Below are 56713 nucleotides of genomic sequence, written 5' to 3'. Positions count from 1 at the left end.
AGGGGGACACTGCAAAGAGTACGGGCGGCGCCCCGCCGAAGTTCGCCATCTGGACGATTTCGGTCGCGGGTTATGCGTAATCGAGAGCGTCGGCCAAGGTGTCGACCACCGGCAGCCCGGTGCTCTCCAGCTCCGCCCGCGTCGTCATGCCGCCGGTGTAGAGCACGGCCTTGGCCCCCACGTGCTTGGCTGCGAGCCCGTCGTCCACGCTGTCGCCGATCACCAGGATCTCGCCCGGGTCCACGCCTATGGCACCTATGTGCAGGGTCATGTGCGCGGCCTTCTCGCCACCCGTGGTGCCGAGCAGCCCGTCGATCCTGGTGAAGTGCCTGTTGATGCCGAACGATTCGACCTTGGGCACGAGATGCGCGTGCGGCGCCATCGAGCAGAGCGACTGGGTGCCGGTCCAGCCGGTCAGCACGAGCTCGGCGTCGGCGGCCAGCCCGCAGGCGACGCTCAACCGGTAGTAATGCTCGTGGAACCCGTCGTCGAGCAGCTCCCACTCGCCCTCGGCGAGCGGGCGGCCCAGCAGGCGCTCGTAGGCGACCCAGATGGGTCGCGTGTAGACGGCTCGGAAGCCGTCGGCGGTCAGCGCGGGCAGCGCGTACGGTTTGAAGACTTCGTTGGTGGCCCCGACCACGGCGTCGATGTCGTGGAAAAGCGTGCCGTTCCAATCCCAGATAATGTGCTTCGTCATTTCGCGTCCAGCCTAGTGGGTGGCTGTGACATTCCAGTGAACGGCGAGGGGCCGCGACCGGTCGTAGAGCATGTCATGATCTCAGCAGGTCCGGGATCTCTTGCGTCGCGTACCACATGAGCTCGTGGGCCTCCGCCCCGTCCACCGTGAACCGGGCGTCGTCGTCGCCCTCGTCGGCGGCGGGCAACGCCGCGATCGCTGCCTCGATGTCGGGCGTCGCGCCGGGGTCGTCGATGTGCACCGAGGCCACCTTGGCCACCGGAACCGGCTCGGAGAGCCGCACCCGCGCGCGTTCCTCGAGATCGACGCCCGCGGAGACCGCGCGATCCGGCACCTCGGCCGCGACCACCACCCGGCGGGGCGCGGCCGCGACGCCGTCGGCGCGGTCGGCGGCCAGCATCCGCAGCGAGGCGCGGGCCGCCTCGGTCAGTGCGACGTATTCGAGCTCTTCGGTGTCACCCGAGGCGTACCACTCGGTCAGCGCGGGGGTCACCGCGTAGCCGGTCAGCGGGGCTGGGCCCAGCTCTCCGACTTTGACGGCCGTGGCCAGGGCCGGGAGGGTGCACGGCAGATAGACGCGCATCAGGAACCTTTCGTGCTTTCTGGCCGAGCTCCGCTCGGCGCGCCGAGACGGGGGTCCTCGCTTCGCCGCGGATCCGTCTCAGGCTTTGAGGTCACTATGATGCCCGCCGCAACGTGAGGCGGAGGAGAGTCTCGAGTTCCGTGATGGTCGTGTCCGTGTCGCGGTGGTGGATCCCGGTCATGCCGAGCGTGCGGGCGGCCACGATGTTGGCCTCGATGTCGTCGATGAACACGCACTCCTCGCCCGCCAGCCCGACCTGGTCGAGCGCGTAGTGGAAGATGCGCGGCTCGGGCTTGCGCATGCCGATCTCGCCGGAGATCACCACTGCGTCGAAGAGCCCGTCCCAGTCGTCGCGGGGATATTCGTTGGACCAGGAGTTGGACACCAGGCACGTCTTGACGCCGTGCTCGCGTACGTCGCGCAGCATGTCGTACATCGCCTCCACCCGCTCGAACCCCGCGAACATGCGGGCGAGCAGCCCTTCGGCCACCGGCGGCACTCCGTCCACGGTCAGCAGCCGGGCGGCGAGATCGCGCTCGAAGGAGGGCCCGTCGAGCTCGCCCCGTTCGAGCGCGTGGATGGTGCTGTGCCCGTCGCCGTTGTAGGCGTGGTCGACCATCTCGCGCATCACGTGGCGGTAGTGCTCGCCGTCGATCCGGTCCGCTTCGATCCATTTGGCGATGGCGTCGGAGAGGCTGGTCGTGAGCACCCCACCCCAGTCGATCAGCACACCCGTGACCACAGACACCTCCTGGCTCGAATCTCGTTCTAGGGTAAGACCTCCGCGGGATCGGCTGGCCCGGCGACATGCCCCTCGACGCCGATGGCGGTCGCCTGGCGGGTCGGCCCGCTCGCGACCCATTTTCCGAAATGACGCATTTAGCGGGATTCATTAGATCGACGAGCTTTTGCTTGGCAAAACCTCTATTGGAGATGGATTCTCGGCGATCCGGGTACCCGTCGATATATGAGCATAAAAGTACGGGGAATCGCCGCTCTGGTTCTCGGCTGCGGCCTGCCTTTCTTGGTGAGCACGCCCGCCGCGGCGGACACGGAGACCGGGACGGTGGTCCTGGAGCCCGGCGATCGCGGCGAGAGCGTCACGCTGCTGCAGCAGCGGTTGCACAACCGCGGCTATTACTACGGCAAGATCAACGGCGTCTACGACGAGCAGACGTTGTTCGCGGTCTGGGCCCTGCAGAAGACCGGCCGGCTGAAGCCGAACGGCGCGGTCGGCCCGGAGGTCTGGAAGGCGCTGGAGGGGCCGAGCCACAACCGCCCCATGGTGCCCAACGGGGGTGCGAACAGGGTCGAGATCGACCTGCGCGACCAGTTGCTCACCGTCTACCGCCACGACCGGCCGGTCCTGATCTCGCACATCTCCTCCGGCGCCGAGGTGCCGTACTGCCTCAACGGGCACTGCGGGAACGCGGTCACCCCGGTCGGGGACTTCCGCGTCACGCGGCGGGCGCCCGGCTGGACGACCGGGCGGCTGGGCGCGATGTTCAATTCGCTCTACTTCGTCGGCGGCGTCGCGATGCACGGCGCGACGCGGGTGCCGCTGTGGCCCGCCTCGCACGGCTGCGTACGCCTGCCGATAGCCGTCTCCCAGCGCCTGTACGAGATCGTCGGGGTCGGCGACCGCGTGTACGTGCGCGGCAAGATCTAAAAGCCTTGAGGGAGCCGGAAGAGCCTGCCGGGGTCGTAGGTGGCCTTCACCTCGGCCAGCCGCGCCGCATTCGGCCCGTAATACGCGGTACGCCAATTTTTCAGATCAGGGTCGGTGTAATTCACGTACGCATTAATCCCGAAATATTTGGACATGTCGTCGTGTAGTGTGCGCAGCCACGACCGATCCATTCCGTCCTGGTAATACTGAACGCTGAAAAGCGCTGCCCGATGCGGGAACGCCGTGGCCGTCGGATCCACCCGGCGGATCGCGCCTCCCATGGCGTCCATCAGCACCATGTGCCGCCCGCCGCGAGCCACCCCGTTCACCAGCGCCCGGATCCCGTCCTCGGGCAGACTTCGGTACGCCATGTGCGACTTGGCGGAGAACGTCGTCCGCGGGATCCTCCGGCACTCGGCCACCGACCGCGACGAGCAGCCGCCCATGATCTTCATGGCCTCCATATGGGAGACCGTCCGCGCCGAGCGCGACGAGGGCCGGCCGATCTGCCTCACGAGCTGGGCCAGCAGCCGGTCGAGCGAGGACTTGCGGCCGAGGTACGTGCCGGCGAGCTCCACGTCCAGGCCGCTCCCCGACCGCGCCAGGTGCAGCGACGACCACAGCTCGTCGGGCGCCGACGGGGCCCACGACTGCCACGCGCGCACCGCCGCCCGCGCCCTGGACCAGGGCCAGTGCAGGAAGAACACGGTCGCGTCGCCTGTCTCGAAAGTCCGGAACGTAAAGGACACGGCCACGCCGAAGTTGCCGCCGCCACCGCCCCTGCAGGCCCAGAACAGCCCGGGATTGCGGGTGGCGTCACAGTCCAGGACCCGGCCGTCCGCCGTGACGACCCGTACCGACTCCAGGACGTCGCAGGTGAGGCCGTGCTTGCGAGACACGACCCCGAGCCCGCCGCCCAGCGTGAGTCCGCTGATCCCCACCGTGGGGCAGGTGCCCGCGGGCACGCTCACGCCGTGCCGGGAGAGGCGGTCGTAGACGTCGATCAGCTTGGCGCCCGCGCCGATCGTGGCCCGGCCGTTCGCGTAGGCGACCGAGCGCATCCTGGACAGGTCGATCACCAGCCCGGTGCCGGTGGACCAGCCCGCGTACGAGTGGCCGCCGGAGCGGGCGGTGACGGGCACGCGGTTGGCCCGCGCGAACGCCAGGCACGCCGCCACGTCGGCCGCGTTCTCGGCGTACACGACCCCGCCCGGCCTGATCCGGTCGTAGGCCGGGTTGTACAGGCGGCGGGCGGCGGCGTATCCCGCATCGCCCGGCAGCACGAGCGTCCCCGCCAGCCGCCGGCGCAACCGCGCCCAGTCGGGCGGCGGCGCGGCCAGCATCACCAGCGGGGCCAGCGCGGCGGCACGCAGGAAACCACGCCGGTCCACGGGCGTCTCCCGGCATGGCACATCCCAGCGGTCCATCAGCGCCTCCCTCGTCATCGACGTCAATCGACTGGTGAGACGCCCGGATGGTCCACCGGGTTCGGCACGACCCTTGCGTTACCCAGAGTTCATCCGGCCGTCCCTCGGGCTCTCACGCTCGGAGCGGCGCCTACCCGCGTCAGCCTTGGCACACTCGAACCTGCTTTCATCATGCCGTCCTTGACCAGCCGCAACGGCGACCCGCTCGTCTTCGGTCCCGGTCCGCCGTGCCCGTCCCCGCTGCTAGAGGACAGCCGCAGGGCCAGCGCCGGGCACATCTCGACCGCCCGCCGCGCCTCCTTGGCCATCCACCCGGGGACGCCCCTGAACGACGGGAACCCGTAGTCGTCCAGGTCCACGAACTCGGGCAGCAGGTGCGCGCACAGCCCGTGTCCCTGGCAGCGGGACCAGTCCACCTCCAGGCGGTAGGAGATCTCTTCCTCGCGCTCGGGCATCGGCAGCACGCCGCGCACCGGCCGTCCGCACGAGCCGTGCTCCATGTGGATCGCGATCTCGCTCTCGAACGAGTCCAGCGCCGACAACACGAACTTCGCCGTGCCGTCCGGGTGGAAGCACGCGCCGCGCCGCTCGACCAGGCGTACGGACCGCCGGATCGCGTCCACGGACCCCTTGCCCTCGACGAGATCGCACATGAGCCTGGCCACGTCCGGCAGGCCGAGGCGGCACGGGCCGCACTGACCCGCCGACTCGGCGGCCAGGTAGGAGGCGACCCTGGCGGCCTCGCCCAGTGAGCACGTGGACTCGCCGAGCGGGACGATGATCCCGGCCCCCAGGGTGGCCCCGGCCGCCTTCATGCCCTCACGCGAGATCACGGCCGTCTGGACGGCCTCGGCCGACAACCACGCGCCGTGGTAGCCGCCTATGAGCACGCCGTCGCCGATGTCGGCCTCGCACAGGTCGAGCACGTCGGCCAGCATGGTGCCGGTCGGCGTCTCGATGACCGCCCCGTGGGCCGCGCCGCCGCTGACGGTGAGCAGGATCGTGCCGGGCTCCTTGCTGGTGCCGATCTCGGCGTACTTCTGCGGCCCGTACTCGGCGAGCAGCGCGAGCTGCGCGTACGTCTCCGTGTTGGACAGCAGCGTCGGCAGCCCGTCCACGCCGCTCTGCGCGGCCCGCCGCTTGCGGCCGGGCGGGATGCCGTTCTCGCCGTTCACGGCATTGACGAGCGCGCCGCCCTCCCCGGAGATGAACCGTTCCTTGATGCCCACCACGCGGATCGGCACCCGGCTCTCGGCGCCCCCGGACACGTTCGCGGCCCGGCGCTCGGCCACGGCGGCGGCGACGGACGCCTCGGCGACCTCGCCCCCGGCCGTGGCGAGCACCACCTCGCGGGCGCCCAGCGCCTCGGCGGCCAGCACCGCGCCGTCGAGGACCAGGTGGGGGTTGCGGGTGAGCAGCATGGCGTCCTTGGAGCTGGCCGGCTCACCCTCGGCTCCGTTGATGAGGACGACGCACTCACCGCCCGAGCCCACCGCGTCGGCGACGGCCCGCAGCTTGCGCGCGAACGGGAAGGCGGCGCCGCCTCGCCCGCGCATGTCCACATCGTTGGCGTACGACATGAGCTCGTCCAGCGTGCGTGGCTCCACGACGCCGTGGAGCGTGCGGTGGGCGGGCAGGTCGAGGCGGCGACAGTGGTCGAGCCCGGCGGTCAGCCGGGCCGGACCCATGCGTAACACCCGTGGCACTCGAGCCGGAATCACGGTCGCTCCTTCGCGATGACGTCGGGGTTCATCCGGCCTCCCGGTATCTGCGTCGAGCCTCGGCGAGGCTCACCGGTGCGTTCGTTCTGGCGGCCCCAGCGGCGGACTCGGCGGCCGCCCTGGCGGCCTCAGCGGCGGCCGCGTTCCGCGTCGCGACCTTCTCAATCCGCTCGGCGGGCACGCCCACGGCGGCGGGTGAGGACACCGCAGGCCCTTCGACCATCTCGGGTGCGACCGGTGGCCGGCGCAGCGAGGCCAGCACGCGCACGATCAGCGCCCCGCCGACCGCCGCCAGGCTGGCCACGTAGGACCAGGCCACCCATCCGGCCGGCGGCCGGCCGGCCGTCAGCCCGTGCATGATGCCGACGGGCCAAGCCACGTAGGCGGACGAGTGCAGCACCCGCCACATCCACGGCTTGGCCCGTACGGCGAAGTGCCCCCTGAGCATTCCCGTGACCACGGCCACGATCATCAGATCGAAGGCCAGCGTCCCCAGTGCCACGTAGATCCCGGCCAACGGCACGACCGCGGCCCCCAGCGGCACGTGCCCCAGACTGATCATGAGTGAGATGTGCGTGACCAGATAGGCCAGCCCGATGAGGGCGGTGGCCCGGTGCGCGAGCTGTGCCCTGACCCGGTTGGCCGGCGACAGGAAGACGCGTTCCGTGGTGATGATGCCGAGCGCGACCGTCGCGGTCAGCAGCACCAGGGCGAACACGCCCGCGTAGTACTCGAGGAAGCTCACCCCACGGCCGAGCAGCGCGATGCCGCGTTCCGTCCTGGTCAGCGCGAAGGCCGACAGCAGGAGGGCCATGATGGACGCACTGGCTCCCAGCCGGACGCTTCGGGTGTCCAGCTTCGTCGGCGCGTGCCGGGGGTGTCGTCTGTGGAGCATCTATTTCCCTCCAAGGTCGAGTGAGGGTGCGACTCGGAAGGCGGAATTGCCCTTCAGGGCGCGTTTCAGGTCAGCAACGGCGGCCCCGGTTGATGCAATCGACGACGAAGCGCATCAGCCGATCGGGCATGACGTTGGCGAAGTCGGCGTGGTCGGTGACCGGGTTGTGCTGCTGCTCAGGGAAGGCGTCCAGCGCGAACGACTGGCCCTGCGGCACGGAGTACACGAGGGTCATGCGGAGCTGCGGAACCGCCCGGGTGCCCTGAGGACAGGCACCACTCTGGTCGGGGAAGACCACGTGAGTGCGGTGGTTGGCGCTGTCGGTGTTCTGCCCGTCCCAGCAACTGGGGAAGTCCAGAATACGAACGACCTGGCTGCCGCGCGGGCAAAGCGGATATTTGTCGGGAGTTATGCGGTTTTGGAATCCCGTGCAGGTCCACGCGGCTCGCGCGTTGGCCCCGCCGTTGGTCGCGGCCTTGGCGTCTCCGGTGATCAGCCTGAGGAACCTCGGCATGGCGACGACCCTGGAGGTCGCGTTGCCGCGGAACTGCAGCTGCACCGCGCGCGCCGTCAGCACCTGGCCGACGTTGCCGTCGGGGTCGTTGGCGTTCTGGTCCGAGTTGCGGTCTCTGAGCACGGGCCAGAAGTAGGTGGACTTGTCACCCAGCCGGCAGGTGGTGCCCGCCGCCGCCAGGCTCTCGTCGGTGGAGAATCCGTCCGTCGACAGGTTGCCCACGTAGTCGTGCAGGTGGTGCGCCCCGTTGCTCACGCCGGGGGCGACGATGAAGTTGTCGGGGTTGTTGTGGCGGTTCTCGTTGCGCCCGCACTGGGAGACGAACGTGCCGCGTGAGCCGCCCCTGCCGATCCGCGCGCCGAGCTGGCGCGGCTGGACCTGGCGGATGTCGACGAAGTCCTCGGGGAACGGGCCGAGGTTGGCGCAGGCCTCCTCCTCGCCGTTGCCGGTCCCGGTGGGCGAGGGCGACGCGGTTCCGCTCGGCTGCTCGTCGGGGTTCTCGGACTGGGTCGGGGTCGGCGTGGCGGTCCTGGTGGGCCGGCCGCGGCGGGAGAACGTCGAGGCGGACTGCTCCTCCTCGGGGGCCTGGGCCTGGTCGTCACCCTCGGGGGCCTGCGTCTGGCCGTCGCCCTCGGGAGCCTGCGTCTGACCGTCGCCCTCGGGGGTGGGAGACGCGGCCGGGTCCAGGATCGCGCGCCCGCCGCCCTGGGGGGCCTGCTGATCGGCGTCCTGCTGCTGCTGGTCGGTGCCTTGCTGGTCCTGGTCCGGCTGCTGGTTCTGGTCCTGTTGCTGGTTCTGGTCCGGCTGCTGGTTCTGGTCCTGTTGCTGGTTCTGGTCCGGCTGCTGGTTCTGGTTCCCGTTCCGCTGCGGTGCCGAGGGGCTCGGGCTCGGGGTGGACTCTCCGGGGAGGCAGTGGTCGGCGATGGCCGGGCCGACGCCGATCACGGCCGCGGACACCAGCCCGGTGGCCGCCATGGCCAGGACCGACACGGCCGCGGCCATGCGTCTGGATCTACTCATGTGTGTCTCCTTGTTTCGACCGCCAGAGCGACGGGTGGTGCAGGTGGGGGCGTCGGGGCCTCCGGCAGCTGGGTGTGGTCGACCAGGCCGGTGGACTCCAGGTACGCCATGTGGCGCATGACGAAGTTGATGCCTTCTTGGGCCAACTTCCTCACCTCGGAGTTACGGGTCCCGGACCGTACGCCCGCCACGACGGTGAAGACCTTGCCGTGCGCGGCACGCAACAGGTTCACGTAGTCCTTGTCGAATGCAGGGCCGCTCTCCGCGGCCAGCTGCGCAAGCCACCGCTGCTGGTCGGCGTTGGGCTCGTCGGGCAGGGCCACCCCGAGCTTCTTCGCCGCCTGGCGGGTCATCTGGTCCAGCCGAGCGTGTTCCTCCATGATCAGCCTGCCGACTTCCTTCACACGCGGGGACTCGGCGCGAGTCCTGGCGTAGTCGCCGGCCGGCATCTCCCAGAGGCCTGCCTGCCGCACCTTGACCAGCAGGTCGCGGTCGGCTGCCGTGAGCGGTCCCGAGGGCGTCTCAGTGAACTGAGCCGCCGCAGGGTCGATCGACGGCGGCATGACCAGCACGATCGTCACCGCAGCGGCTAGAACGAAGCCGCCGAGCATGAAGAGCTCGCCACGCAAAAGCCTGTGCATGGTCGGAGGTACGCGGGCTTCCCGGGTCAGGTTCACCTATGGCCGGAGATAGTTAGAAATGACTGGAGTTATCGGAGTGGCTACCGAACCAATAACAAAGGTGTAAAGATGTGCCCCGTGCTAGGTCACCTCGACGGCAGGTTCGAGAGTGCGGATGCCGAGGCGGAGCATCGCATTGCGGTGCTTTACCAGGAGTTCGGCGGCCCTCTGCTGCGCCACGTACGCAAATCTACAGGTAACGACCTTCAATGGGCTGAAGACGTCGTGCAGGAGACGCTCGTCCGAGCCTGGCGTAACTCGGCAAGACTGCAATGGGAACCAAGCCTTATATGGGCATGGCTACTGACAGTAGCCCGCCGCATCGTTATCGATGGGCGTCGGCGGAAGAGCGTGCGACCTCACGAGGTCGAACCGCCTGAAGTCGACATGATGGCGGTGCCCGACGGCTCGGAGCGAGCCCTTTCGGCGATCGTTGTCGCCGACGCGCTCCGCAGTCTGTCCGAAGAACACCGAGAAGTCATTGAGCAGACCTACCTTCGAGACCGTACGATAAGTGAAGCGGCGGAGATCCTGGGGATTCCGCCGGGCACGGTGAAGTCCCGGCTCTACTACGGCATCCGGGCTCTCCGCGAGCTGCTGCGGGACAAGGGGGTAGCCGGCTGATGCACGACGAGGTGGCCGCCTACGTCCTTGGTGTCCTCGATGAAGAGGAGTACGAGGCGTTCGAACGCCACCTCGACACGTGCGAGCAGTGCCAGGCGGAGCTCATCCAGCTCGCCGAGCTGCCCGATCAGCTCGACGCGCTCAAGAACACCCCGTCGGCCTCCGACGACGATCCCCCGATGTCCATGTCACGTTGACGTCTATCCCCTTTTCGGGTGGTATCGGTAAGGCGAGGCTTTTACGCCCGGCAACCGGAAACGCCGGGTGGTTCAGGGGGAGGTGTTCGGTGGGCATCCACGGTGATGCGCCCGGTCCCCCGGATCGGCAGTTCGGAGAGGAAGGCGGCCGGCTGTCGTACGGCGGCTACCTTTGCCTGCCCGCGTTGCTCGCCCAGCAGCAGCCGCAGTCGCAGGCGCCGGACGAGCTGCTCTTCATCACCATTCACCAGGTCTACGAGCTGTGGTTCAAGCTGCTGCTCCACGAGTTGGAGGCCACTCGCGCCGCCATGTTCGGCAGCGAGTTGTGGCAGGCCAGGCACCTGTTCCAGCGGGTGCACGCGGTCGAGCGGGTGCTGGTCGAGCAGGTCGAGGTCCTGGAGACGATGACGCCTCAGGACTTCCTGGAGTTCCGCGCGAAGCTGGCGCCGGCCAGCGGCTTCCAGTCGGTGCAGTTCCGCGAGCTGGAGTTCCTCTCGGGATTGAAGGACGAGCGGTACCTCAGCAGCTTCCGGCATGCCTCCGACGCCGAGCTCACCAGGCTGCGCCGCAGGCTGGACGAGCCCACGCTGTGGGATGCTTACCTGGCCGCCCTCGCCCAGCGGGGCCTGCCGGTCTCGGACGACGAGATCATGGCCTCGCTGCTGACCGTGGCCAGAGACCGCCGGTCCCACGACGACCTGTGGCAGCTGGCCGAGGACCTCCTGACCCACGACGAGACCACCGCGCTGTGGCGGATGCGTCACGTCCAGATGGTCGAGCGCCAGATCGGCGACAAGTCCGGCACTGGCGGCTCCACCGGCGCCCCCTATCTGCGCAGTAGGGCGCGCTTGCACTACTTCCCGCTGCTGTGGGAACTAAGGGCCTGGCTATGAACGCCACGGCGAACCCTCACAAAGGAGTGAGACCTACGATGCCCCTCGACGAGGCCAAGGACGAGCTGCTCCAGCGAGCCGCCGAGAGCTGTGCGGCGAGCAGCGAACACGTGACCACCGAGGAGGCGCTGTCCTTCCTCCGGTTCTACTACCGCTACGTGGCGCCCGAGGACCTGCTCGACCGTAACCCGGTCGACGTGTACGGCCCCGCGATGTCGCAACGCCAGCTGGCCGAGGTCCGCCCGCAGGGCCGGGCGGTGGTCCGCGCCTATGCGCCCACCTTGGAGGAGCATGGCTGGGACCCCGGGCACTCGGTGGTCGAAGTGGTCACCGACGACATGCCGTTCCTCGTCGATTCGGTGACGATGGAGCTCGACCGGCACGGCCTGGGCACCCACCTGGTGGTCCACCCGCAGATGCGGGTGCGCCGCGACATGACGGGCCGGATGCTCGGCCGCGGCCAGGAGGACGTCACCGGCCAGATGCTGGTGGAGTCGTGGATGCACATCGAGATCGACCGGCAGTCCGATCCCGACGTGCTCAAGGGGCTCGAGGCCGACCTCCAGCGGGTGCTCGAAGATGTGCGCCACGCGGTCGAGGACTTCAGGAAGATGCGGGCGCTGGCCGTGCAGACCGCGGAAGACCTGAGCATGAACCCGCCGCCGCTGGAGCCCGCGGAGGTCGAGGACAGCATCGACCTGCTGCGCTGGCTCGCCGACGGGCACTTCACCTTCCTCGGCTACCGGGAGTATCGGCTCGAGGACACCGACGAGGGGGAGGCGCTGCGCTCCCTGCCCGGGGCGGCGCTGGGCATCCTGCGTGACGACAGGCCCGGCTCGGCCAGCTTCTCCGTGTTGCCGCCCGAGGTGCGGGCCAAGGCACGCGAGAAGCACCTGATGATCATCACCAAGGCCAACTCGCGTGCCACCGTGCACCGGGCGACCTACCTCGACTACATCGGGGTCAAGACGTTCTCGCCCGAGGGCGAGGTGAACGGGGAGCGGCGCTTCCTCGGCCTGTTCACGCATGTCGCCTACAACGAGTCGATCTCCAGGATCCCGGTGCTCCGGCGCAAGCTGGCCGACGTGCTCGACGCGGCCGGGCTGCAGCCCGACAGCCACGACGGCAAGGACCTGATCGAGACCCTCGAGACGTTCCCGCGCGACGAGCTGTTCCAGACCTCCGTCGAGCAGCTGCTGCCCATCGCCATGGGCGTGTTGCGGCTGCGTGAGCGCAAGCAGGTCAAGCTGTTCCTGCGGCGCGACGACTACGGACGCTACATCTCCTGCCTGATCTACCTGCCGCGCGACCGCTACACCACCAAGGTGCGGATGAAGATGCAGGAGGTACTGCTCAAGGCCCTGGGCGGCAAGTCGCTGGATTACAGCGCGATGATCGGCGAGTCGGTGCTGGCCCGGCTGCACGTAGTGGTGCGGGGCGAACGGGGCAGGCAACTGCCGCCGCCGAGCGGGGACGTGGAGGAGCTGGAGGCCAGGCTGGCCGCGCTCACCCGTTCCTGGGAGGACGACCTGGCCGCCGCGCTGGGGGAGATGACCGCCGAGGAGGAGTCGCCCGCGCTCATGAGGCGGTACGCGTCTGCGTTCCCCGAAGGGTATAAGGCGGACTTCCCGCCCAAGGTGGCCGTCGTGGACCTGCGCCGCCTGGAGGAGCTCGTCGCCGCCGGCGACGACGAGGAGGTCGGGATCAACCTCTACGAGCCGTACGACGCGACCGAGGGGGAGCGGCGGCTCAAGATCTACAAGGTCGGCTCGCCCATCTCGCTGTCCCAGGCGCTGCCCCTGATCCAGAGGCTCGGCGTCGAGGTCGTCGACGAGCGGCCCTACGAGATCGACCGGGACAACGACCCCAACACCAAGAACGCCTGGATCTACGACTTCGGGCTGCGTTACACGCCCTCCGACGAGGTGGACAGGAGCGACTTCAAGCGGTTCTTCCAGGACGGGCTCACCGCGCTGTGGAAGGGGCGGGTGCAGGCCGACGACTTCAACGCGCTCATCCTGCGGGCCGGGCTGACCTGGGAGCAGGTGCAGATCCTGCGGGTCTACGCCAAATACCTGCGCCAGGCCGGGAGCACGTTCTCGCAGTCCTACATCGAGCGGGTGCTCAACGGCAACGTGCGGCTGGCGCGGCTGCTGGTGAGCCTGTTCGAGGCCAAGCTGGATCCGCGGCGGGGCGACGACGTGCGCGGCGAGCTTCTGGACGCGCTGCACGAGGAGGTCCTGGGGGCGCTGGACGAGGTGGCCTCGCTGGACGAGGACCGCATCCTGCGGGCGTACCTGGAGATGATTCAGGCGACACTGAGGACGAACTACTTCCAAACGGTTAATGGGCGGCGCAAACCGTACATTTCACTTAAGTTCGATCCGCAGGCCATCAGTGTGCTTCCGCTGCCGCGGCCGAAGTTCGAGATATTCGTTTACTCGCCGCGGGTCGAGGGCGTGCATCTGCGATTCGGGAAGGTGGCGCGCGGCGGGCTCCGGTGGTCCGATCGGATGGAGGACTTCCGGACGGAGATATTGGGCCTAGTTAAGGCGCAGATGGTGAAAAACACCGTCATTGTCCCGACTGGGTCCAAAGGTGGATTTGTCGTGAAGCGTCCCCCGGTGGGGGGAACCCGCGAGGACCTGCTCGCCGAGGGAGTGGCCTGCTACCGGGCCTTCATCTCTGGCCTGCTGGACGTCACCGACAACCTCGTGGACGGCAAGGTCGTGCCGCCGCCGGACGTGGTCAGGCACGACGGCGACGACCCCTACCTGGTCGTCGCGGCCGACAAGGGCACCGCCACCTTCTCCGACATCGCCAACGGCGTGGCCAAGGAGTACGGGTTCTGGCTGGGCGACGCGTTCGCCTCCGGCGGGTCCATCGGCTACGACCACAAGGCCATGGGCATCACCGCCCGCGGCGCGTGGGAGTCGGTCAAGTACCACTTCCGCACCATGGGCGTGAACACGCAGACCACCGACTTCACCGTGGCCGGCATCGGCGACATGTCGGGCGACGTGTTCGGCAACGGCATGCTGCTGTCCCAGCACATCCGGTTGGTGGCCGCGTTCGACCACCGGCACATCTTCGTGGACCCCTCGCCAGACGCCGCCCGCTCGTACGCCGAACGGCAGCGCCTGTTCAACCTGCCGCGCAGCTCGTGGGAGGACTACGACACCAAGATGATCTCGGCGGGCGGCGGCGTCTTCCCGCGTACCGCCAAGTCCATCCAGATCACACCGCAGATGCACGAGGCGCTCGGCATCCCCGCCAGGGTGAGCTCGCTGGCGCCGAACGACCTGATCAGCGCCATCCTGCGGGCCCCAGTGGACCTGCTGTGGAACGGCGGCATCGGCACGTACGTGAAGGCCACCTCCGAGTCCCACACCGACGTCGGCGACAAGGCCAACGACGGGCTCCGGGTCAACGCCGCCGACCTGCGCTGCAAGGTGGTCGGCGAGGGCGGCAACCTGGGCTTCACCCAGCTGGCCAGGATCGAGTTCGCGCTGAACGGCGGGCTGGCCAACACCGACTTCATCGACAACTCGGCCGGGGTGGACACCTCCGACCACGAGGTGAACATCAAGATCCTGCTCGACCAGGTCGTCCGTGACGGCGAGCTGACCGACAAGCAACGCAACCAGGTCTTCACCTCGATGACCGACGAGGTCGCGGCCCTGGTGCTGCGGGACAACTACGCGCAGAACGTGGTCCTGGCCGCGGCCCGTGCCCAGGCCGTCGAGATGCTCCACATCCACGCCCGCTACCTGCGGCGGCTGGAGCGTGAAGGGCTGGTCAACCGGGAGCTGGAGTTCCTGCCGTCGGACAAGACGCTGGCCGAGCGCCGCCAGGCCAGGCTCGGGCTGACCGCGCCGGAGTTCTCCGTCCTGCTGGCCTACACCAAGCTGGTGGCCGACGCCGAGCTGCTCGGCTCCGACCTGCCCGACGAGCAGTACCTGGAGTCGTGGCTGGTGTCGTACTTCCCGTCGGATCTGCGGGAGCGCTTCCGCACGTACATGGACGCGCACCCGCTGCGGCGGGAGATCATCACCACCTGCGTGGTCAACGACCTGGTCAACAGCATGGGCACCACGTTCATGCACCGCTTCGGCGAGGAGACCGGCGCCTCGACGCCCGACATCGCGCGGGCCTGGCTGGTGGCGCGGGAGGTCTTCGACCTGCCGTCGTTCTACCGGGCCGTGGAGTCGCTGGACAACAAGGTCAGCACCGATGTCCAGATCGCCATGTTGCTGGAGGCCCGCAAGCTCGTCGAGCGCGGTGCCCGCTGGCTGCTGATCAACCGGCGCCCGCCGCTGGACCTGTCCGCGTCCGTCAGCTTCTTCATGAAGGGCGTCAACGGGCTCGTCGCCCACATCCCGAAGATGCTCACCGGGCCCGACCTGGCCGCGTACGAGGATCGCCGGGACTCGTTCGTGGCCCGGGGCGTGCCGCTGGAGCTGGCCGAGCGGGTGGCCGGCATGGTGCCCGCGTACTCCACGCTGGACCTGGTGGAGGTCGCGTCGCTGACGGGACGGCCGGTCAACGAGGTGGGCGAGGTCTACTTCGACCTGGCCGACCGCCTCCAGCTGGCCCGCCTCAGGGAGCGGATCATCGCCCTCCCCAGGGACAACCGGTGGAACTCCATGGCCCGCTCGGCACTGCGCGACGACCTTTACGCCGCGCATGCCTCGCTGACCAGGGACGTGCTGGCCCACAGCAAGCCGGGGCTGCCGCCGGAGGAGCGGCTGGCGCGGTGGTCCGAGGGCAACTCGGCGGCCGTCTCCCGTGCCAGGCAGACGCTGTCGGAGATCTGGGAGAGCGACAACTTCGACCTGGCCACGCTCTCGGTCGCGCTGCGTGCCATCCGCACGCTGGTGGCCGCCAGCAACCTCCCGCACACGGAGGCGTAGTCGCCATCGGCGCTGCGGCGGCTCGCCTGCCGCCGCAGCGCCGTGAGCGGTCGCGGCGCTCGGCCGACGCCGCCGCAGGGCGTGTTCGCGGTGCTCAGCCGACTCGGCGCAGGGCGCGCTCGCGGCGGGCGGCCACGCTCGACCCCGACTCCCGGCGTGCCATCCTGCGCAACACCACCGGCGCCACGAGCAGCCCGAGCACCGCCCAGGCGCCCAGCACCCCGGCGGTCTCCAGGTGCCGCCAGGACTCGCCGATCTCGATGGCCGCCGCCGAGTCGGGCAGCAGGGCGGAGCGCATGCCGAGTCCCATCCAGTAGACCGGGAAGATCTGGGCGATCCACTGGAGCCACTCGGGCAGTGCGGTGATCGGGTAGAAGATGCCGGAGATCCCGATCACGCCGAGGAACGGCAGTTGGAGCAGCCCCTGGGCGCGGGCGCTGGCGAACGCCGAGCCGAGCACCGCGCCGATGGGCAGGGTCGCGACCAGGCCCAGCACCAGCACCCAGGCCAGAGTGGGCCAGGAGCCGGGGCCGATCGCCAGGCCCTTGACGATGAGCACGCCGGGCACGAGGAAGATCACTAGATCGGCGAGCAGGCCGCCGGAGACCGAGATGACCTTGCCGATGAGGTAGGCGGGCATGCCGTGCGGAGTCGCCTTGGCCCGCAGCAGCGTGCCGTCCTCGCGGTCGGCGGTCAGCTGCTGGCTCATGCTGATCATGCCGACCGCGGCGTTCATCCCGAGGATGCTCGGCAGGGCCAGGGTGCTGAGCAGGAGCCCGCTGGAGCCGAACGACAGATCCCTGATGAAGAACATTGTGGCCACCATCAGGCCGGGCCAGAGGAAATGCGAGAAAAGCTCAGGGCCGTTGCTGAACGACTGGCGCAGCTCGATCAGGCCGCGGGACCAGCCCGCGCGCAGTGCCGTCGTGGTGGGGTTCATCGGGTCGCCTCCGGGGTCGATTCGGCCTGGCGGACCAGGGTGAGGTACGTCTGCTCCAGCGAGGCCCGGTGGATCTCGAGCTCCTGGACGTCATCGCCGTACCGGGCGAACAGGTCCTGGGCGAACCGGGTCGAGTCCGCTGTCTTCTGGACGAACCGCTGCCCGTCGAGGAGCCAGCGCACCTCGTCTTCGCCGGCGATCCGCCGCGCCAGTTCGCCGGCCGTGCCGTCGGCGATGATCCGGCCGCCGTTCAGCACGACGATGCGGTCGGCCAGCTTCTCGGCCTCGTCCAGGTCGTGGGTGGTGAGCAGCACGGTGGTCTCGTGGGCGTCGACCAGGTCCCGTACGAGGTCGTGGAACTCGCTCCTGGCCTGCGGGTCGAACGACGCGGTCGGCTCGTCGAGGAACAGCAGCTCGGGCCGCCCCACGATGCCGATCGCCACGTCCAGCCTGCGCCGCTGGCCGCCCGACAAGGTTTTGATCTTCTTGCCCGCCTGCCCGGCCAGGCCGACCGCCTCGATCAGCTCGGCGCCGTCCCACGGCCGCCGGATCTCGGGGGTGGCATAGCCGGTGTAGTAGCCGCCGAGGTGGTCCAGGAGCTCGCGGACCCGCCAGTTGCCGTGGTCGCGCCAGGACTGCAGCACGACCCCGAGCCGGGCCCGCCACCGCTCGTCGCCGTGCGCGGGATCGGCGCCGAGCACCTCGACCCGGCCCGCCGAGCGGTTGCGAAAGCCCTCCAGGATCTCGATCGTGGTGGTCTTGCCCGCCCCGTTCGGCCCTAACAGGGCCAGCACCTCGCCGTGGCGGACCTGGAACGTGACATCGTGCAGGACATCGACCGAGCCGTAGCGCATACGCAGCCCGTCGACGTCGAGCACGACTGTGTCGCTCATTGTCATGAAATGGCCTCTCTCTGTGATCGAACGCCTCCGCGACGGGACGCATGCCGGCGGCACCCGTCGCGGGGCATGACGCATCACGACCCGAACCGGCCGTCCCGCATCGCTACGCGCGGGAGGTCGTGGCAAGGGCCGGGGACAACAGATGGGGATGGGGGTGAAGGCGGGCGCTCCGGCCCGGTGGATTTACCAGCTCTCGTGGGGGAGTGTCTCCCGGGCGCGTGCCATCAGGCCCGCCCGGTCGGCGCCGGCCAGAGCGAGCGCGCGGGGCACGGTGCCGATCTCGGTGTCCAGGATGCCGAGCAGCAGATGCGCGGGTCGCAGGTCCTTCTTGCCGGTGGCGGCGGCGAAGCCGCGTTCCAGTGCGAGCCTGGTCGAGGCGCCCATCTTCGGCAGCTTGGGGTCGCGGCTCGGCTTCGGAAGGTCATAGGAGGCGAGGGACACCCCCACCGTGCCGAGGCTGTGCTCGAACTCCCGGTCCAGCGCCTCTCTGATCGCCTGCCGCCCCAAGCCGGCCGCGAGCAGCACACGCTGCGCGGCGGTGCCCTCGTGGGCGGCGATCGCCAGCAGGAGATGGTGCGGTTCGATCGCCGCGGAGCCGTCCTCCAGCGCCTCCGCCCCGCCTCCCACGAGGATCGCTTGGATGTAGTGGTCGATCGCGCTCATTGTCGTCTCCTCAACGTGACGCCGGCCGCGATGAGCCGCTTGGAGTGCTTCTTGTGAACCGCCTGACGGGTGACGCCGAGCGCCTCGGCGACGTCGGGCCAGCTCCAGCCCGCCCGCATGGCCTGCTCGACGGCGGCGTCCTCCAACTGGTCGGCCAGGCGCCGCAACGCCACCACGGCCGCGAGCGCGTCCGCGGGTTCCTTGGGTACGGAAGTATCATCAGCCGGCATACAAGCAACCATAGTTGACTAATCGACGGCTAGTCAACTCAAGTTGCTTAACGAGCCTGGGTGTCAGCGAAGAAGCAGGTAAAGATGACGCTCGTCACGGCGAGCAACCCGTGAGCCTTCACGACCGGCCATGACAGACCGCAAGGGTTTACGGCGCGTGCGGGCAACGTGGCTTGCCGTAAAATATGGGGCTCTTATTGGGTTTTATTGACCCGAAGCCTTAGTAAGAGCGCCGTCATGGGCGATCACCGCCGCCGCGGATGGGCGGGACAGCGGCGGGACCGCAGTGGCATATTGATGGGTTTCGATCAGACGCAGCGTGCGGCGCAGCACCGGCGCGCTGATCGCCCATCGGGCCGACTCCGGCACCGGGATGTAGTCGTCCTCGGCCGTCTTGGTCGTCGTGGTCGTCGTGCGCGACAGCGAGTATTGGATCAGCGCCCCGCCGTCTTTGGTGCGCAGCGCGTACACAGGGAAGTTGTCGGCGCTGAAGATCGAGTCGTAGCTGTAGCCGTTGCCCTTCGCCTTGTCCCTGAGCGAGGCGATCTGCTCGGCCACCTCGGTCGTGTACGGCCCCGCCGCCAGCAGCCCCGCCGTGACCCCGGCCGTCCCGGTCTCGGCCACGCTGGCGTGCACGGGCTGCATGAACTGCGGGCTGATCGTGACGGTCTTGTCGTCGGGAGCCAGCGCCGTCGCAAAGCTCTCGGCGTCCAGCTCGATCTCCGGGAGCTGCTGTCCCGGCAGGAGCTGCGCCACGGAGCTGAGCCGCCAGCGGTCCGCCGCCTTGGCGAACGTCAGCAGCGTCGGCCGCCCGTTCCGTGTCGCCAGCGCGCTGAACCACGGCGCCTTCTCGTCCACGGCGAACCTGGGCACGTAGAGCGTGGGCGAGCCCCACTTGTAGCGGGGCGGCGCGTAGTCGGTCGACAGGAATGCCGCCACGGTCAGCAACGTCTGCCCGCCGGTCGTGAGGTCCTTGGCCTCCAGATCCAGGAGGCCCTCCAGGTGGACCTCCTGGTCGCCCGCCACCCGCAGCCTGTCGTCGGTGACGATGAAGTCGTTGAACTCCTTGGCCGCCTCGGCCCGGGTGAGCCCGACCGCGCTCGGGGAGGGCGTGGGCGTCGCGGAGGCGGCCGCGGCCTGCTTAGTGGAGGTCGGCGGGGCACTGCTCGTGCAGGCGGTCGCCGCGGCCAGCACGCCGGCGGCGAGCGCCAGCACCTTCCGCCGCCTGTATGCACGCACGTCGCCATCGTATTGCGGTTTGGGTGGGCGACGGGTCGAAGCCTTGGGCGGGTCTCGGGTTGGAGGACGGAGTTCTCCCGCGAGGCGCGTACCCTAGGGAGACGTGGCAGGCATCGATCCGGCAGAAGAGATCAACGAGCTCGCGGGCACGGTCCGCAGCATCCAGGACGTGCTCGACCTCGACGCGATGCGCAAGCAGATCGCTGAGCTGGAGCAGCAGGTTGCCGCGCCCGACCTCTGGGACGACCCTGAACAAGCCCAGAAGGTCACGAGCAAGCTCTCCCACCTCCAGGGCGAGCTCAACCGCGTCGATGGCGTCGCGCGCCGCCTCGACGACCTGGCCGTCCTCTACGAGCTGGCGGCCGAGGAGGGTGACGACGACACGCGTGTCGAGGCCGACAAGGAGCTCGAGTCGCTCAAGTCCGATATCGGCGCGCTCGAGGTGCGCACCCTGCTCTCGGGTGAATACGACGCCCGAGAGGCGCTGGTCACCATCAACTCGCAGGCCGGCGGCGTGGACGCCGCCGACTGGGCCGAGATGTTGTTGCGAATGTATCTGCGGTGGGCCGAGCGCAAGGGCTACTCCACGGAGGTCTACGACACCTCCTACGCGGAGGAGGCCGGCATCAAGTCGGCCACGTTCACCATCAAGGCGCCCTACGCGTACGGCACGCTGCGCGGCGAGCACGGCACCCACCGTCTGGTCCGCATCAGCCCGTTCGACAACCAGGGGCGCAGGCAGACGTCGTTCGCCGGGGTGGACATCGTGCCGGTCGTCGAGCAGACCGACCATATCGACATCAACGAGGACGAGCTCCGCATCGACGTCTACCGTTCTAGCGGCCCCGGCGGCCAGGGCGTCAACACGACCGACTCGGCCGTGCGGATCACGCACCTGCCGACCAACATCGTGGTCTCCTGCCAGAACGAGCGTTCGCAGCTGCAAAACCGGGCTAGCGCCATGGCCGTGCTCCAGGCCAAGCTGCTCGAGCGCAAGCGGCAGGAGGAGGCGGAGAAGATGTCGGAGCTGCGTGGCGCGACGACCACGTCGTGGGGCACGCAGATCCGCAACTACGTGCTGCACCCCTACCAGATCGTGAAGGATCTGCGCACGGGCACCGAGGCCGGCAACCCGTCGGCCGTGCTCGACGGCGACATCGACGGGTTCATCGAATCAGAGATCCGCTGGATGCGGCGGCAGGAGTCGGGGGCGGAGGCCTAGGACGGGCCCTAGAGCCCGCTGAGGTGCTTGAGCGCCAGGCTCGCGAAGAGCAGGACGACGAGCAGCAGGACGATGAGGGCGGGTGACAGCCCGGCGAAGCCGTGGTGGTGCATCCGCTCTCTGTTGGCGCGGCAGAGAGCGCAGCGGCCCTCGATCACGGGGTGGGCGCACTGCGCGCATACGAGGTGTTCACAACTCATGACAGCCCCAAGTCTAGCCGCACAATCGTTTTGTTTCCGTTATGGACGTTCCATGCCAGTCTTCCCCCTAGACTGTGCTCTGGCCAATCGGAACGTCGATCATCAGTAAAGACGAGGTCCCCGATCGGCCAGCGGCGGGAAGTGGGCATGTGCCACCCTCGCTTCCGTCCTGACCCCTAGACTGGCATGCCGTGATGCTCTCGTGATCCATTTCGATAATGTCACCAAGGTCTACGCGAACCAGAACCGGCCCGCTCTCGACCACGTATCCGTTGACGTGGACAAGGGCGAGTTCGTGTTCCTCGTCGGCCCTTCGGGGTCAGGCAAGTCCACGTTCCTGCGTCTGATTCTGAAGGAGGAGCGGCCCAATTCCGGTGCGATCCATGTCGCGGGGAAAGACCTGGCCCGCCTCTCCAACTTCAAGGTGCCGCACCTGCGCCGCCGCATCGGCTGCGTGTTCCAGGACTTCAGGCTGCTCCCGAACAAGAACGTCTACGAGAATGTGGCGTTCGCCCTCGAGGTCATCGGCAAGCCCCGGCGGTTCATCCGCAAGGTGGTGCCCGAGGTCATCGAGCTGGTCGGCCTGGAAGGCAAGGCCCACCGCATGCCCGACGAGCTGTCCGGCGGCGAGCAGCAACGCGTCGCCATGGCCCGCGCGTTCGTCAACCGGCCGATGATCCTGCTGGCCGACGAGCCCACGGGCAACATCGACCCCGCGACGAGCATCGGCATCATGAAGGTGCTCGACCGCATCAACAGGACTGGCACCACGGTCGTCATGGCCACGCACGACGCGGCCATCGTCGACTCCATGCGCAAGCGTGTCGTGGAGCTGGAGGACGGCAAGATCGTCCGTGACCAGTCGCGTGGCGTTTACGGCCAGGCGTACTGACAGGGAGCTGCAGACAGAACATGCGGGCGAATTTCATCTTCTCCGAGGTCTGGATCGGCCTCCGTCGCAACCTGACCATGACGATCGCGGTCATCATCACCGTGGCGGTCGGAATGGCGATGCTGGGCGTCGGCTTGATGATCAACGCCCAAGTCGGCTTGATGAAGGGCTATTGGGGCGACAAGGTCGAGATCTCGGTCTTCCTGTGCAACAAGGGGACCGCCATGCCGGCGTGTAACGGCAAGGCGATCACACAGACGCAGATCAAGGCGCTCGACGCGCACATCCGGGGCACCCAAGGGGTCAAGGACGTCTTCTTCGAGAACCAGGCGACGGCGTACCAGAACTTCCAAGATGCGTACGCGTCCAACCCGGCTCTGGTGAAGGCCACGCAGGTCGAGGACATGCCGCAGTCGTTCCGCATCAAGGTCGCCAACCCGGACAACTACCAGCCCATCATCCAGGCCGTCCAGGGCCAGCCGGGCGTCTCGCAGGTGACCGACCACAAGCAGCTGATCGGGCCCTTCTTCGAGATGCTCGACACGCTCGCGATTTACGCGCTGGGTGTCGCGATCATCCTGGTGCTGGCCGCGGCGCTGCTGATCGGCAACACGGTCCGGCTCTCGGCGTTCAACCGGCGCAGGGAGACGGGCATCATGCGACTGGTCGGCGCGTCCAACCTCTACATCCAGTTGCCGTTCGTCATGGAAGGCGTGATCGCGGGCCTGATCGGCGGCGTGTTCGCGGCGGTCATCCTGATCGTGACCAAGGTCATGCTGTTCGAGGAGCTCGGTAAGTTCTTCGGCGGTGCGACCGCTCAGCTGGGCTGGGACGCCGTGGCGCAGACGATCACGTACACCATGATCATCGGCGTGTTCATCTGTATTCTGGCCTCGTTCGTCACGCTCCGCCGCTACCTCCGGGTGTAGCGGTCGCGACGTACCCGAGGTGCGGAGGATCGCCGGTAAAGTCGAAGCATGCCACGTGAGACCGGGCGGAAGGTCATCGCCCAGAACAAACGTGCTCGGCACGATTACCACGTCGAAGACACCTTCGAGGCGGGTCTCGTGCTGCAGGGCACCGAGGTGAAGTCGCTCCGCGAGGGCCGCGCCTCGCTCGTCGACGGCTACGCCAGCATCGACGGCAACGAAGCGTGGCTGCTCAACGTGCACATTCCCGAATACTCACAGGGCACGTGGACCAACCACGCCGCCCGCCGCAAGCGCAAGCTGCTGCTGCACCGCAAGGAGATCGAAAAGCTCGCCGCCAAGACCAAGGAGGGCGGGCTCACGATCGTGCCTCTGTCGCTCTACTTCAAGGACGGGCGTGCCAAGGTCGAGATCGGCCTCGCCCGCGGCAAGAAGGACTGGGACAAGCGGCAGTCGCTGGCGGAGCAACAGGCCAAACGGGAGATGGCCCGGGCACTGCGCAACCGCAACCGATGAGATCGGCATGAGACGCCTGCGCCGCACGCTCTCCGCGACCGCCACTCTGGCGGTCGCGTGTACCATGCTGACCGGCTGCTTCGAGGAGCCGTCACCGCACGACGCGGTGCGCGACTTCCTCGTGGGCTGGCAGACGGAGGACTACGACCTGGCGGCGGGACGCACCGACGGCGACCAGGCGACCGTACGCAAGGCCCTGTCCGACGCCAAGCTGGAGCTGGACGCGGCCTCGTTCCGCTTCAAGATCAAGAGCTTGAGCATGAACGGCGACGAGTCCAGCGCCGCTTTCCACGCCGAGGTCGACCTGGGCGAGAACAACCCGCTCTGGCAGTACGACGGGGTGTTGCCGCTCCACTTGGTCGACGGCACGTGGAAGGTGCGCTGGTCGCCCTCGGTGCTGCATCCGGAGCTGAAGGAGGGGCAGCGGTTCGCGGTCGACATCGATCCCAAGCCGCGCCAGCCGGTGGTCGACCGGACCGGCGACGCGCTGCAGACCGACACCGTGGTCTACAGCGCCGGCGTCTACCCGGCCAAGCTGGGCGACCAGGCCGAAGACGTCGTCGCGAGGTTGTCCGAGATCACCGGATACGCCCAGGACCGGCTGCTGAGTCGCATCCGCTCCTCGCCGCCGGACAAGTTCGTGCCGCTGGTCACGTTCGGCGGCTCCCTCTACCAGAAGATGAAACCCAAGCTCGACGCCATCTCGGGGATCGAGACCCAGCCGCAGGACCAGCCCGTCAACCCCGACGCGCCCCGGCAGATCGTCGGCACCGTCAGCGCGCTCACCCCGGAGTATGAGCAGAAGCTCGGCGGCCCGCAGCGGGCCGGTGATTCGGTGGGCAAGAGCGGGCTGCAGCAGGCCTACCAGAGCTACCTGACCGGCTCCACGCAGACCAGGGTGATCACACTCGACCTCAAGACCGGCAAGGAGGTCACCCAACTGCAGGAGTGGCCGGGCCGGCAGAACGTGTCGGTGAAGACCACCATCGACCGCGGCATCCAGGCGGCGGCCGAGCAGGCGGTGGCCGACACCGACACGAGCGCGCTGGTGGCCGTGGACCGCAACACCGGCGAGATCCGGGCGGTCGCCACCAAGGGCGGCATGCACCAGGAGAAGGACGCGCTGGCCGGCAAATACCCGGCGGGCACGGCGTTCTCCATCGTGGCCGCGGACGCGTTGGTCAAGGCCAGGGTGAGCCCCAAGCAGCGGCTGGACTGCCCGCAGGAACGCACGGTCGGCGGCGCTAAGTTCGTGGCCGCCGGCCAGTCCACGGCCGGCACGTCGTCGGCCACGTTCCAGGAAAACTTCGCCAAGGGCTGCGTCACCGCCCTGGCCTCGCTCGCCCGCCGCGTCACGGCCGACGAACTGGGCAAGAGCGCCACCGCCTTCGGCGTGGGGCAGCCGTGGCGGCTGCCGCTGAAGTCGTTCAGCGGCTCGTTCCCCAAGTTGTCCAGCGACGCCGACAAGGCCAAGGCCATCGCGGGCCAGAACGTCGAGGTGAGCCCGCTGGGCATGGCGCTGGTGGCCGCCGCGGTGTCGTCGGGCACCTGGCGCCCGCCCGTGCTCGTCACCGACCCGAAGTCGCCCGACCCTGGGGTCGAGACCGTGCCGATCGTCCAGCCCCCTCCCGTGCCGGTCGATCCGCGGGTGCTCGCGGCGCTCAGGCCGATGATGCGGGCCGGCGCCTTTGGCACGCCCGCCCAGGCAGGCAAAGGCAGGGTGCACGGGGTGACGGCGACGGCCGGGGACCAGATGACCTGGTTCGTCGGCTGGCAGGGGGACGTGGCCATTGCGGTGTTGTCGAAGAACTACAACGCGTCGGCGGTCGCGGGCGGCTTTTTCGCGGCCCTGGCGAACCCGTCGTGAGCTGTTGTGAGCTCGTCGTGAAATTGTTGCGACGCTGAGCAACCATCCGGGGCCGCGACGGCGTCTTACTGAATGACTGGGCCCGCTCGGGGGGTTGCGGATCCAGTCGCCGTGATGAGATCAGGACTTCATCTCGGGGGAAGTCCTGCCGTCCGGACCGGCTCGACCCTGCCGGTCGGCCCCCGGGAGCGCGAGCTGCTGTGCCACTCTCCCGGGGGTTTCGCCATGGGGAATTAAGTTGGCGTTGAGGGCGTTGTCCCCTGTAGATTCATGTTGCTCGCCTTCCTCGGAGGGCGTGTTGACAACTGCACAGGGGGTGACTGGCTTCGACTTCGATCTTGCAAGGCAGGTGAAGCGGGCCGAGGACTGCGGACATAACCTCGTTAATCCTGTGACCGCAAACAACAAGTGCCAATTCCAAGCGCACTGTGGTAGCCCAGGGTTCCCTGGGTCTCGCTGCCTAAGTAGCGAAACCACTGTCAGCCCGGGAGTGCCTTCGGCCCGGTGTCTGGCATCGCTAGAAGGCTCAACCGATCGACCCGGCCACGGGGGAGATCGGGAAATCAAACAGTGGCTGAGCCCGTCGGCGACTCGCCTGCGTGATCGCCGGGGCTGAGAAAAGCACAGCAGGCTGCGCCCGGAGAAGCCCTGACTTGGGGTTGAAGGACGCGGGTTCGATTCCCGCCACCTCCACCAGATTAAACCGCCTCTGACCTGTCGAAACATCGACAGGCAGGGGCGGTTTTTTGTTCGTGGATCGCACTATGGACGCACGGACCATCGGACGGGGACGTAAGCCCTGGTCGTTGCCTACGTTCGCGGAACCGCCCCAGACGAAGGGACAGATGGTTCCGTGGCAAAGCGAGCCGAAGGCATCGACTACCGGAAGAAGAAAGACGGCACCCTCTCCTACCGAGTCCGCTGGCGCGAAGGTGCGCCGGTACTACCGGGTGCCTGCCTACCGGGGCGACCAGGTGATCGTTTACGGTAGGCAAGCCCCCCGTCACTTGTTCCAGGCCACCAAGAACTCCGCGAACGAGATGTGCCCGTCCACGTCCCCATCGTGCTCGTCCGAGGCCTTGAAGATTGAGTCGAGCTCGGCGGCGGTGACCTCCTCGCCGCGCGTGTTCATGGCGAGCGCGAATTCCTCGCGCGTGATGTATCCGTCCCCGTCGCGGTCGAACTCCTGGAACGTGGCGGTCGGGTCGTCAAGATTCGGCATGGGTGACCTCTCATCGTGCGATTCATGCGATCTGCGGACAAGGCAACATCGAAGCACGAGCTTGTACCCCAGGCGAGGGATAACGGGCAGAAAGACGCCGGTCGCGGCGCCCATCCCGGATCCGCATCGGCAGGAAGTCAATCGAGCCAACCGCCACCGCCTGTTCGCACAAACTTGCGCAGACCGGCTGTGCCGGGGCATCCGGGTGATCGTGTACGGGCGGCCGGGCAGGATCACGGGGTTCCGGGACGCTGGGCTGCGGGTGCGGTTCGACGACGGCCCCAGGTGGAGTCTGCCGCGCCGCAGGAGCCTGACGTGTCGGAGGAATATGACGACACGGTGGACGGCGAGAAGCCGGCCCTGAGCAAGTGGCACGCGGCCAGAGCCTGTTACGTCTGCGACTGGCACCTCTGACCCGCACGGCCGGGGAGTCCCGCATGCCAATCCGAGCAACTGTCCCGCTTCTGGACGGGGCTCAACGGCGCAGCCGCAGGGTCAGCACCTGGAACGGCCGCAAGGAGATCGGGATGCCGCCGTCGGCCTCCACGGTGACGGGGTTTCCTGGCAGGGGACGTTCCAGCAGGTCGGTGACCGTCACATCGGTGACCGGGAAGGAGGCGTGCAGCCGGGTGATGGCCCGGCCGCCGAGGGCCTCGTAGATCCGGACGATGACATCGCCGGACTGGTCGTCGGCGAGCTTGACCGCTTCGACGCAGGCGGCGGTGCCGTCGAGTGTGACCAGCGGCGGGGGCGGCGGGGCCGCACGGCCGCTCGTCACGCGGAGCGGGAGGTTCAGCGCGTAGCCTGCCGCCACGGCGTCGCTGATGGCGGCGCCGGGGACGAGCGCGTAGGTCATCCGATGGCGCCCCTGGTCGGCTTCCGGGTCGGGGCAGCGTGGCGCGCGGACCAGGCTCAGCCGCACCGTGGTCGTGGTGCCGCCGTCGGCACGCGTGGTACGGGTCACGTCGTGGCCGTAGGTGGCGTCGTTCGCCAGCCCGATGCCGTACCCCGGCTCACCGAGATGGACCCACCGGTGGCAAGAGATCTCGAACCTGGCCGAGTCCCAGCTGGTGTTGGTGTGCGTGGGCCGGAACACGTGACCGAACTGGATCTCGGCGGCCGAGCGGTCGGCATGGACGTCGAGCGGGAACGCCACCTTGAGAATCTTCTCCCGCTCGTGCCAGTCGATCTCGGTCTCGATCTCCACCCGGGGACTGCCCGCCGTGAGGCGAACCGTCTGCACGATCCTGGACGCCCCGAAGCGACGCTCGACGCGTACTGCGCCGATGAGCGGGCCCGCGTCGACGATGGTGATCGCCTCTGCCTCGTCGAGGTCGGTGCGCCGGCGGCGATAGTGCGCGTCGATGTCCCAGGCGTCCCACTGGTTGGGCAGGTCGGTGTGCAGTTGCAGCAGATTGCCGCGGGAGCCGGGGGCCAGCAGCTCTCGGTGGGCCACCACGTCGAGGACCGACGAGAGCAGGCCGGCCGCGTCCAACTCGACGCGGATCAGGCCGTTGTAGAGCACCGTCCCGGTCTTATTGGTGGTCGTGGTGACGGGGGAAGGGGAGGACGAGGCGCCGAGGCGTACCATGCCGGAGGCCGGGACCTCGACGAAGACGTCCGAGCCGTCGGGTGCGGTCACCACTTCGGCGCGCGGCCGCGGCCCCGCGTTGCAGACCCAGGTCGCCTCACCGGCGCCGGTCAGGGCGGAGACGGCCGCGGTGATGATCTCCTCCAGCTCCGCGCGCACGCGGGCGTAGGTCATCTCGGCCTCGCGATGGACCCAGGCGATCGAGCTGCCAGGCAGGATGTCGTGGAACTGGTGCAGTAGCACCGTCTTCCACAGCCGGTCCAGATCCGCGTACGGGTACGGGAAGTTCTTGTGCACCGCGGCGGTCGCCGCCCACAGCTCCGCCTCGCGCAGCAGGTGCTCGCTGCGCCGGTTGCCGGCCTTGGTCCTGGCCTGGCTGGTGTAGGTGGCGCGGTGCAGCTCCAGGTAGAGCTCGCCGGACCAGACGGCCGCGTCCGGCAGCTCCGCGTGGGCGGCGGCGAAGAACTCGTCCGGGCTTTCGACCACGACGCGGGGGGAGCCCTCCAGGTCACGCAGCCGCCGCGCCTTCTCCAGCATCTCCCGGGTGGGGCCGCCGCCCCCGTCGCCGTGCCCGAAGGGCAGCAGCGAACGGGTGCCCGCGCCCTTCTCCGCATAGTTGCGTACGGCGTGCGCCAGCTCAGCACCCTCGAACGTGCCGTTGTAGGTGTCGGCCGGCGGGAAATGGGTGAAGACGCGGGTGCCGTCGATGCCCTCCCACCAGAAGGTGTGGTGCGGGAACTTGTTGGTCTGGTTCCAAGAGATCTTCTGTGTGAGGAACCACTCCATCCCGGCAAGCCTGGCGATCTGCGGGTAGGCCGCGGTGTAGCCGAAGGAGTCGGGCAGCCACACGCCGCGGCATTCCACCCCGAACTCCTCCATGAAGAAGCGTTTGCCGTGCACGAGCTGGCGGGCCAGGGCCTCCCCGCCCGGCAGGTTGCCGTCGGCCTCCACCCACATGCCGCCGATCGGCACCCACTGACCGGCCTCGATCGCCTTGCGCATGCGCTCGAAGATCTCCGGGTGGCGCTCCTTGACCCACGCGTACTGCTGCGCCTGCGGCCCGGCGAAGACGAACTCCGGGTAGTCGTTGGCCAGGGCCGTGACGTTGGCGAAGGTGCGGGCGGTCTTGCGCTTGGTCTCGCGGATCGGCCAGAGCCAGGCGCTGTCGATGTGCGCATGGCCGGCCGCGGAGATGGTGTGGGCGCCGGCGTGGGCGGGCGAGGACAGCACGCCGGTCAGGTGGGCGCGGGCGGCCCCGGCCGTACCGGCGACGTCGTGGATGTCGAGGGCGTCCATACTGCGTTCCAGGGCGCGGAGGATCTCGTGCCGCCGGGGGTCGCCGATCGCCAGCTCGGCCATCAGCTCGCGCAGCACCTCGACGTCCAGCCGCAGGTGCCAGACCTCCTCGTCGAGTACGGCCAGATCGGCGCGGGCGAGGCGGTAGAGCGGCTCGTCGCCGGCCGTGGCCTTGTCGCCCAGAGGGGTCGGGAGGAAGCCGTTCGCGAGGATGTCGGGGTTGGCGGCCATCTCCAGCAGCAGGCCTACCCGGTCCCCGGTGATCGGGACGTACTGGTTGCGTGGTTCGATGCCCTTGATCGGTCGGCCGTTCAGGTCGTACACCAGGGCCTCGGCCTGGTTGCCCGGCCAGTCGCCGACGAAACCCAGGTCGAAGACGGCCTCCACGCGCCGTCCCGCCCACCGTTCTGGAACGGATCCGGTGGCTCGCAGCCAGGTCGTCGACCAAGGGCGCCCCCAGCGCGTGCCCACCTCGAACGGCTCGTAGCCGGCGGCCAGCGCCTCCGCGACGGGCACCGGCTCGTCGGGGACGTGCCAGGCGGCCAGCTTGAGCGGCACGGTTTCCGCGTACACGGCGGGAGCGATGCGTTCCCGGAGCACGCGGTCGATCCGCTCCTCGACGAGCCTCCTGTCGTCGTGCATCAGAGTGTCAGTTCCTTCCGCGGAGGTAGCCGAGCTGGGGGAGCTCGCGCTGATATCGGTCGAGGAGCCGGTCGGCAACCGTGACGGAGTCGACCAGCGGGTGGATGGCGAAGGCACGCAGCGCCGCCGTGCGGCAGCCCGTGGCGGCCGCCTCGATGACCGCCTGCTCCACCTCTTTGACGGCGGTCACCAGGCCGAGCGCATGACCGGGGAGCGGATCGACCGAGATGGGGCGCGCACCGTTGGCGTCCACGAAGCAGGGCACCTCCACCACGGCGTCGGGATCGAGGCCGCCGATCGCGCCCCGCCCGCGGACGTTGAGGATGAGCGTGGTCCGCTCGTCGAGCGCGATCGCGCGCATGAGGGCCAGGGCGACCTGCTCGTAGCCGCCGGACTCGAGGTCGCCGGGCGCACGCTCGCCGACGCCCGACGCTTCCCGGTTCTCCGCCATGTAGGTGGTCTCCCGCTCCAGCCGGACGCTCTCCCACGCGGCCAGCGCCGAGCCGCCGGTGTGCGTGTAGAACCGCCGTTGCTGTTCGATGAGCACGGAGCCGCGCGTCTGCCGGGCGGCGCGGGCGGCGGCCACCGCCTCTCGGGTGAAGTAGTAGTAATGCAGGTATTCGTTGGGGATGCAGCCGAGGGCGCGCAGCCACTCGACGCCGAAGAGTTTGCCCTCTTCGAAGGAGCCCAGCCCGTCGGCGTCCCGCAGAAGATCGGGGAGCAGGTCGCGGCCCTTGACGCGGAGACCGCGCAGCCAGCCGAGATGGTTGAGCCCGGCGTAATCCAGCCACACGGTCGCGGGGTCCACGCCGAGCGCTCCGGCCACCCGCCGGCCCAGCGCTATCGGCGAGTCGCAGATGCCGATGACGCGATCGCCGAGGTAGTGGGACATCGCCTCGGTGACCATGCCCGCCGGGTTGGTGAAGTTGATGACCCACGCCTCGGGCGCCGCCTCGGCGATGCGCTGTGCGAGCTCGCGGGCGACGGGGACCGTGCGGAGGCCGTACGCGATGCCGCCGGCGCCGACGGTCTCCTGTCCTGGCACGCCCTCGTCGAGGGCCACCCGCTCGTCGATGGCGCGCCCTTCGAGACCGCCGATGCGGACGGCGGAGAAGATGAAGTCGGCTCCTGAGACGGCCTCGGTGAGGTCGGTGGTGGCGTGCACCTCGGGCGCGTCGGGTACGCCGTCCGCCAGTTCGCACAGCACTCGCTGGATCGCCGAGATCCGCGAGGCGTCGAGGTCGTGGAGCGTGACGTGGGTGACTCGGCCCTTGCCGCGATCGGCGAGCAGGGCACGGTAGACGAGCGGTACGCGGAACCCGCCGCCGCCGAGAACGGTCAGCCTCATACCGTGATCACCTCGACGCCCGCCTCCCGCATGGCGGTGAGCGTTGCCTGGTCGCCCGGGGCGTTGGTGACGATGACGTCGAGATCTTCCGGACCGCACACCCGGGCCATCCCGGTGCCGGGGAACTTTCCGACGTCCGCGACCAGGACCACCTGATCGCTCGCCGCGATCATGGCACGCTTGACCGGCACCTCCACCACGGTGGTGTCCATGACGTGTCCGCCGGGGCGCACTCCGCTGGTGCCGAGGAAGAGCCGGTCGGCCTTGATCTGGCGCAGGTTGTCCTCGGTGAGGAAGCCCACCAGCGACCGGTAGTCGCGACGCACCATGCCGCCCAGCATGATGAGCTGGATGTCCTCCTCGTCCTGAAGCTCCTCGAGGACGGCGAGGCTGCTGGTGACGACGGTGAGTGGCCGGCCGCGCAGGTAGCTGGCGATGCGGTGCGCGGTCGTGCCGATGTCGAGCAGGACCGTCTCCTCATCCTTGACGATCTCTGCGCATCTTTGCGCGATCCTGTCCTTCTCGGCTCCGCGTACCGCCGCCACATCCACGAACGGATCGTCCCGCTCGTCGATCGGCATGGCGCCGCCGTACACCCGCCGGAGCAGCCCTTCATCGTGCAGCTGGACGAGATCGCGGCGGATCGTCGCAGGACTGGCGTTGAGTCGCTCGGCCAGCGCCTCGACAGTGGCGGGGCCTTCTGAGCGCAGGATGCGCACGATAACTTCGTGCCGTCGGTCCCGGAGCATGATTGGGACAGTAGCGCTCAAACACGATCATTGCCAGCGGATTTTTTGGAAATTTTCGAGCGAACTATTGCATGGTCGCTCACAAGGGTGCACGATCCTGCCTAAATTCGGTGAGGTGCCAGTGCGCCAGAAGTGGCGGAGCGATGCCAGACAACGCAGTCCAGCCGCAGCTCGATGTCTTCGTGTCCGGCCTGCTCTTCTTCGACGTGGTCTTCGCCGGCCTGGAACAGGGACCCAAGCCGGGAATGGAGATCTGGACCACCGAGATGGCCTCGGGGCCCGGCGGGATCGCCAACTTCGCGTTCACGCTGTCCCGGCTCGGCCTGCGGACCGGTCTGGCGGCGGCCTTCGGCGACGATTCCTTCGGCCGGTACTGCTGGACGGCGCTCAGCGAGGAAGAAGGCGTGGACCTCAGCCGGTCTCGTCTATTCTCCGGATGGTCCACCCCGACCACCGCCTCCCTGGCGTACGACGGTGATCGCGCCCTGGTGACCCACGGCTCCCCACCACCCCTGGGGGCGGACCAGATAATCGGCGATCCTCCGGCGGCTCGGGCGGCGATCGTCCACCTGGGGCCCCAGCCGGTGGAGTGGCCGGCGAAGACCGGCGGCCTGGTCTTCGCCGACGTGGGCTGGGATCCCACTGAAGAGTGGTCGTCGGTGATGCTCGATCAGCTCGCCGGGTGCCACGCCTTCATGCCCAACGCTCATGAGGCCATGAGCTACACCAGAACGGACACACCCGCGGCGGCGCTTTCCAGATTGGGGGATCTGGTGCCGCTCGCGGTCGTCACCTGCGGAGGTGATGGCGTCCTCGCCGTGGATGCGAGCACCGGCGAGGACGCGAACGTCGCCGGACTGCCGGTGGACGTCCACGACCCCACCGGCGCCGGAGACGTGTTCGGCGCCGGTCTCGTTGTGGGAACCCTGGCCGGCTGGCCGCTCGCCGAGCGGATCCGGTTCGCCAACCTCGTCGCGGCCCTGTCGGTGCGGCGGGTGGGCGGCGCGCCCTCGGCGCCCCACTGGGCCGATGTGGCCGGCTGGTGGCGGGGTCTCGCCGACCAGCGGCTGCGCCGCGAGTACGGCTTCATCCCCGATGTCATCCCCCATAACCCGGAGGGTTAGAAATGGAATTTTCCCGCAGAAGGCTTATCCAGTCCGGACTTCTCTCCATAGCGGCGGCAGGCATCGGGGGCACGGCTGCCTGCGGTGGCTCAGGGGGCACCGCCGCGAGCAGTGGCGGCGGCGCCCGCGGAGCTGACCCTTTGGTACTGGGGCGGCGGGCTGAGCGACAAGGTCGTGGCCGACGCCGTCAAACAGTTCTCCCAGACCACGCTCAAGCCGTCGGTGATCGGCGGCGACTTCAAGCAGAAGCTGATCGCCACGATGAACGGCCGCAAGTTCGTGCCCGACATCACGGGGATCAAGGGCGAGAACATCGCCTCCATGCTCGCGGAGCCCGATCGGTTCATCGACCTCAACACCCTCGGCGCGGACAAGCTGGCCTCGCAGTTCGTCGAGTGGAAGTGGAAGCAGGGCTCCACCACCGACGGCAAGCTCATCGGATTCCCGATCGACATCGGGCCCACCGCGCTGTTCTACCGTAACGACATCTTCGAGAAGGCAGGCCTGCCCAGCGACCCCGCCGAGGTCGGCACGTCCATGTCCACGTGGGACACCTTCTTCGAGGCCGGGGTGAAGCTGAAGAAGGCCAACCCGGACGCGTTCATCATCGACTCGGCCGAAGGACTGTTCGACAAGATGGTCGGCCAGGGCCCCAAGCGCTTCATCGACGAGAGCAACAAGTTCATCGGCGACCAGCCTCACATCCGCAGCGCCTGGGACCAGGTGATCAAGGCCAATGGGCTGGGCATCATCGCGCCCAAGTACGACGGCCCGGACTGGAACGCCGCCGCCGCCCAGGGCAAGATCGCCGGGACCGTCGGCGCAGCCTGGTTCGCGCTGGACCTCAAGAGCGGTGTGGAGGCCACCTCGGGCAAATGGCGGGTGGCGTCCATGCCGGGAGGGCCGGCGAACATCGGCGGGTCGTTCCTGGCGCTGCCCAGGGAGTGCCGGGATCCCAAACTGGCGTTCCAGATCGTCACCTGGCTGCTGAGCGCGGACAACCAGGCGCGAGGCTTCACCGACGCGGCGCTGTTCCCCTCCACGCCCGCCTCCTATGACCTGCCCGCGCTGACCGGAGGGGATCCGTTCTTCGGGGACCAGAAGACGATCGAGGTGTTCGGGCCGGCCGCGAAGAGCATCCCTGTCCAGTACGAGGCGCCCGCGGACGCGGCCGTGGCCCAGCCCTTCAAGGACGAGATCATCAATGTCTGGACCAAGGGCAAAAACGCCGACACCGCGTGGACCGACGCGGTGAGCACGGCCAAACAGATCGCCGGGCGCCAGGGTGTGAGCTGAGAGGATGTCCGCTCGCACCTCCGCGCGAGAGCCCAGGCCGGCCGCCGCCGGCCTGGGGAAGCCCGCCGCGGCCACGCAGGGCCGCGGCGGGCCCGCCCACGCCCGGCAGTCCCGGTTGAAGCGCGCGTTGCGCAGCTATTGGCCGCAGTATCTGTCCATCTCGCCCTTCTTTCTGCTCTTCGCCGTCTTCATGCTGGTGCCGGTGCTGTTCTCGCTCTATCTGGCGTTCCACAAGTGGAACGGCCTGGGCGAGATGGAGTTCGTCGGCCCGCGGAACTTCGCGTTGCTGATGCAGGACAACATGTTCTGGCTCGCGCTGAAGAACACCTTCCTGATCTGGTTCATGTCCACGATCCCGATGTTGTTCCTGGCTCTCGTCGTGGCGAACATGCTCAACTCCGCCGTCCGGTTCACGGGTTTTTACCGGATCGCATATTTCGTCCCGAACGTCACGTCAGTCGTCGCGGTCACGATCTTCTTCGGCTCTGTGTTCGGCACCAACTTCGGGCTGATCAACGCGATCCTGCAGTGGTTGTCGGCCTCGCCGGTCCCGTGGCTGGTCAACGAGTGGACGATCAAAATCGTCATCGCCGCGATCATGTGCTGGCAGTGGACCGGCTACAACGCGATCATCTACCTCGCCGGCCTGCAGGCCATCCCGAGCGAGCTGTACGAGGCCGCGCGCATCGACGGCGCGGGCCCCGTACAACTCTTCTTTCGCATCACGATCCCCATGCTGCGCCCGATCATCCTGTTCACGGTGGTCGTCTCGACCATCAACGGCATGCAGACCTTCACCGAGCCGCAGGTGCTGTTCGGCATCAACTCGGCCAACAACGCCAGCTCGGGCGGCCCCGGCGGGGCCGGGCTGACCGCGATCCTGTACTTCTACCGCGAGGCGTTCAACAACAACGACTACGGGTACGGCGCCGCCATCGCGTGGGCGGTGTTCGTGGTCATCCTGCTGTTCACCGCGATCAACTGGCGCATCGTGCAGCGCCGGGAACGGGGCTTGTGATGACCGCCACGCGGCTGAGGGCCGCCGCCCTGCACCTCGTCCTGGTCGTGGGCGCGCTCGTCTCGCTGTTCCCGTTCTATTGGACCGCCGTCATGGCGACCAACACCACCAAGGACATGTACCAGGTGCCGCCGAAGGTGACCTTCGGGCCCGCGCTGTTCGATAACCTCGGGCGACTGATCAGCTCCATCGACCTCTTCGGCTCGATGCTGAACACGCTGATCGTCGCGTGTTGCACCACCGCGCTCGTCCTGTTCTTCGACTCGATCGCGGCGTTCGCCTTCGCCAAGTACGAGTTTCCCGGGCGGCGACTGCTGTTCGGCCTGCTGCTGCTCACGTACATGTTGCCGATGCAACTCGCCCTCATCCCGCAATTCGTGATCATGGTGGAATTGGGCTGGGTGGGCACGCTGAACGCGTTGATCGTCCCGGCCGCCGCGAACGCCTTCGGTATCTTCTGGATGCGCCAGTACATCAAGGGGGCGGTGCCCGACGAGGTGCTCGCCGCGGCGCGCATCGACGGCTGCGGGTTCTTCCGGCAGTACTGGCACGTGGGGCTGCCCGCCATCCGGCCCGGCCTGGCCTTCCTCGGCATCACTACGTTCATCGCCGCCTGGAACGACTACACCTGGCCGCTGATCGTCATGGTCGACCCCTCGAACCTCACCCTGCAGGTCGCGCTCTCCCAGCTGCACACCGTGCACAACCTGGATTACAGCCTGGTCCTCACAGGGGCGCTGGTCGCCGTCGTCCCCCTGGCGGTGATGTTCGTGCTGTTCGCCCGCGGCTTCATCCGCGACGCCATGAAGGGCGCGCTGCGTGGGTGACCTGTACCGTTCGTGAGGGCGGCCGTGATCGTGAAAGGAGCGCCATGACCGTTCCGGCCTGGTTCACCGACGCCAAGTTCGGCGTGTTCATCCATTGGGGCGCGTACTCGGTGCCGGCGTGGGCCGAGCCCACCGGTGAGCTGGGGGCGGTCGACCCGGAGGTGTGGTTCGCCCACAATCCGTACGCCGAGTGGTACTGGAACACCAGCCAGATCGAGGGCAGTCCCGCCCATGAGCACCACCGCACCGTGCACGGCGGCCTTCCCTATGACGACTTCCTCGACGCGTGGACGGCCGAGCTCTTCGACCCCGCAGACTGGATGGAGTTGTTCGCCCGCGCCGGAGCCCGCTACGTCGTCCCGACCACCAAGCATCACGACGGCATCGCCCTGTGGGACGCGCCCGGCACCGGCACCCGCAACACGGTCCGCCGCGGCCCGCATCGCGACCTGGTCGCCGATCTTGCCGCCGCGGCGCGGGCTCGCGACCTTCGTTTCGGCGTGTACTACTCCGGCGGGCTCGACTGGCACGCCGGCCGCCGGGCCGTTATCCGCCACGAGGATCTGATCGATGAGTGCCGCCCTCACGAGGCCGCCTACGCCGCCTACGCGCTGCGCCAAGTGCGCGATCTGATCGACCGTTACCGGCCGGACGTGCTGTGGAACGACATCGGCTGGCCCGACGCGGGCATGGCCAACCTGCAGGACCTGTTCGATCACTATTACGCCACCGTCCCGGACGGCGTGGTCAACGATCGCTGGGACGGCGCTCACGCCGACTACCTGACCAGCGAATACCAGGCGAACCGCCAGAACGAGACGGCCGCGCACTGGGAGCAATGCCGCGGCATCGGCCTGTCCTTCGGCTACAACAGGAACGAGGGCCCTGAGCACCTGCTGGAGCCGGCAGGCGCCGTCCGCCTGCTGGTGGACGTCGCCTCACGCGGCGGCAACCTGCTGCTCAACGTCGGCCCGCAGGCCGATGGCGCGCTGCCTGGCGAGCAGCGCGCCGTCCTGGAGGGCATCGCGTCGTGGATGTCCGGTCACGGCCGCGCCGTGCACGCGACCAGGCCACTGGAACCGGGTTCCACCACGCCACGCGACGGTGCCCCATGGATCCGCTGGACCCACGACGACCGGCACGCTTTCGCGTTCCTCGCCGACGTCCCGGACTCGGCCCGCGGTCAGGTCCTGCTGAAGACTCGCCCGGGACTGCTGGATCCCGCTACGGCGGTCCGCCTGGACGACCTCCCGGTACGGGCCGACGCCGTGCCGGACGGCCTCCTGGTCACGTCCGTCGAACTCGGCGCACCGATGCCCATAGTGATCCGATTCGCCCTCCTGTGAGGCCCGGCTACCAGCGCAGCGGAAGGGTGCGATGACGTCGTCGGCCGGACATTCGATGAGAACCCCCAATATGGCATCACACTGTCACCCAAAGATTGCTTTCCGTGTGCTTAGGTAGTCCTTTGACAATTGGCGTGTTGGATGGGGTTCAAGGGTGTCAAGGTACGGCTGGCGCCACTCGGCGTTCGCGCCCGTAGTGGGGCTGATGGTCTCCGCGCTGCTCATGGTGGCCGGGTTTGTGGAAATGTTGCTGGTGTCCGTGGGCGCGACCACGGCACCGGCGGCCGCCGAGCTCGTGGTCACGCTCATCATCGCGGTGTTCCTGACCACTGTGCTCAGGATCGCCAGGGCCGTGCCGGACATCCGGCGGGAGAGCGCCGCGACGGCGCGGGCCGTGGCGAGCGTTCAGGCGATCAAAGCGACCGATGACACGCTGGTGGCGCGGCGGCTCAAGCTGTTCAAGGAGGCCGCCGAGGCCGGGAACGACTGCGAGGCGGTGCTGAGTGCCCGCTCCGCGCTGGACGACACCGAGATGGCCAACAAGCACCACCTCGACCACGCCCTGATCTGGGCGCTGCCGGTCTTCGGGTTCATCGGCACCGCGCTGACGATGGGCGCGATGGTCAACTCGTTCTCGAACGCCCTGGACAACCAGGCGGACCCGGGCGTGCTGATTGCCGCGCTCAAGCAGCACGTGCTGCCCGAGCTGGCGTCCGCGTTCGGCGTCACCCTGATCGCGTTGTTCCTGAGCGTGCTGGCGTTCGGTGCGATGGCCCTGGTGGAGCGGGCGGAACGCGCCAGTGTGGCGGCGGCCGACGAGGTGTTCCTCATCTATATCGCGCGCCTGCCCGCCAAGCAGGCGGCTCCCGCCATGCACGGGCTCACCCAGGAGCTCGCCCTGTCCAGGGGCAGGACCGAGGAGCTCGTCAAGGGGCTGGACGCGCTGCGTACCGCGGTGGAGCGGCTGAGCGCCGTGGAGAGCCGGCCGCAGAAGTACACGCTGGTGAGGGAGCCGTGAGGAAGCGGCCTGCCAGGTCGTTCGCGCCGCCGCTCGACCTGCGCTTCATCGACCTGTTCATGGCCATCGTCCTGGCGTTGTCGTTCGTGGCGATCATGCTGACCGTTGTGGCGCGGATGTTGCCGACCGAGGTGTCCTCGCCGCCGACGCGGCAGGAGAAGAGCGTTGCCCAGTTGAAGAAGCAGCTCGACGCCGCTGAGCAAGCCAAGCAGAAGGCCGAGGCGGAGCTGCGTACGATGCGGGCGGAGATCGCGCAGCAGACCGCCTTCACCCTGCCCTGGTGGTTGATCGGGTTCTGTGCGCTGCTTGGTGTGCTCGCCGTGTTCATGAGCTGGCGGATTCGGCTGTGGAACAAGGGGAATCTGCCGCGGTTGCGTAGCTGGCTGCTGGTCACCGTTCTGGTGGCCGTGGTCACGGTGGTGATCAGGTCGCTGAGCGACAGCGACGGTGATCTGCTGCTCGCTGAGATCCCCTGGTGGGCGGCCGACGCCCTGTGCTTGGGGCTGCTGCTGGTCGCGTACGTGTTGATCTCTGACATCCGGGCCAGCCGCACCACACTCGGCGAGATCAGGGCGCGATCGGTACGCGGGCCTGGTGCGCCATGAATTCCGCTCAACTTCACTTCTGTCACATCTGACGCCAATAGCCTGACACGCATCCCTGACCTCGTAAGGAGATGCGATGTTGCGCCGAGTCCTGGGTGCGCTGACCGCCGCCGGAGCCGTCCTGCTGACGGCACTTCCCGCCGCGGCGGCCAGCGGTGCCGAGCCCCTTCCCCGGGCGCACGCCCACAACGACTACGAGCACGAACGGCCGCTCCTGGACGCCCTCGACCACGGGTTCACCAGCGTCGAGGCGGACATCTACCTGGTGGAAGGCGAGCTGCGCGTCGGTCACGACCCCGAGGACCTGCGGCCGGGGCGCACACTCCAGTCGCTCTACCTGGATCCGCTGGCCCAGCGCGTACGCCAGGGCCACGGGCACGTCTTCCCGGGCAGCCGCCAGCAGCTCCAGCTCCTGGTGGACATCAAGAACAACGGCGCGGCCACGTACACCGAGCTCGACAAGGTGCTGGAGTCGTACCGGAAGATGCTCACCACCTACCACAAGGGCAAGGTGAAGCCGGGCGCGATCACCGTGGTCATCAGCGGGGACCGGCCGCGCGAGCTCATGGCCGCCCAGGAGCGGCGCTACGCCTTCTACGACGGGCGCATGTCCGACCTCGGGCAGGGCAACCCGGCCCTCATCCCGCTGATCAGCGACAACTGGACGAACCACTTCACCTGGCGCGGCGAGGGCGAGATGCCGGCCGCCGAGCGGGACAAGCTGCGGCAGATCGTGTCCACCGCGCACCGCGACGGGCAGCGGGTGCGGTTCTGGGCCACCCCGGACGCGGCCGGTCCGGCACGGGAGGCCATCTGGCGTGAGCTGGTCGCGGCGGACGTGGACCACATCAACACCGACGATCTGGCGGGGCTCCAGCGGTTCCTGCGCGAGCACGACAGAGAGCGTGCTGCCGCGTAAACCCGTCGCGTTGTCCAAAAGGGCCCGGTAAGGTCCGGAACCAGACTGGCCGCGGGACTTCGGTGCGACTTCCGGAACCCGCCTTTACCGCGATGCTTCGCAGCTCGTGCCTCCATTCCCCGGCCAGTCCGCGACCTCGGGGGAGCCCATGGACACCTACGCCGACCTGATCGAGTGCGAGGACGTGCTGCTCTTCGCGAACGCGGCGATCACTTCGACCGGCCAGCGCGAGTTCCACAGCGCGGCCGGCGAGCAGCGGCTCTCCCTCGGCTTCCTGCACCGCTACATCCACGGCAACTACCCGGACCTGTACGCGGCGACGCTGGCGCTCGACATCAACGACCACAACGCGGCGCTCATCATCGCCACCCTGCTGGCCCACCCCGGTCAAGGCGACGGGCGGCTGATCGCGCGGCGGCTGGCCAGGATGAGCCCGCCCCGCGTCTACCGGCTCTTCCAGCGGCTGCGCCACGACGGCGTCAACAACCGGCGCACCCGCGCCCTCGTCCGCGACTGGCTCGCCGGCCGCCCCGACCTGGCCTTCGACGCCGTCAAGTACCGCGCGGCGGTGAAGTCGGCGGTGCGGCACGCGCACCTGCGGTTGCCGGGCGAGCTGGGCGACTTCTTGTTCGCGCCGTTCAGCCGGGCCCGCTACGAGACGCCGGTGCTGGAGGCGTGGCGGCGGGCGCACTACGACAAGGCGGCTCTGTACGAGCTGCCGTACACGGTCGCCGAGGGCTTCGCCGCCCGTCACGGCATCAAGAGGACGTTGTTCCTCGAACGCATCGCCCCCAAGCTGACCAGGCTCGAACGGCTGCGCCTTGCCGAGTCGGCGAGCAAGGACGGCCTGGACACCCAGGCAGACCTGGCCGCGATGCCGCTGGTCCGGCTGGCCTCGTACGTGATGGCGCTGCCCGCGGACACGCGCACGCGGCGCCGTGCCGAGCTGGTGGGCGCGCTGCGGGCCGCGGCCGCCCGGGTGGCCGGGGCGCGGGCAGGCACGTGGGGCAGCGTAGCGGCCGTGCTCGACGACAGCTTCTCGTCGTTCGGCTCGCCGGTGAAGAAGCGCCGTCCGCTGGCGGTGGCGCTGGCCTGTCACTACCTGCTGGAGGCGCTGGCCGGCTCCTACCGCGGTCTGTGGTTGTCGCTGCGGACCGATCCGCTCCAGACCCGGCCGTCCGGGCCGACGCCGCTGGGACAGCGGGTGCTCGACGCGCTCGAAGCACGGCCCGGCATGCTCGTCATCGTCTCCGACGGCTGGGACAACGCGCCGCCCGGGCTGGCGGGCGAGGTCCTGCGGGTCTGGCGGCGCAAGCTCGACCCCGGCGGCGACGTGGGCATTGTGCACGTGAACCCGGTTTACGATGCCGACCAGTTCGACGTGCGGCGGTTGTCGCCGATGGTGCCGACCGCCGGCATCAGGGACGCCGAGGACCTGCCGGCGCTGGTGGAGCTGGCCAGGTTCGCGGAGGGCAGGACGGGGCTGGGCGAGCTGCGGGCGTACCTGGCGGACCGGGCGGCGCAGCTGGAGGCACGATGATCGACCTCACCGGTCTCGACACGCGGCCCGCGCAGACCTGGGGCTCGATGCGGCTGGTGCCGCTCGTGCGCCGCGAGCCCATCGAGGACCTGCGGCTGCACGCCAAGGTGTACGGCGACGAACCGTCCGTGGTGTTCCTGCCCGACAAGACCGTCTACACGTCGTACGTCCCCCACGCCTTCGTCGCGTCGTGGACCGGCGACGGCACCCCGGCGGCGGCCTACGGCACCCAGCTCGGGCAGCCGCTGCACGAGCTCCAGCACATGGGCATCAGGACCCGGCGGAGGATGGCCCGCCGGGTGGACAAGAACCGGCTCAGGTTCCTGCCGCTGCACCTGGCCGTGGAGGGTTTCCTCGCGCTGCACTTCGGCGGGCCCGTGATCGCCTGGGAGGAGTGGTCGCGTCAGGCCATCGCGCACGGGCTGTCCGCGCGGGCCGAGGACGCCTACACCGGCGCCGAGGTACGCGGGCTCGACGACGCGCTCAAGGTGTTCGAGATCTACCCGGGGCAGTGCGGGCTGCTGCTGTACGCGGGCGACACGCTGGCCAGCGCCTTCGTCGTGCCGCACCCGGAGGACTACCGGGCGCTGCACCCCACGCTCATCAGGGACCTGTACGGCGAACTGGTCTACGAGTACGCGCTCTTCTACCCGGCCAGGGACTTCCCCGCCGTCATCGACGAGACGACGGTAACCACCCTGGCCGACCTGCGGGCCCAAGCCCTGCTGCGGGAGCACGAGTGGGCCGACTTCCACGACTCGGTCATGGCCGAAGGCCTCCTCCAGGCCCCCGCGCACGTGGAGGAGGTCTACCGGCTCGGCCGGTTCACGCTGAGCCGCTTCCTGCCGGCGTTCGAGCGGAAGCGCGAGAACCACATCGGGGAGACGATCACTGATGGAGACGGGCGGCTGGCGTACCTGAAGACGTTCCGGTTGTCGGAAGCGCAGACCCGGCGCGGCCACCTCGTGAGCAAGCTGGCCGAGCACGGCTGGAGCCTGCCCGCGACCGCCGCCGCGCTCGGCACCGACGCGGCGGCACTAGGGATGCGGCTGAAGCGGGCGGGGTTCGGGCATCTGCTGCGGCAGGACGTCCTCGACGGCTACCGCAAGGCGGTCAATGGGCGCAACCCGCGTACTCGTCGAGGCGGCGGAACATCGCCGCCAGCATGAGCGGGAACATCGCCACATGGGCGACCGTCATCAGCGTGCCGCCATCGATCACGCCGAGCCACAACAGGGGGAAGAGCGGCACGACCGGGACGAACATGGCCGCGCACATCTCCAGGGTCGAAGCCCAGCCGTGCCCGCGGATCCGCATCCACACGGCCATGCCCACGGACATGTTGACCGCCATCACCAGGTAGCCCAGCTCGGGGTGCTCGTGGTGGGAGACGCCGAGACCCACGAGGTCGAGGAGCGCGCCGAGCGCGAACATCCCGGCGAACATCGCGATGATCATCTCGAGGTAGTGGAGCGCGAACCTGCCCCAGCGGCGGCGGGGCTTCGTACCTGCTGTCGTCGTCATGTGTCCGACTGTCCTGGACGCCATGGTCACCCGCCAAGGCAGGCCGGCGGACATGTCCGGAAACTTGGGTTCTTGGTCCTTCGGACCTACAGTCGGGGCCATGGAGGTACGACGGGTCGCTGTGGTGGCGTACGACGCGGCCGCGCTGCTCGACCTCGCCTGCGTCATCTCGACGCTGGAGGAGGCCAACTGGCGCGGCGCGGCGCCGTGCTACCAGGTGCGCCTGGTCACCCCGGGCGGCCACGCCGTCACCACCGGCACCGCCCAGGTCATCCAGGCCCAGGACACCCTGGAACAGGTCCATGGGCCGCTCGACACGCTCATCGTCTCCGGTGGCATCGGCTACGCGAGCGCCGCCGCCAACCCGCTGGTCGTCGCCCACGTCCGCCGGCTGGCCCGGGAGAGCCGGCGCGTCGCGTCCGTCTGCACCGGGGCGTACATCCTCGCCGCCGCCGGTCTGCTCGACGGGCGGCGCGCCACGACGCACTGGGAACAGGCGCAGGAGATGGCCGTCCGGTTTCCCGACGTCGTCGTCGATCCGGATCCGATCTTCATTCGCGACGGCGACGTCGCCACCTCCGCCGGCGTCACCGCCGCCCTCGATCTCACCCTTGCCTTCATCGAGGAGGACAACGGGAGCGAGCTAGCCAGGACGGTGGCCCGCCATCTCGTCACCTACCTGCAGCGGCCCGGCAACCAGGCGCAGATGAGCATGTTCGTCAGCGCGCCGTCGCCCGCGGACGGCCTGGTCAAGCGGACCGTCGACTACATCAACGGACATCTCGCCGAGGACCTCACCACGGCCACACTGGCGGAGGCGGCCGGTGTCAGCGAGCGGCACCTGACGCGGCTGTTCCTCAAGCACGTCAGGCTGACGCCTGGCCGGTACGTCCGGCAGGCCCGCGCCGAGGCCGCCGCCCACCTGCTGGTCTCGACGTCGTTGCCGATGACCTCGATCGCCGCGCGGTGCGGGTTCGGGACGGCGGAGACGTTGCGGCAGGCATTCATAGACCGGTACGGCATCCCGCCCTCGCGTTACCGCCTGACGCAGTCGTCCGCCGCCACGTGACACCTGGCTAATGTGTCTGCGATGGATGGTGACCGGGTCATAGGCGGGTACGCGCTGCGGCGCCTGCTCGGCCGGGGCGGCATGGGCGAGGTGCATCTCGCGGCCACGCCCACCGGTGGCCTGGCCGCGGTCAAGGTCATCAATCCCGCGCTGGCCCGTGATCCGGCGTTCCGGCGGCGATTCGAGCGCGAGGTGGCGGCGGCCCGGCGGGTTGCCAGGTTCTGCACCGCGCCCGTGCTCGATGCGGGGATCGACGGGGACGTCGCCTACCTCGTCACGGAATACGTGAAAGGGCCGGACCTGGCGGAGGTCGTACGGGACCAGGGGCCTTTGTCGGGCGGGAACCTGGAGGCGCTGGCGGTCGGGATCGCCACCGCGTTGAGCGCCATCCACGGGGCCGGAGTGATCCACCGCGACCTCAAGCCCTCCAACGTGCTGCTCTCGCCGCTCGGGCCGCGTGTGATCGACTTCGGCATCGCCCAGCTGGTGGACAACGACAGCCTGGCCAGCCAGGCGATTCTCGGGACGCCGGCGTTCATGGCGCCCGAGCAGGTACGCGGCGAGGTGCTGACGCCTGCTGCCGACGTCTTCGCGTGGGGCGGGGTGATCGCGTTCGCGGGGACGGGGCGGCTGCCGTTCGGGGGCGGGGCGCCTGGCGAGGTGCTGTACCGGATCACGCAGGAGGGGCCGCGGCTGGACGGGCTGGACGAGGGGGTCAGGGGGGTGGTGTCGCGGGCGCTCGCCAAGGACCCCCGCCTCCGGCCCACGGCCCAGGGGCTGCTGTCCGAGCTGGTGGGCGGCACTCGCCTGGCCACGGCCACCGAAGTGGTGGAACGCACGTGGACGGGCACCCCCTCGGCCACACCTCCCTCCGGAGCTCCCGCCCTCGGCGCCAGGCCTTCCGACCCGCCCGCCGCCGCAGGCGTGTGGCCCTCCGTGGGCGCAGAGCCGGGCCTCGTGCAATCGGGTGGCGCGGCCGCCGCTGTGGGCCGGTTGGGCGGCGTCCAGTCTCCGGACGTGCGTCTCTCCACGGCGCGGCCCGCGGGTGACCGTGGGCGGGACTCGGCGTTGGGGACGGACGGGACCGGGCCGGGATCGGCGGCGGATGGGGCGCCGAAGGGCAGGCAGAGGAGGCGGCGGTGGCCGTGGGTGGCCGGCGTCGCCACCACGGCCCTCCTGGCCGGTGCGGCACTGGCCGTGCCCGGGCTCTGGCAGGAGACATGGCCGTACGAGGCGGACTTCGGCGACGCCTGGGCGGTCGGCACGTCCGAGGGCGGGAACGCGCGCCAGGCGGGCGTCGGCTACGAGCTGACCGTCAACCCCGGCTGGCGCCTATGGAAGTCGGCGCCCCGCCGAGAGCCCGTCGGCGGCGTGATCGTCAGCACGAAGGCCACCCTGACCCAGGGAACCGGGGAGTACGGTGTGTGGTGCCACGGCTCGGCCGGCTCTGGAGACCGCTACGAGTTCGCGGTGACCGGCTCGGGAAAGGTCACGATCGTCAAGCGCCGCACGGGCACGCGCGGCACGACCCTGTACGGCCCGGCGAACACGCCCGTCACCGCCGTCAACCGCATCGTGGCGGAGTGCGCCAGAAGCGGGGACGCCAGAAGCGGGGACAAGGTGACGTTGCGTATGTGGCTGAACGAGCGCCTGGTCGCCGAGGCGTCCGACGCCGACGCCCCATACGCCCCGGACGAGGCAGGCGTGCACGCCGCCTCCGGTGCCACCGCCTCCGCACGCGTCCGCTTCGACTCGTTCGCCCTCAGGCCGGCGGATCAGTGATGTGCCGGTTGAGAGGTGGGTGAGGTGCGGTTCGGCGTGTTGGGGCCGCTGCGGGTCGACGGAGGCCAGGCGCCGGGACCGGCCAAGCACCGCACGTTGCTGGCCGCGCTCCTGCTGTCCGCCCCCGAGCGGGTGCCCGTCGAGCGGCTCATGTCCATGGTCTGGGACGACCGGCCGCCGGCGTCGGCGGAGTCGGTGCTCAGGGTGTACGTCAGCGCGCTGCGCAAGCTCGTCGACGGCATCCGTACGGTGCCCGGCGGCTACCTGATCGAGGTCGCGCCGGACGACGTCGACTGCCACCGGTTCGAGCAGCTGGTCGCCGCGGCGCGCCAGGCCAGGGCGGCGGGCCAGATCGCGGAGGCGGCCGACGGCTTCCGGGCGGCTCTGGGGTTGTGGCGAGGGCAGGCACTCGCCGACGTCGAGTCGTCGGTGCTGCGCCGGGCGAGCGCCGTACCGCTGGAGGAGTCACGCCTGACCGCGCTGGAGGAGCGCGTCGAGCTGGACCTGCGGCTGGGCAGGGGCGCGGAGGTGGTCGGCGAGTTGCGGGCGCTGGTGGGCGCGCACCCGCTGCGGGAACGGGCCTGGGTACGCCTCATCGAGGCCCTTCACCAGGCGGGGCGGCGGTCGGAAGCGCTCGGCGCCTACCAGGACGCGCGCCGGACGCTGGTCGAGGAGCTGGGCCTGGAACCGGGCGCCGAACTGACCGCCGCCCAGCAGCGAGTGCTGTCCGAGAACGGCTCGCAGCCGCCGCACGGTGAGCACGCGTGGTCGGCTCACGATGGCCGTCAGCCGGGGAGCGGTGATGGCCGGCCGGCCGGGGCGGTGGGTGACGAGCTGCCGCCGGATATTTCAGACTTCGCCGGGCGGAGGCAGGCACTCGACTGGATTCACCGGACCGTGGGCGAGCAGGCGCCGGCGGCCCCCGTACACCTGGTCCTGCACGGCCCGCCCGGCTGCGGGAAGTCGGCGCTGGCCGTACACGCCGCCACCGGGATCGACCTCCCGGACGGCCGGCTCCATGCCGCACTCGGCGCCCGGCCGCCCAGCGCCGTGCTGGAGGACCTGCTGCGCTCACTCGGCTGCCCGGACGGCGCGGTGCCCCCGGCGCTGGACGACCGCGTACGGCTCTACCGCACCATGACGGCCCGCAGGCGGCTGCTGCTGGTGCTGGACGACGCCGCCGACGAGGCCCAGGTACGCCCCTTGCTGCCGACCGGGCCGGGCAGCCTGACCCTGGTGACCAGCCGGTCGTCGTTGCCGGGGCTGGAGGCGGCGCGGGCGTACGAGCTGGGTGTGCTCGACGAGGAAGAGGCCGTGGCCATGCTCGGCGGTGTGGCCGGGCACGAGCGGGTACGCGCCGAGCCCGAGGCCGCCCGGCGCATCGTCCGCCTCTGCGGCCACCTGCCGCTCGCCCTGCGCATCGCCGGGTCCCGGCTGGCCAGGAAACCGGGCTGGACGCTCGAGCACCTGGCCGGCCGCCTCGGGGACGAGCGGCGCAGGCTCGACGAACTGAGTGCGGGCGACCTGGCCGTACGCGGCAGCCTGGCACTCGGCTACCGCGGCCTGCCCGACCCGGAACGCCGCCTGCTGCGTGAACTCAGCGCGTGGTCCGCTCCCGACTTCGCCTCCTGGGTGCTCGGCGCGGAGCTGGAGCCGCTGGCGGAGGCCGGGTTGCTGCAGTCGCGCGGGCTCGACGAGGCCGGTCAGGAACGGTACGGCTGGCACGACCTGACCAGGCTCTACGCCGCCGAGCGGCTGGCCGAGGAGGACGGCGGCCCGGGCGGCGTGCTGGCGGTCAGGGCGGAGGTGATCCTGGAGCGTACCCGGCAGGCCAGAGCGGCTCTGCTGCCCGCCGAGCCCGGCACCGGCCGTACCGAGGTCCACCTGCCCGAGCACGACACGTCGGAGGAAGGGCTCCCTGGGGACCCGGCCCTCGAAACCGGGTGGTTGCGGCAGGAAGCGCGGTGGCTGAGCGCCGAACGCCGTTTCCTGGTCGCGAGCGTTGACGACTTCTACCGTGCCCGGCTGTACGAGGCGGCCTGGCGGTTGGCGTTCTATCTGACGCCGCTGTTCGAGCTGGGCGCGCACCACGACGACTGGCACGCGACTACGGCGATCGGCCTGGACGCGGCCAGGGCGGCCGGCCACCGGCGCGGCGAGGCGCTTCTGCTGCGCGGTCTGGCCGACCTGCACCGGGCCGAGGGCCGCACGGACGCGGCCGCGGCGGCCCTGCGCGCGGCTCAGCCGCTGGCGGAAGGGGTCGAACTGGCCAGGATCACGCTGAGGCTCGGCCTCGTCCAAGCCCAGACCCGCCCCGGCCCCACGCACCCGTCGCCGCAGGCGGTGCAGGCCGAGCAGGCCTTCGTGCGAGCGCTGAGAGCGTTCGAGGAAGCCGGTGATCGACGCGGCCGGGCCGATGCGCTGCGGGCGCTCGGGGCCCTGCGTCAGGACGAAGCGCTGCTGCGGGAGAGCCTGGCCGCGTACCGAGATCTGGGAGATCCCCGTGGTGCGGCGGAGGCGCTGCTGGACCTGGCGAGGCTGCATCTCGCCGCCGGCCGCCACCCCCAGGCCCGCGACTGTGTGGAACGGCGGCTCGGCCTCAACCGCCGCCTCGGCGACCGCCTGCCCGAGGCCGTGGCGCTGCTCGTCCTGGCCGAGGTGGCGAGAGCGGAGGGAGCACTCGAGGACGCCGCGCGCGCCGCACGGGAGGCGCTGGAGACCTTCACCCGGTACGGCGACCGCAGGAACGCCGCCCAGGCACTGCTGGTGCTGGCCAGGACCGCCCTAGAGGGTGATGAGACTGATGGTGCTGTTGATGCGCTAATGCGTGCTATGGGAGAGTTTGACGGTCTCGGCGACGAGGAAGGCAAGGCCGAGGCCGTACGGCTCGCACAGGAGGCTCGCAGGCGACGTGGTCAGCGCATATAGCGGACTATGCGAATCCTGAAGGTCGCCTCCCTAGGGTGAGGGCCACATCCCCGAACGACGAAGGTGATCACATCATGCGAAGGACGATCGCGCTGGCTGTCGCGGCCGTCGCGCTGGCGGGCTGCGGAATGCTTCCGGGCCAACAGGGCGGCGGTGGCGAGGAGAGGCAGTCGCAGGCCGCCTCGGACGACCAGGCCACGCCCGCCCCCAAGGAGGCCCAGGAACAGCAGACGGCCCCCGCGCAGCAAGGCCAGGTGATCGCCAGTCGCGAGGCCAAGGTCGGCGCCGGGGACATGTTCGGCAAGGCCCGCGTCGAGATCACCGCGCTCAAGCGTCAGGGCAGGACCGTCAGCCTCAACTGGACGGTCACCGCGACCGACGGCAAGGTCAACGTGCACAACGGCCTGGGCACCGCCCCGCTGGACTTCACGGTCTCGGGCGTCTCCCTGATCGACCCCGTCAACGCCAAGCGCTACCGGGTCGCGCGCAACGGCACCGGCGAGGACGCGGAGTGCGTCTGCTCCGGCACCCAGGGCCAGTTCCTGGAGTCGGGGGAGGCTTCGACGCTGTACGCGGTCTTCGCCGCGCCACCCGCGGACGTCACCAAGGTCAACGTTGAGATGCCCACGATCGGCGTGTTCACCGATGTTCCGATCTCTTAGCGCGGCCGTCCTCCTCGTCCTGTCCCCGACCCCGGCGCCGAGCGTGCCGGAGCTCGCGGCCGACGCCACCGGTGCCGTCGAGAACCTGGTCCTGCCCGTCGAGGACATCATCGGCGAGATCGAGTCGATGGACGGCACCGAGAGCGAGACCAAGCAAGGCCGCCAGGTGACGGTCGCGTTGACCAGCGACGTGCTGTTCCCGCTGAACAAGTGGCAGCTGACCGCCAAGGCCCGGCAACGGCTGCGGCAGGTGGCGGAGAAGGTCAACGCCGAAGGCGCGGGTGGCGTGGTCAAGATCGAAGGGCACACCGATGACCAGGGGAGCGACGCCTACAACGTCGCGTTGTCGCGGCGGCGGGCGCTGGCCGTGCAGCAGGCCATGCGCGGGCTGCTGACCGGCCCGGGCGTGACACTCCAGGCCGGCGGGTACGGCGAGAGCCGGCCCAAGCTGCCCAACATCGTGCAAGGCAAGCCGGTGGAGAAGAACCGGGCCAAGAACCGCCGCGTGGAGATCGTCTTCACCGCCAAGCAGTGACCGCGCCCGCGTGGCGGAGCTCCGGTGAACAGTAAGCCGGGGCCGGTCAATCGGCCGGGAGTTGCCCCAGTGTCACGTTGACCGTCTTCTCGGCTCCGGCGCTCATCACCGCCACCCGGGCCTGGTCGCCTGGTTTGAGGGTGGTGAGGGTCTCGGACAATTCGGCCATGGTGGGCGTCTTCTTGTCGTTGATCGACATGATCACGTCACCTGCCCGGATGCCTGCCTTCTCCGCACCCCCGCCCGGCTCCACTTCGACCACCCCCACCCCGGCGGGCTCGCCGTCGGAGCCGACGATGGTGCGGCCCCTGATGCCGAGCGCGGCCCGGTGGGTGTCGGTGACCTTGCCGTTCTTGACGATCTGGCCGGCGATGTCGGTGGCGGTGTTGCTCGGGATCGCGAAACCGATGCCGGGCGCGGCGCCGCCGCCCAGCTCCGGGTCCCTCGCGGCGAGTGTCGGGATGCCGATCACCTGGCCGGACAGGTCCACGAGCGCGCCGCCGCTGTTGCCGGGGTTGATCGCGGCCGAGGTCTGGATCGCGCCCGCGATCGTGGCGCCGGGGGAGCCCGGGTTCTCCGGCTCGGTGACGGTTCGTCCGACTGCCGAGACGATCCCGTTCGTCACGCTGCCGGACAGGCCGAGCGGGTTGCCCATGGCGAGCACGATCTGCCCGACCCGCAGCTTGGAGGAGTCCCCGAATTTGGCCGGCCGCAGCCCCTCGGGCCGCTCCACCTTGATCACCGCCAGGTCCCCGGCGGCGAAGGAGCTCACCAGACGGGCGGGGCGTGGCGCGCCGCCGGTGGCGACCGTGACGTTCATCTCCTTGGCCTGCCCGACCACGTGGGCGTTGGTGACGATGTGCCCCTGAGAGTCGAAGACGATGCCGGAGCCGAGCCCGACCTTGGTGTTGATCTGCACGATGGAGGGCAGGACGTTCGTGATCACCTGCTCGTACGCCGCCTCGAGCGACTGCGCCGGGGCGGCGGCGGTCGCCGTTGGCGACGGTGACGGTGACGGCGACGTGGCCGTGGCCGTGGGCGAGGCGGTGCCCGTCGTGGTGATCGTGCCGCAGCCGGTGAGCAGCACGGCGACGGCCAGTCCCGCGATGATCTGCTTGATGGGCTCCCTCATGGGAGGTCCCTGCCCGCCTCAACTGGAAAGATACGCTTCGCGCACGTTTCGTCTGCTCAGCTTCCCGGTGGGCGTGCGAGGCAGCGCCTCCCGGTACTCGATCGCCCGCGGATGCTTCAGCTTGGCCAGCCGAGGCGCGCAGTGCCGCAGCAACTCCGCGGTCAGCTCCGCCCCGACCGTCACCTCGGCCGCCGGCTGGACGAGGGCCACGACCTTGTGCCCCCACTCGGGGTCCGGCACGCCGATGACCGCCACGTCCGCGACCGACGGGTGTTCGAGCAGCGCCGCCTCCACCTCGGCTGGATAGATGTTCACCCCGCCCGAGATGATCAGATCGGTCCGGCGGTCAAGCAAGAACAGGTAGCCGTCACCGTCGACGTACCCGATGTCGCCCGGCGTGTAGTCACGCCCGCGCATGGTCGCCGCCGTCTTGTCCGGGTCCCGGTGGTACTCGAACCGGTTGATCCCGCCGATGTAGACCAGCCCGGGCTCCCCAGGGGGCACTTCCCTGCCGTCCTCCCCGACGATGGTGAACGCCATCCCGTCCAGCGCCCTGCCGACCGTCCCCGGTCTGGCCAGCCATTCCTGCGACGACACCATGGTCGCCACGGCCGCCTCCGTGGAGCCGTAGTACTCCCACAACACAGGGCCCAGCCAGTCGATCATCGCCTGCTTGGTGGCCGGCGGGCACGGGGCGGCGCCGTGGTAGAGGTGGGTGAGGGACGACAAGTCGTACGACCCCCGCTCCGGCACCGCCAGCAGCCGGTGGAACATCGTGGGCACCATGAACGCGTTCGTCACCCGATACCGCTCGATGAGCCGCAGCGTCCCGGCCGCGTCGAACCGCTCGGGCGCCACGATCGAGTGCCCGAACTGCAGCGCCATCATGGCCTGCCCGTACGGCGCCGAGTGGTAGAGCTGCGAGCACACCAGGTGCACCCCGTCGTGCGGCAGGCCGAAGGGCCGCCAGCCCTTCCGCATCATGATCGGGTACATCTCCTCGGGCGTCAGGTCGAGCAGCCGCCGCCGCACGCCCTTGGGCCGCCCGGTGGTCCCAGACGTGTAGAGCATCATCGATCCGGCCCGCCGATGCGCGGGTGCATCGGCCGGCTGCCCCGCCACGAGCTCGGCGACCGTGAGGGCCTCGGGCGAGACCACGACGGAGGCCCCGCAGTCGGCCACGATGTAGTCGATCTCTTCGGGCGTGAAGTGCCAGTTGACCGGGACCACGTACGTGCCGGTCTGGTAGGTCGCGAGCATCATGGTGAGCGCGTCGAGCCCGTTCTTCAGCACGGTCACCACGCAGTCGCCCGGACGTACTCCGCGTGAGGTCAGGCCATGGGAGGCCTGGTTGACGCGGGCCAGCAGCTCTCCGTAGGAAGCGCCCTCCTCGCCGAGGAGGGCTGGGCGTTCAGGGTCTTCGGCGGCGATCTCGTAGAAACCCCTCATGTCCGCTGACCTTACAGAATTAGATTCTGCAAGGGGAGTAGGGGAATTATCCCTCTCTGTAGTGACGTAACCTCAAGGCCATGGCGGACGTCGGCGACCAGAAACCTTCCTTCGATTCACCCACCACCCCGTTCCGCAAGGTCGTCCTGCCTGCGGAGGAGACGGTCAAGATCCCTCGCCCTCCGGCGCCGGGACCTTCCGTGCCGATCAAGCCCTCGACTCCGCCCCCGACCCGGCCTCCCATCCAGCCGCCGGTGCAGCAGCCGCCCCTGCCGCCCCTGCCGCCGCCGCTGCCGCCCAGCCCCCCGGCCCGCCGTCTCGGGGACATGCCGATCAAGGTCGTCTACCTGTTCGGCGCCATCCTCGCCACCGTCCTGGCGGTCGTGCTGATCTTCGTGGTCTTCTCCGGCGACGTGCCGACCAACAACCAGCCGGGCGAGCAGGTCGTCCGCGTCGCCCCCATACCGACCTCGGCCACGCCCACGGCGGCCTCGCCCAGCCCGACCGTCACCGAGAGCCCGATCGTGTTGCCGCCGGTGCCGGAGAGCAAGGCGTACAAGACCCTGTCGGGCACGGCGTCCGCGGTCACGGGAACCATCACGGACACCAAGTCCGGGATCAGCTATCCGCGGCTGGCCTCGCCGTGGAAGGCCAGGTCCTACCCGCCGTACTCAATCGCGCAGCGGATCGGCAAGGTCGAGATGCCGTTCACGTTGATCGCCTCGGCGATGTACCCCGGCGATTCGCCCGCGAAGAAGCCCAGCTCGAACGCCGACTATCGGGAGATCGCCACCCAGGCCGTCCGCTGGACCATCCGCACGCAATACCCCAAGGGCGCCACGGTCGAGTGGACCGCATCCAAGAAGATCACGCTCGGCAAGGGCTGGACGCTCGGCTACGAGGTGACCTACACCGACGACGGCGAGCAGGAGGTCGCGCAGGCCATGGTGACGGTGGTCGAGGTGGGCAAGACCAAGCCGGCGATGCTCATGGCCTCGATCCCGGCGTCGAACAAAGCACGCTGGCCCGACCTGAACACCCTCGCCCTGCAGGTTCGCCCGCTCTAGCCAGGAAGCCAGAAGCATCCTCTAGAATATGGTTCTGGGCATGAGTCGGACCTGGCTGGAGGATGAGCAATGGCGATCGGGTTGAGCGAGGAGCATGAGGCGCTCCGTGAGTCGGTGAGCGGCTGGGCCGAGCGGAACATCTCCTCGGAGCTGGCGCGCGCCGGTTCTGACGGGCGCCCGCCGTTCTGGGCCGGTCTCGCCGAGCAGGGGCTGCTCGGCCTGCACGTGCCCGAGGAGTACGGCGGCTCCGGCTACGGGCTGCTGGAGACGGCGGTGGCCGTCGAAGCCCTGGCCGAGCGCGTGGCCCCCGGCCCCTACGTGCCGACCGTGCTGGCCAGCGCCGTGATCAACGCATCGAAGCGCCCTGAGCACCTCGAATCGTTCGCCGACGGCACCCGCACCGGCGCGGTCGCGCTGACCGGCGACTTGCGCGGCACCCTTGCCGAGGACGGCTCCCTCGTCGTCTCCGGCACGGCCGAGCCCGTGCTCGGCGGCTCGCTGGCCGACGCGCTGGTGTTGCCGGTCGCCACGGCCGAGGGCGAAGAGTGGATTCTCATCGACGCCTCCTCCGCCACCGTCACCGAGATCAAGTCCCTCGATCTGACCAGGCCGGTGGCCAAGGTCGAGCTGTCAGAGCTGGCCGTGCCCGCCGAGGGCATCCTGGGCGGCGTCCAGGGCTCCGACGTACGAAACCTCGCCGCGATCCTGCTCGGCGCCGAGGCCACGGGCCTGGCCTCCTGGTGCGTGACGGCCGCGGCCGACTACGCGAAGGTCCGCGTCCAGTTCGGCCGCCCGATCGGCCAGTTCCAGGGCATCAAGCACAAGCTCTCCCGCATGCTGGTCGCGCTGGAGCAGGCCCGGGCCACCGTGTGGGACGCCACGCGCGCGCAGGGAAAGGAACTCGACTACGCTGCCGCCATCGCCGGCGTGATGGCCCCCGACGCCGCGGTCCAGTGCGCCAAGGACGCCATTCAGACGTTCGGCGGCATCGGCTACACCTTCGAGCACGACGTGCACCTCTACTACCGCCGCGCGCTCACCCTGCGCGCCCTGCTCGGCTCGTCGGCCGAGTGGGCCGCCACCGTGGCCGCGCTGGCGCTCCAAGGCGTCTCCCGCGAGATGGAGATCGACCTGCCGGAGGACGCCGAAGAGCTGCGCGAAGGCATCCGCGCCGAGATCGCGGAGATCGCCCGGCTCGAGGGCAAGGAGCAGAAGCGGGCGCTGGCCGCACGCGGCTTCGTCATGCCCCACCTGCCCAAGCCATGGGGCCGCGCCGCCAATCCGCTGGAGCAGGTGCTGATCGCCCAGGAGCTCAAGGCCGCCAAGGTACGCACGCCCGCGCTGATCATCGGCGCGTGGGTGGTGCCGTCCATCGCCGTGTACGGCACCCCCGAGCAGCAGGAGCGTTTCCTGCCCAAGACGCTCAGCGGCGAGATGATCTGGTGTCAGCTGTTCTCCGAGCCCGGCGCGGGATCCGACCTGGCCTCGCTGCAGATGAAGGCCGAGAAGGTCGAGGGCGGCTGGAAGCTCACCGGGCAGAAGATCTGGACCTCGGTCGCCCATGTGGCCGAGTGGGGCATCTGCATCGCCCGCAACTCCAGCGAGGGCACCAAGCACGAGGGCATCACGTACTTCCTGGTCGACATGAAGGCCCCGGGCGTCACGGTCAGGCCGCTGACCGAGATGACCGGTGAGAACCTGTTCAACGAGGTCTTCCTCGACGACGTCTTCGTCCCCGACGACCTGGTCGTCGGCGAGGTGGGCGAGGGCTGGAAGGTCGCTCGCAACACGCTGTCCAACGAGCGCGTCTCGCTGTCGTCCGGCTCGGGCGGCACCGGCGCGTCCGTGCCCGACCTGCTCGGCCTCATCGGGCGGCTCGGCCGCGAGCTGACGCCGGCCGAGGCGCAGACGGTGGCAGCGGTCGTCTGCGAGGGCCACTCGATCAACGCACTTTCGCTGCGGGTCACGCTCAAGCAGCTCGCGGGGAACGAGCCGGGGGCGGACGCCTCCGTACGCAAGCTGCTGTCCACGTCCCACGCCCAGCACGTCTCCGAGACGTCAGTGGAGTTGCTGGGCGCCGCCGCCACGACGGCGGCCGACGCCAAGCTCGGCGACGCCGGCTACTGGAACCGGGCGGTGCTCGCCACCAGAGCCATGACGATCTACGGCGGCACCACGGAGGTGCAGCTCAACATCATCGGCGAGCGCATGCTCGGCCTGCCCAGGGACCCCGAGCCCGGCAAGTAACGCATGTGACGCTGCGGCGGCTACGCTCCCCTGTGCCTGGAATGTCCGGGAGCAGGGGAGGCGGTGCTTCGGTGGAGGTCGAGCGCCCCCCACGTATGTGGCTGATGCCCGCGCTCCTGGGCATGGTGCTGGCGGCGCTGGCGCTGGGGCCTGGGCTCGGCTGGGGGCTGGTGCTCCGCTATGACCTGCTGTTCGTGCCCGACCCACCGCTGTTGCCGGACAGCGGCGGCTTCCCGCGCGCCGTGCCCAGCGATCTGGTGGTGGCGCTGCTGTCCCGGGTGCTGCCCGTGGAGATCGTGCAGAAGGGCATGCTGGTCGCGATCTTCGTGCTGGCCGCGACCGGC

General features: G+C 69.3%; 49 protein-coding genes and 1 other RNA gene (1 of these 50 only partly in view). 29 read left to right on the top strand and 21 right to left on the bottom strand.

The features are described from left to right. Window positions 1-70: 70 nt before the first annotated feature. From ACTWPT_RS05285 to ACTWPT_RS05275, 3 genes are all read right to left on the bottom strand, one after another. Window positions 71-697: an HAD family hydrolase gene (locus ACTWPT_RS05285; protein ID WP_443176095.1), complete on the bottom strand. Its 627-nt coding sequence runs from the start codon at window positions 695-697 to the stop codon at window positions 71-73. 73 nt (window positions 698-770) lie between these two features. Continuing rightward, window positions 771-1280 (bottom strand): DUF6912 family protein, encoded by a 510-nt coding sequence (locus ACTWPT_RS05280; protein ID WP_443176094.1) that lies wholly within the window; start codon window positions 1278-1280, stop codon window positions 771-773. A gap of 94 nt (window positions 1281-1374) precedes the next feature. After that, complete coding sequence (locus ACTWPT_RS05275; protein ID WP_443176093.1) at window positions 1375-2022, bottom strand: HAD family hydrolase; 648 nt, start codon at window positions 2020-2022, stop codon at window positions 1375-1377. A 225-nt stretch (window positions 2023-2247) separates the two neighbouring features. Between ACTWPT_RS05275 and ACTWPT_RS05270 the strand changes: the two genes are divergently transcribed. Beyond that, window positions 2248-2949: a L,D-transpeptidase family protein gene (locus tag ACTWPT_RS05270; protein ID WP_443176092.1), complete on the top strand. Its 702-nt coding sequence runs from the start codon at window positions 2248-2250 to the stop codon at window positions 2947-2949. Here the strand turns inward: ACTWPT_RS05270 and ACTWPT_RS05265 are convergent. The 5 genes from ACTWPT_RS05265 to ACTWPT_RS05245 form a co-directional block, all read right to left on the bottom strand. Further along, on the bottom strand, window positions 2946-4376 hold the full coding sequence (locus tag ACTWPT_RS05265; RefSeq protein ID WP_443176091.1) for an FAD-binding oxidoreductase: 1431 nt from the start codon (window positions 4374-4376) through the stop codon (window positions 2946-2948). The genes ACTWPT_RS05270 and ACTWPT_RS05265 overlap by 4 nt on opposite strands. 89 nt (window positions 4377-4465) lie before the next feature. Further along, window positions 4466-6097: an NADH-ubiquinone oxidoreductase-F iron-sulfur binding region domain-containing protein gene (locus ACTWPT_RS05260; RefSeq protein ID WP_443176090.1), complete on the bottom strand. Its 1632-nt coding sequence runs from the start codon at window positions 6095-6097 to the stop codon at window positions 4466-4468. A gap of 28 nt (window positions 6098-6125) precedes the next feature. Further along, a complete protein-coding gene (locus ACTWPT_RS05255; protein WP_443176089.1) occupies window positions 6126-6992 on the bottom strand; it encodes a ferric reductase-like transmembrane domain-containing protein in 867 nt (288 codons plus the stop codon). Window positions 6993-7062: 70 nt separating this feature from the next. Continuing rightward, on the bottom strand, window positions 7063-8526 hold the full coding sequence (locus tag ACTWPT_RS05250; protein WP_443176088.1) for a DUF1996 domain-containing protein: 1464 nt from the start codon (window positions 8524-8526) through the stop codon (window positions 7063-7065). Next, window positions 8523-9167: a DUF4142 domain-containing protein gene (locus tag ACTWPT_RS05245; protein WP_443176087.1), complete on the bottom strand. Its 645-nt coding sequence runs from the start codon at window positions 9165-9167 to the stop codon at window positions 8523-8525. Before ACTWPT_RS05245 ends, ACTWPT_RS05250 begins: the two co-directional genes overlap by 4 nt. 117 nt (window positions 9168-9284) lie before the next feature. On the opposite strand from ACTWPT_RS05245, the gene ACTWPT_RS05240 reads away from it, so the two are divergent. The 4 genes from ACTWPT_RS05240 (at window position 9285) to ACTWPT_RS05225 (ending at window position 15833) form a co-directional block, all read left to right on the top strand. Further along, window positions 9285-9830: a sigma-70 family RNA polymerase sigma factor gene (locus ACTWPT_RS05240; RefSeq protein ID WP_127939938.1), complete on the top strand. Its 546-nt coding sequence runs from the start codon at window positions 9285-9287 to the stop codon at window positions 9828-9830. Beyond that, window positions 9830-10027, top strand: coding sequence for a zf-HC2 domain-containing protein (locus tag ACTWPT_RS05235; protein ID WP_443176086.1), 198 nt, complete (start codon window positions 9830-9832; stop codon window positions 10025-10027). Before ACTWPT_RS05240 ends, ACTWPT_RS05235 begins: the two co-directional genes overlap by 1 nt. Before the next feature lie 89 nt (window positions 10028-10116). Beyond that, entirely contained in the window at window positions 10117-10920 is an 804-nt protein-coding gene (locus ACTWPT_RS05230) for a tryptophan 2,3-dioxygenase (protein WP_443176085.1), read from the top strand. 38 nt (window positions 10921-10958) lie between these two features. Beyond that, window positions 10959-15833, top strand: a complete 4875-nt coding sequence (locus tag ACTWPT_RS05225) for an NAD-glutamate dehydrogenase (protein ID WP_443176084.1) — start codon at window positions 10959-10961, stop codon at window positions 15831-15833. A gap of 94 nt (window positions 15834-15927) precedes the next feature. On the opposite strand, the gene ACTWPT_RS05220 is transcribed toward ACTWPT_RS05225, so the two are convergent. The 5 genes from ACTWPT_RS05220 to ACTWPT_RS05200 form a co-directional block, all read right to left on the bottom strand. Then, a complete protein-coding gene (locus ACTWPT_RS05220) occupies window positions 15928-16773 on the bottom strand; it encodes an ABC transporter permease (RefSeq protein ID WP_443176083.1) in 846 nt (281 codons plus the stop codon). Then, a complete protein-coding gene (locus tag ACTWPT_RS05215) occupies window positions 16770-17666 on the bottom strand; it encodes an ABC transporter ATP-binding protein (protein WP_443176082.1) in 897 nt (298 codons plus the stop codon). Before ACTWPT_RS05215 ends, ACTWPT_RS05220 begins: the two co-directional genes overlap by 4 nt. A 192-nt stretch (window positions 17667-17858) precedes the next feature. Beyond that, window positions 17859-18338, bottom strand: a complete 480-nt coding sequence (locus tag ACTWPT_RS05210; protein ID WP_443176081.1) for a Clp protease N-terminal domain-containing protein — start codon at window positions 18336-18338, stop codon at window positions 17859-17861. Continuing rightward, entirely contained in the window at window positions 18335-18568 is a 234-nt protein-coding gene (locus ACTWPT_RS05205; protein ID WP_443176080.1) for a hypothetical protein, read from the bottom strand. The genes ACTWPT_RS05210 and ACTWPT_RS05205 overlap by 4 nt, the downstream gene beginning before the upstream one ends. Window positions 18569-18772: 204 nt before the next feature. Beyond that, window positions 18773-19807, bottom strand: coding sequence for a hypothetical protein (locus ACTWPT_RS05200; protein WP_443176079.1), 1035 nt, complete (start codon window positions 19805-19807; stop codon window positions 18773-18775). Between the two features lie 103 nt (window positions 19808-19910). Here ACTWPT_RS05200 and prfB point away from each other — a divergent pair, with 103 nt between their 5' ends. Continuing rightward, the gene (gene prfB, locus ACTWPT_RS05195) at window positions 19911-21029 is read left to right on the top strand and encodes a peptide chain release factor 2 (RefSeq protein ID WP_443176078.1); all 1119 of its coding nucleotides are present in this window, start codon (window positions 19911-19913) and stop codon (window positions 21027-21029) included. 8 nt (window positions 21030-21037) lie between these two features. Here the strand turns inward: prfB and ACTWPT_RS05190 are convergent, their stop codons facing one another. Further along, window positions 21038-21229: a hypothetical protein gene (locus ACTWPT_RS05190; RefSeq protein ID WP_443176077.1), complete on the bottom strand. Its 192-nt coding sequence runs from the start codon at window positions 21227-21229 to the stop codon at window positions 21038-21040. A 202-nt stretch (window positions 21230-21431) separates the two neighbouring features. On the opposite strand from ACTWPT_RS05190, the gene ftsE reads away from it, so the two are divergent. The 5 genes from ftsE (at window position 21432) to ssrA (ending at window position 26129) form a co-directional block, all read left to right on the top strand. Then, window positions 21432-22121: a cell division ATP-binding protein FtsE gene (gene ftsE / locus ACTWPT_RS05185; RefSeq protein ID WP_091079803.1), complete on the top strand. Its 690-nt coding sequence runs from the start codon at window positions 21432-21434 to the stop codon at window positions 22119-22121. Between the two features lie 20 nt (window positions 22122-22141). Continuing rightward, the gene (gene ftsX / locus ACTWPT_RS05180; protein ID WP_443176076.1) at window positions 22142-23050 is read left to right on the top strand and encodes a permease-like cell division protein FtsX; all 909 of its coding nucleotides are present in this window, start codon (window positions 22142-22144) and stop codon (window positions 23048-23050) included. Window positions 23051-23098: 48 nt separating this feature from the next. Continuing rightward, window positions 23099-23566: an SsrA-binding protein SmpB gene (gene smpB, locus ACTWPT_RS05175; RefSeq protein WP_443176075.1), complete on the top strand. Its 468-nt coding sequence runs from the start codon at window positions 23099-23101 to the stop codon at window positions 23564-23566. Between the two features lie 7 nt (window positions 23567-23573). Next, window positions 23574-25433, top strand: coding sequence for a penicillin-binding transpeptidase domain-containing protein (locus ACTWPT_RS05170; protein WP_443176074.1), 1860 nt, complete (start codon window positions 23574-23576; stop codon window positions 25431-25433). A 312-nt stretch (window positions 25434-25745) separates the two neighbouring features. Next, window positions 25746-26129: a transfer-messenger RNA gene (gene ssrA, locus ACTWPT_RS05165) on the top strand. Between the two features lie 307 nt (window positions 26130-26436). On the opposite strand, the gene ACTWPT_RS05160 is transcribed toward ssrA, so the two are convergent. The 4 genes from ACTWPT_RS05160 to ACTWPT_RS05145 all read right to left on the bottom strand — a co-directional run bounded on the left by ACTWPT_RS05160 (window position 26437) and on the right by ACTWPT_RS05145 (window position 32281). Beyond that, window positions 26437-26655, bottom strand: a complete 219-nt coding sequence (locus ACTWPT_RS05160; RefSeq protein ID WP_305919234.1) for an EF-hand domain-containing protein — start codon at window positions 26653-26655, stop codon at window positions 26437-26439. Window positions 26656-27130: 475 nt separating this feature from the next. Further along, complete coding sequence (locus ACTWPT_RS05155) at window positions 27131-30184, bottom strand: alpha-mannosidase (protein ID WP_443176073.1); 3054 nt, start codon at window positions 30182-30184, stop codon at window positions 27131-27133. Window positions 30185-30191: 7 nt separating this feature from the next. After that, window positions 30192-31532, bottom strand: a complete 1341-nt coding sequence (locus tag ACTWPT_RS05150) for a 6-phospho-beta-glucosidase (protein WP_443176072.1) — start codon at window positions 31530-31532, stop codon at window positions 30192-30194. Then, complete coding sequence (locus ACTWPT_RS05145) at window positions 31529-32281, bottom strand: DeoR/GlpR family DNA-binding transcription regulator (RefSeq protein ID WP_443176071.1); 753 nt, start codon at window positions 32279-32281, stop codon at window positions 31529-31531. Before ACTWPT_RS05145 ends, ACTWPT_RS05150 begins: the two co-directional genes overlap by 4 nt. 143 nt (window positions 32282-32424) lie before the next feature. On the opposite strand from ACTWPT_RS05145, the gene ACTWPT_RS05140 reads away from it, so the two are divergent. The 10 genes from ACTWPT_RS05140 to ACTWPT_RS05095 all read left to right on the top strand — a co-directional run bounded on the left by ACTWPT_RS05140 (window position 32425) and on the right by ACTWPT_RS05095 (window position 43143). Next, window positions 32425-33405: a carbohydrate kinase family protein gene (locus ACTWPT_RS05140; RefSeq protein ID WP_443176070.1), complete on the top strand. Its 981-nt coding sequence runs from the start codon at window positions 32425-32427 to the stop codon at window positions 33403-33405. A gap of 84 nt (window positions 33406-33489) precedes the next feature. Further along, window positions 33490-34701, top strand: a complete 1212-nt coding sequence (locus tag ACTWPT_RS05135; protein ID WP_443176069.1) for an ABC transporter substrate-binding protein — start codon at window positions 33490-33492, stop codon at window positions 34699-34701. A 4-nt stretch (window positions 34702-34705) separates the two neighbouring features. Beyond that, entirely contained in the window at window positions 34706-35719 is a 1014-nt protein-coding gene (locus tag ACTWPT_RS05130; protein WP_443176068.1) for a carbohydrate ABC transporter permease, read from the top strand. Next, window positions 35719-36546, top strand: coding sequence for a carbohydrate ABC transporter permease (locus ACTWPT_RS05125; RefSeq protein WP_443176067.1), 828 nt, complete (start codon window positions 35719-35721; stop codon window positions 36544-36546). Before ACTWPT_RS05130 ends, ACTWPT_RS05125 begins: the two co-directional genes overlap by 1 nt. A 44-nt stretch (window positions 36547-36590) precedes the next feature. Beyond that, the gene (locus ACTWPT_RS05120) at window positions 36591-37892 is read left to right on the top strand and encodes an alpha-L-fucosidase (protein ID WP_443176066.1); all 1302 of its coding nucleotides are present in this window, start codon (window positions 36591-36593) and stop codon (window positions 37890-37892) included. A 154-nt stretch (window positions 37893-38046) separates the two neighbouring features. Then, window positions 38047-38910 (top strand): hypothetical protein, encoded by an 864-nt coding sequence (locus tag ACTWPT_RS05115; RefSeq protein WP_443176065.1) that lies wholly within the window; start codon window positions 38047-38049, stop codon window positions 38908-38910. After that, the gene (locus tag ACTWPT_RS05110) at window positions 38907-39515 is read left to right on the top strand and encodes a hypothetical protein (RefSeq protein ID WP_443176064.1); all 609 of its coding nucleotides are present in this window, start codon (window positions 38907-38909) and stop codon (window positions 39513-39515) included. The genes ACTWPT_RS05115 and ACTWPT_RS05110 overlap by 4 nt, the downstream gene beginning before the upstream one ends. A gap of 76 nt (window positions 39516-39591) precedes the next feature. After that, window positions 39592-40434, top strand: coding sequence for a phosphatidylinositol-specific phospholipase C/glycerophosphodiester phosphodiesterase family protein (locus ACTWPT_RS05105; RefSeq protein ID WP_443176063.1), 843 nt, complete (start codon window positions 39592-39594; stop codon window positions 40432-40434). 148 nt (window positions 40435-40582) lie between these two features. Beyond that, window positions 40583-41974 carry a hypothetical protein gene (locus ACTWPT_RS05100; RefSeq protein ID WP_443176062.1) on the top strand — a complete coding sequence of 464 codons (1392 nt, stop codon included), beginning with the start codon at window positions 40583-40585 and terminating at the stop codon, window positions 41972-41974. Further along, a complete protein-coding gene (locus tag ACTWPT_RS05095; RefSeq protein ID WP_443176061.1) occupies window positions 41971-43143 on the top strand; it encodes an ARPP-2 domain-containing protein in 1173 nt (390 codons plus the stop codon). The genes ACTWPT_RS05100 and ACTWPT_RS05095 overlap by 4 nt, the downstream gene beginning before the upstream one ends. On the opposite strand, the gene ACTWPT_RS05090 is transcribed toward ACTWPT_RS05095, so the two are convergent. Beyond that, on the bottom strand, window positions 43088-43498 hold the full coding sequence (locus ACTWPT_RS05090; protein ID WP_443176060.1) for a hypothetical protein: 411 nt from the start codon (window positions 43496-43498) through the stop codon (window positions 43088-43090). The genes ACTWPT_RS05095 and ACTWPT_RS05090 overlap by 56 nt on opposite strands. 100 nt (window positions 43499-43598) lie before the next feature. Between ACTWPT_RS05090 and ACTWPT_RS05085 the strand changes: the two genes are divergently transcribed. The 5 genes from ACTWPT_RS05085 (at window position 43599) to ACTWPT_RS05065 (ending at window position 50474) form a co-directional block, all read left to right on the top strand. Beyond that, complete coding sequence (locus tag ACTWPT_RS05085) at window positions 43599-44567, top strand: GlxA family transcriptional regulator (protein ID WP_443176059.1); 969 nt, start codon at window positions 43599-43601, stop codon at window positions 44565-44567. A 21-nt stretch (window positions 44568-44588) separates the two neighbouring features. After that, window positions 44589-46349 (top strand): protein kinase domain-containing protein, encoded by a 1761-nt coding sequence (locus ACTWPT_RS05080; RefSeq protein WP_443176058.1) that lies wholly within the window; start codon window positions 44589-44591, stop codon window positions 46347-46349. 24 nt (window positions 46350-46373) lie between these two features. Continuing rightward, window positions 46374-49277 carry a BTAD domain-containing putative transcriptional regulator gene (locus tag ACTWPT_RS05075; RefSeq protein WP_443176057.1) on the top strand — a complete coding sequence of 968 codons (2904 nt, stop codon included), beginning with the start codon at window positions 46374-46376 and terminating at the stop codon, window positions 49275-49277. 74 nt (window positions 49278-49351) lie between these two features. Then, window positions 49352-49939 carry a hypothetical protein gene (locus tag ACTWPT_RS05070; protein WP_443176056.1) on the top strand — a complete coding sequence of 196 codons (588 nt, stop codon included), beginning with the start codon at window positions 49352-49354 and terminating at the stop codon, window positions 49937-49939. Beyond that, entirely contained in the window at window positions 49923-50474 is a 552-nt protein-coding gene (locus tag ACTWPT_RS05065) for an OmpA family protein (RefSeq protein ID WP_443176055.1), read from the top strand. Before ACTWPT_RS05070 ends, ACTWPT_RS05065 begins: the two co-directional genes overlap by 17 nt. Before the next feature lie 46 nt (window positions 50475-50520). On the opposite strand, the gene ACTWPT_RS05060 is transcribed toward ACTWPT_RS05065, so the two are convergent. Both ACTWPT_RS05060 and ACTWPT_RS05055 read right to left on the bottom strand, forming a co-directional pair. After that, on the bottom strand, window positions 50521-51606 hold the full coding sequence (locus ACTWPT_RS05060) for a S1C family serine protease (RefSeq protein WP_443176054.1): 1086 nt from the start codon (window positions 51604-51606) through the stop codon (window positions 50521-50523). 18 nt (window positions 51607-51624) lie between these two features. Next, entirely contained in the window at window positions 51625-53055 is a 1431-nt protein-coding gene (locus ACTWPT_RS05055) for an AMP-binding protein (RefSeq protein ID WP_443176053.1), read from the bottom strand. An 80-nt stretch (window positions 53056-53135) separates the two neighbouring features. On the opposite strand from ACTWPT_RS05055, the gene ACTWPT_RS05050 reads away from it, so the two are divergent. The 3 genes from ACTWPT_RS05050 to ACTWPT_RS05040 form a co-directional block, all read left to right on the top strand. Beyond that, complete coding sequence (locus ACTWPT_RS05050; RefSeq protein WP_443176052.1) at window positions 53136-54122, top strand: hypothetical protein; 987 nt, start codon at window positions 53136-53138, stop codon at window positions 54120-54122. Window positions 54123-54191: 69 nt separating this feature from the next. After that, window positions 54192-56369: an acyl-CoA dehydrogenase gene (locus ACTWPT_RS05045; RefSeq protein WP_443176051.1), complete on the top strand. Its 2178-nt coding sequence runs from the start codon at window positions 54192-54194 to the stop codon at window positions 56367-56369. Between the two features lie 71 nt (window positions 56370-56440). Continuing rightward, a protein-coding gene (locus ACTWPT_RS05040; protein ID WP_443176050.1) for a hypothetical protein crosses the window boundary here: on the top strand, window positions 56441-56713 show its beginning. Its footprint extends 1221 nt past the window's final position; the window shows 273 of its 1494 coding nt (coding positions 1-273); the start codon lies at window positions 56441-56443; its stop codon lies beyond the right edge, outside the window.

This window comes from Nonomuraea sp. 3N208 (assembly GCF_052245935.1).
Classification (GTDB): domain Bacteria; phylum Actinomycetota; class Actinomycetes; order Streptosporangiales; family Streptosporangiaceae; genus Nonomuraea.
This window is presented reverse-complemented; position numbering and strand designations above follow the sequence as displayed.

What these genes read in the sequence shown, in the direction of transcription:
- ACTWPT_RS05125 (WP_443176067.1), top strand. Translation starts at nt 35,719, where the DNA reads ATGACCGCCACGCGGCTGAGGGCCGCCGCCCTGCACCTCGTCCTGGTC.
- ACTWPT_RS05120 (WP_443176066.1), top strand. Translation starts at nt 36,591, where the DNA reads ATGACCGTTCCGGCCTGGTTCACCGACGCCAAGTTCGGCGTGTTCATC.
- ACTWPT_RS05065 (WP_443176055.1), top strand. Translation starts at nt 49,923, where the DNA reads ATGTTCCGATCTCTTAGCGCGGCCGTCCTCCTCGTCCTGTCCCCGACC.
- ACTWPT_RS05105 (WP_443176063.1), top strand. Translation starts at nt 39,592, where the DNA reads ATGTTGCGCCGAGTCCTGGGTGCGCTGACCGCCGCCGGAGCCGTCCTG.
- ACTWPT_RS05285 (WP_443176095.1), bottom strand. Translation starts at nt 697, where the DNA reads ATGACGAAGCACATTATCTGGGATTGGAACGGCACGCTTTTCCACGAC.
- ACTWPT_RS05080 (WP_443176058.1), top strand. Translation starts at nt 44,589, where the DNA reads ATGGATGGTGACCGGGTCATAGGCGGGTACGCGCTGCGGCGCCTGCTC.
- ACTWPT_RS05220 (WP_443176083.1), bottom strand. Translation starts at nt 16,773, where the DNA reads ATGAACCCCACCACGACGGCACTGCGCGCGGGCTGGTCCCGCGGCCTG.
- ACTWPT_RS05155 (WP_443176073.1), bottom strand. Translation starts at nt 30,184, where the DNA reads ATGCACGACGACAGGAGGCTCGTCGAGGAGCGGATCGACCGCGTGCTC.
- ACTWPT_RS05130 (WP_443176068.1), top strand. Translation starts at nt 34,706, where the DNA reads ATGTCCGCTCGCACCTCCGCGCGAGAGCCCAGGCCGGCCGCCGCCGGC.
- ACTWPT_RS05190 (WP_443176077.1), bottom strand. Translation starts at nt 21,229, where the DNA reads ATGAGTTGTGAACACCTCGTATGCGCGCAGTGCGCCCACCCCGTGATC.
- ACTWPT_RS05070 (WP_443176056.1), top strand. Translation starts at nt 49,352, where the DNA reads ATGCGAAGGACGATCGCGCTGGCTGTCGCGGCCGTCGCGCTGGCGGGC.
- ACTWPT_RS05060 (WP_443176054.1), bottom strand. Translation starts at nt 51,606, where the DNA reads ATGAGGGAGCCCATCAAGCAGATCATCGCGGGACTGGCCGTCGCCGTG.
- ACTWPT_RS05090 (WP_443176060.1), bottom strand. Translation starts at nt 43,498, where the DNA reads ATGACGACGACAGCAGGTACGAAGCCCCGCCGCCGCTGGGGCAGGTTC.
- ACTWPT_RS05250 (WP_443176088.1), bottom strand. Translation starts at nt 8,526, where the DNA reads ATGAGTAGATCCAGACGCATGGCCGCGGCCGTGTCGGTCCTGGCCATG.
- ACTWPT_RS05270 (WP_443176092.1), top strand. Translation starts at nt 2,248, where the DNA reads ATGAGCATAAAAGTACGGGGAATCGCCGCTCTGGTTCTCGGCTGCGGC.
- smpB (WP_443176075.1), top strand. Translation starts at nt 23,099, where the DNA reads ATGCCACGTGAGACCGGGCGGAAGGTCATCGCCCAGAACAAACGTGCT.
- ACTWPT_RS05215 (WP_443176082.1), bottom strand. Translation starts at nt 17,666, where the DNA reads ATGAGCGACACAGTCGTGCTCGACGTCGACGGGCTGCGTATGCGCTAC.
- ACTWPT_RS05145 (WP_443176071.1), bottom strand. Translation starts at nt 32,281, where the DNA reads ATGCTCCGGGACCGACGGCACGAAGTTATCGTGCGCATCCTGCGCTCA.
- ACTWPT_RS05050 (WP_443176052.1), top strand. Translation starts at nt 53,136, where the DNA reads ATGGCGGACGTCGGCGACCAGAAACCTTCCTTCGATTCACCCACCACC.
- ACTWPT_RS05245 (WP_443176087.1), bottom strand. Translation starts at nt 9,167, where the DNA reads ATGCACAGGCTTTTGCGTGGCGAGCTCTTCATGCTCGGCGGCTTCGTT.
- ACTWPT_RS05100 (WP_443176062.1), top strand. Translation starts at nt 40,583, where the DNA reads ATGGACACCTACGCCGACCTGATCGAGTGCGAGGACGTGCTGCTCTTC.
- ACTWPT_RS05170 (WP_443176074.1), top strand. Translation starts at nt 23,574, where the DNA reads ATGAGACGCCTGCGCCGCACGCTCTCCGCGACCGCCACTCTGGCGGTC.
- ACTWPT_RS05235 (WP_443176086.1), top strand. Translation starts at nt 9,830, where the DNA reads ATGCACGACGAGGTGGCCGCCTACGTCCTTGGTGTCCTCGATGAAGAG.
- ACTWPT_RS05095 (WP_443176061.1), top strand. Translation starts at nt 41,971, where the DNA reads ATGATCGACCTCACCGGTCTCGACACGCGGCCCGCGCAGACCTGGGGC.
- ACTWPT_RS05205 (WP_443176080.1), bottom strand. Translation starts at nt 18,568, where the DNA reads ATGCCGGCTGATGATACTTCCGTACCCAAGGAACCCGCGGACGCGCTC.
- ACTWPT_RS05225 (WP_443176084.1), top strand. Translation starts at nt 10,959, where the DNA reads ATGCCCCTCGACGAGGCCAAGGACGAGCTGCTCCAGCGAGCCGCCGAG.
- ACTWPT_RS05210 (WP_443176081.1), bottom strand. Translation starts at nt 18,338, where the DNA reads ATGAGCGCGATCGACCACTACATCCAAGCGATCCTCGTGGGAGGCGGG.
- ACTWPT_RS05160 (WP_305919234.1), bottom strand. Translation starts at nt 26,655, where the DNA reads ATGCCGAATCTTGACGACCCGACCGCCACGTTCCAGGAGTTCGACCGC.
- ACTWPT_RS05140 (WP_443176070.1), top strand. Translation starts at nt 32,425, where the DNA reads ATGCCAGACAACGCAGTCCAGCCGCAGCTCGATGTCTTCGTGTCCGGC.
- ACTWPT_RS05280 (WP_443176094.1), bottom strand. Translation starts at nt 1,280, where the DNA reads ATGCGCGTCTATCTGCCGTGCACCCTCCCGGCCCTGGCCACGGCCGTC.
- ACTWPT_RS05255 (WP_443176089.1), bottom strand. Translation starts at nt 6,992, where the DNA reads ATGCTCCACAGACGACACCCCCGGCACGCGCCGACGAAGCTGGACACC.
- ACTWPT_RS05055 (WP_443176053.1), bottom strand. Translation starts at nt 53,055, where the DNA reads ATGAGGGGTTTCTACGAGATCGCCGCCGAAGACCCTGAACGCCCAGCC.
- ACTWPT_RS05265 (WP_443176091.1), bottom strand. Translation starts at nt 4,376, where the DNA reads ATGGACCGCTGGGATGTGCCATGCCGGGAGACGCCCGTGGACCGGCGT.
- ACTWPT_RS05085 (WP_443176059.1), top strand. Translation starts at nt 43,599, where the DNA reads ATGGAGGTACGACGGGTCGCTGTGGTGGCGTACGACGCGGCCGCGCTG.
- ftsX (WP_443176076.1), top strand. Translation starts at nt 22,142, where the DNA reads ATGCGGGCGAATTTCATCTTCTCCGAGGTCTGGATCGGCCTCCGTCGC.
- ACTWPT_RS05045 (WP_443176051.1), top strand. Translation starts at nt 54,192, where the DNA reads ATGGCGATCGGGTTGAGCGAGGAGCATGAGGCGCTCCGTGAGTCGGTG.
- ACTWPT_RS05150 (WP_443176072.1), bottom strand. Translation starts at nt 31,532, where the DNA reads ATGAGGCTGACCGTTCTCGGCGGCGGCGGGTTCCGCGTACCGCTCGTC.